40 protein-coding genes (2 of these 40 cut by a window edge) are annotated in these 57,671 nt (G+C 67.4%); 29 read left to right on the plus strand and 11 right to left on the minus strand.

From position 1 onward, the window contains the following. Window positions 1-2,026, minus strand: partial view of an Ig-like domain-containing protein gene (locus tag HUA74_RS00215; protein WP_174452963.1) — the 5' portion only. It extends 1,316 nt beyond the left edge of the window; the window shows 2,026 of its 3,342 coding nt (coding positions 1-2,026); it begins with the start codon at window positions 2,024-2,026; the stop codon falls past the left edge of the window. Between the two features lie 299 nt (window positions 2,027-2,325). Here HUA74_RS00215 and HUA74_RS00220 point away from each other — a divergent pair, with 299 nt between their 5' ends. Next, window positions 2,326-2,853, plus strand: a complete 528-nt coding sequence (locus HUA74_RS00220) for an FHA domain-containing protein (protein ID WP_141640682.1) — start codon at window positions 2,326-2,328, stop codon at window positions 2,851-2,853. A 101-nt stretch (window positions 2,854-2,954) separates the two neighbouring features. Beyond that, the gene (locus tag HUA74_RS00225) at window positions 2,955-4,049 is read left to right on the plus strand and encodes a PEP-CTERM sorting domain-containing protein (protein ID WP_174452964.1); all 1,095 of its coding nucleotides are present in this window, start codon (window positions 2,955-2,957) and stop codon (window positions 4,047-4,049) included. Between the two features lie 12 nt (window positions 4,050-4,061). Here HUA74_RS00225 and HUA74_RS00230 read toward each other — a convergent pair whose 3' ends face one another. Next, entirely contained in the window at window positions 4,062-4,469 is a 408-nt protein-coding gene (locus tag HUA74_RS00230; RefSeq protein ID WP_174452965.1) for a hypothetical protein, read from the minus strand. Window positions 4,470-4,595: 126 nt separating this feature from the next. On the opposite strand from HUA74_RS00230, the gene eis reads away from it, so the two are divergent. The 5 genes from eis to HUA74_RS00255 all read left to right on the plus strand — a co-directional run bounded on the left by eis (window position 4,596) and on the right by HUA74_RS00255 (window position 11,336). Then, window positions 4,596-5,777: an enhanced intracellular survival protein Eis gene (eis, locus tag HUA74_RS00235; protein WP_371817175.1), complete on the plus strand. Its 1,182-nt coding sequence runs from the start codon at window positions 4,596-4,598 to the stop codon at window positions 5,775-5,777. 148 nt (window positions 5,778-5,925) lie between these two features. After that, complete coding sequence (locus tag HUA74_RS00240) at window positions 5,926-6,921, plus strand: NAD-dependent epimerase/dehydratase family protein (protein WP_174452966.1); 996 nt, start codon at window positions 5,926-5,928, stop codon at window positions 6,919-6,921. A gap of 63 nt (window positions 6,922-6,984) precedes the next feature. Then, window positions 6,985-7,845: a WGR domain-containing protein gene (locus tag HUA74_RS00245; protein ID WP_141640678.1), complete on the plus strand. Its 861-nt coding sequence runs from the start codon at window positions 6,985-6,987 to the stop codon at window positions 7,843-7,845. A 34-nt stretch (window positions 7,846-7,879) separates the two neighbouring features. After that, window positions 7,880-9,088 (plus strand): substrate-binding domain-containing protein, encoded by a 1,209-nt coding sequence (locus tag HUA74_RS00250; protein WP_174452967.1) that lies wholly within the window; start codon window positions 7,880-7,882, stop codon window positions 9,086-9,088. A gap of 226 nt (window positions 9,089-9,314) precedes the next feature. Further along, on the plus strand, window positions 9,315-11,336 hold the full coding sequence (locus tag HUA74_RS00255; RefSeq protein ID WP_254624855.1) for a glycoside hydrolase family 88 protein: 2,022 nt from the start codon (window positions 9,315-9,317) through the stop codon (window positions 11,334-11,336). 108 nt (window positions 11,337-11,444) lie between these two features. On the opposite strand, the gene HUA74_RS00260 is transcribed toward HUA74_RS00255, so the two are convergent. Beyond that, window positions 11,445-12,200: a hypothetical protein gene (locus tag HUA74_RS00260; protein ID WP_174452968.1), complete on the minus strand. Its 756-nt coding sequence runs from the start codon at window positions 12,198-12,200 to the stop codon at window positions 11,445-11,447. 318 nt (window positions 12,201-12,518) lie between these two features. On the opposite strand from HUA74_RS00260, the gene HUA74_RS00265 reads away from it, so the two are divergent. Genes HUA74_RS00265 through HUA74_RS00280 form a run of 4 tightly spaced genes read left to right on the plus strand, consistent with a single transcriptional unit; the run spans window position 12,519 to window position 16,172 of the window. Next, window positions 12,519-13,091 (plus strand): RNA polymerase sigma factor, encoded by a 573-nt coding sequence (locus HUA74_RS00265; protein WP_141640675.1) that lies wholly within the window; start codon window positions 12,519-12,521, stop codon window positions 13,089-13,091. Between the two features lie 3 nt (window positions 13,092-13,094). Beyond that, a complete protein-coding gene (locus tag HUA74_RS00270) occupies window positions 13,095-13,874 on the plus strand; it encodes a hypothetical protein (protein ID WP_174452969.1) in 780 nt (259 codons plus the stop codon). Continuing rightward, window positions 13,861-15,549 (plus strand): caspase family protein, encoded by a 1,689-nt coding sequence (locus HUA74_RS00275; protein WP_174452970.1) that lies wholly within the window; start codon window positions 13,861-13,863, stop codon window positions 15,547-15,549. Before HUA74_RS00270 ends, HUA74_RS00275 begins: the two co-directional genes overlap by 14 nt. Next, window positions 15,549-16,172 (plus strand): carboxypeptidase regulatory-like domain-containing protein, encoded by a 624-nt coding sequence (locus tag HUA74_RS00280; protein WP_174452971.1) that lies wholly within the window; start codon window positions 15,549-15,551, stop codon window positions 16,170-16,172. Before HUA74_RS00275 ends, HUA74_RS00280 begins: the two co-directional genes overlap by 1 nt. Window positions 16,173-16,198: 26 nt before the next feature. Here the strand turns inward: HUA74_RS00280 and HUA74_RS00285 are convergent, their stop codons facing one another. Together HUA74_RS00285 and HUA74_RS00290 are read right to left on the minus strand one after the other, a co-directional pair. After that, a complete protein-coding gene (locus HUA74_RS00285; RefSeq protein ID WP_174452972.1) occupies window positions 16,199-16,999 on the minus strand; it encodes a hypothetical protein in 801 nt (266 codons plus the stop codon). Window positions 17,000-17,095: 96 nt separating this feature from the next. Beyond that, a complete protein-coding gene (locus HUA74_RS00290; protein ID WP_141640670.1) occupies window positions 17,096-17,545 on the minus strand; it encodes a Spy/CpxP family protein refolding chaperone in 450 nt (149 codons plus the stop codon). A gap of 340 nt (window positions 17,546-17,885) precedes the next feature. Between HUA74_RS00290 and dnaE the strand changes: the two genes are divergently transcribed. The 8 genes from dnaE to HUA74_RS00325 all read left to right on the plus strand — a co-directional run bounded on the left by dnaE (window position 17,886) and on the right by HUA74_RS00325 (window position 31,862). Then, window positions 17,886-21,437, plus strand: a complete 3,552-nt coding sequence (dnaE, locus tag HUA74_RS00295; RefSeq protein ID WP_141640669.1) for a DNA polymerase III subunit alpha — start codon at window positions 17,886-17,888, stop codon at window positions 21,435-21,437. A gap of 75 nt (window positions 21,438-21,512) precedes the next feature. Beyond that, a complete protein-coding gene (locus tag HUA74_RS00300; protein ID WP_174452973.1) occupies window positions 21,513-22,340 on the plus strand; it encodes a crotonase/enoyl-CoA hydratase family protein in 828 nt (275 codons plus the stop codon). A gap of 340 nt (window positions 22,341-22,680) precedes the next feature. Further along, window positions 22,681-24,270: an IS21 family transposase gene (gene istA, locus HUA74_RS00305; protein ID WP_174452974.1), complete on the plus strand. Its 1,590-nt coding sequence runs from the start codon at window positions 22,681-22,683 to the stop codon at window positions 24,268-24,270. After that, entirely contained in the window at window positions 24,257-25,024 is a 768-nt protein-coding gene (gene istB / locus HUA74_RS00310; protein WP_163871124.1) for an IS21-like element helper ATPase IstB, read from the plus strand. The genes istA and istB overlap by 14 nt, the downstream gene beginning before the upstream one ends. Before the next feature lie 158 nt (window positions 25,025-25,182). Continuing rightward, on the plus strand, window positions 25,183-25,305 hold the full coding sequence (locus HUA74_RS46320) for a hypothetical protein (protein ID WP_256434669.1): 123 nt from the start codon (window positions 25,183-25,185) through the stop codon (window positions 25,303-25,305). Between the two features lie 917 nt (window positions 25,306-26,222). Further along, window positions 26,223-30,491, plus strand: a complete 4,269-nt coding sequence (locus HUA74_RS00320; protein WP_174452975.1) for a hypothetical protein — start codon at window positions 26,223-26,225, stop codon at window positions 30,489-30,491. 107 nt (window positions 30,492-30,598) lie between these two features. Continuing rightward, the gene (locus tag HUA74_RS46325; RefSeq protein WP_256434670.1) at window positions 30,599-30,733 is read left to right on the plus strand and encodes a hypothetical protein; all 135 of its coding nucleotides are present in this window, start codon (window positions 30,599-30,601) and stop codon (window positions 30,731-30,733) included. A gap of 85 nt (window positions 30,734-30,818) precedes the next feature. Further along, complete coding sequence (locus HUA74_RS00325; protein ID WP_174452976.1) at window positions 30,819-31,862, plus strand: prephenate dehydrogenase/arogenate dehydrogenase family protein; 1,044 nt, start codon at window positions 30,819-30,821, stop codon at window positions 31,860-31,862. A gap of 2 nt (window positions 31,863-31,864) precedes the next feature. On the opposite strand, the gene HUA74_RS00330 is transcribed toward HUA74_RS00325, so the two are convergent. Beyond that, window positions 31,865-34,495 carry a DUF3656 domain-containing protein gene (locus HUA74_RS00330; RefSeq protein ID WP_174452977.1) on the minus strand — a complete coding sequence of 877 codons (2,631 nt, stop codon included), beginning with the start codon at window positions 34,493-34,495 and terminating at the stop codon, window positions 31,865-31,867. Between the two features lie 114 nt (window positions 34,496-34,609). Here HUA74_RS00330 and HUA74_RS00335 point away from each other — a divergent pair, with 114 nt between their 5' ends. The 8 genes from HUA74_RS00335 to HUA74_RS00370 all read left to right on the plus strand — a co-directional run bounded on the left by HUA74_RS00335 (window position 34,610) and on the right by HUA74_RS00370 (window position 48,341). Then, window positions 34,610-35,413, plus strand: a complete 804-nt coding sequence (locus tag HUA74_RS00335) for an SDR family oxidoreductase (protein ID WP_174452978.1) — start codon at window positions 34,610-34,612, stop codon at window positions 35,411-35,413. A 168-nt stretch (window positions 35,414-35,581) separates the two neighbouring features. Further along, on the plus strand, window positions 35,582-41,110 hold the full coding sequence (locus HUA74_RS00340) for a lamin tail domain-containing protein (RefSeq protein ID WP_174452979.1): 5,529 nt from the start codon (window positions 35,582-35,584) through the stop codon (window positions 41,108-41,110). A gap of 202 nt (window positions 41,111-41,312) precedes the next feature. Next, a complete protein-coding gene (locus HUA74_RS00345) occupies window positions 41,313-43,265 on the plus strand; it encodes a M3 family metallopeptidase (RefSeq protein ID WP_141645393.1) in 1,953 nt (650 codons plus the stop codon). Between the two features lie 168 nt (window positions 43,266-43,433). Beyond that, window positions 43,434-44,435 carry a siderophore ABC transporter substrate-binding protein gene (locus tag HUA74_RS00350; RefSeq protein WP_141645394.1) on the plus strand — a complete coding sequence of 334 codons (1,002 nt, stop codon included), beginning with the start codon at window positions 43,434-43,436 and terminating at the stop codon, window positions 44,433-44,435. Window positions 44,436-44,447: 12 nt separating this feature from the next. Beyond that, complete coding sequence (locus HUA74_RS00355; RefSeq protein ID WP_141645395.1) at window positions 44,448-45,410, plus strand: ABC transporter permease; 963 nt, start codon at window positions 44,448-44,450, stop codon at window positions 45,408-45,410. Then, window positions 45,400-46,374: an iron chelate uptake ABC transporter family permease subunit gene (locus HUA74_RS00360; protein ID WP_371817176.1), complete on the plus strand. Its 975-nt coding sequence runs from the start codon at window positions 45,400-45,402 to the stop codon at window positions 46,372-46,374. Before HUA74_RS00355 ends, HUA74_RS00360 begins: the two co-directional genes overlap by 11 nt. Further along, on the plus strand, window positions 46,371-47,129 hold the full coding sequence (locus HUA74_RS00365; RefSeq protein ID WP_141645396.1) for an ABC transporter ATP-binding protein: 759 nt from the start codon (window positions 46,371-46,373) through the stop codon (window positions 47,127-47,129). Before HUA74_RS00360 ends, HUA74_RS00365 begins: the two co-directional genes overlap by 4 nt. Window positions 47,130-47,249: 120 nt before the next feature. Then, window positions 47,250-48,341 (plus strand): hypothetical protein, encoded by a 1,092-nt coding sequence (locus HUA74_RS00370; RefSeq protein WP_174452980.1) that lies wholly within the window; start codon window positions 47,250-47,252, stop codon window positions 48,339-48,341. Between the two features lie 7 nt (window positions 48,342-48,348). Here HUA74_RS00370 and HUA74_RS00375 read toward each other — a convergent pair whose 3' ends face one another. The 3 genes from HUA74_RS00375 to HUA74_RS00385 all read right to left on the minus strand — a co-directional run bounded on the left by HUA74_RS00375 (window position 48,349) and on the right by HUA74_RS00385 (window position 53,374). Further along, window positions 48,349-49,422 (minus strand): hypothetical protein, encoded by a 1,074-nt coding sequence (locus tag HUA74_RS00375; protein ID WP_174452981.1) that lies wholly within the window; start codon window positions 49,420-49,422, stop codon window positions 48,349-48,351. A gap of 81 nt (window positions 49,423-49,503) precedes the next feature. Next, a complete protein-coding gene (locus tag HUA74_RS00380; RefSeq protein ID WP_174452982.1) occupies window positions 49,504-50,610 on the minus strand; it encodes a triacylglycerol lipase in 1,107 nt (368 codons plus the stop codon). Window positions 50,611-50,959: 349 nt separating this feature from the next. Then, window positions 50,960-53,374, minus strand: a complete 2,415-nt coding sequence (locus tag HUA74_RS00385) for a glycogen/starch/alpha-glucan phosphorylase (protein ID WP_246137431.1) — start codon at window positions 53,372-53,374, stop codon at window positions 50,960-50,962. Between HUA74_RS00385 and HUA74_RS46330 the strand changes: the two genes are divergently transcribed. Next, entirely contained in the window at window positions 53,373-53,495 is a 123-nt protein-coding gene (locus tag HUA74_RS46330; RefSeq protein ID WP_256433081.1) for a hypothetical protein, read from the plus strand. The genes HUA74_RS00385 and HUA74_RS46330 overlap by 2 nt on opposite strands. Before the next feature lie 218 nt (window positions 53,496-53,713). Beyond that, complete coding sequence (locus HUA74_RS00390) at window positions 53,714-54,304, plus strand: DUF2378 family protein (protein WP_174452983.1); 591 nt, start codon at window positions 53,714-53,716, stop codon at window positions 54,302-54,304. Window positions 54,305-54,328: 24 nt separating this feature from the next. On the opposite strand, the gene HUA74_RS00395 is transcribed toward HUA74_RS00390, so the two are convergent. Both HUA74_RS00395 and HUA74_RS00400 read right to left on the minus strand, forming a co-directional pair. Further along, on the minus strand, window positions 54,329-55,510 hold the full coding sequence (locus HUA74_RS00395) for a M23 family metallopeptidase (RefSeq protein WP_174452984.1): 1,182 nt from the start codon (window positions 55,508-55,510) through the stop codon (window positions 54,329-54,331). Between the two features lie 93 nt (window positions 55,511-55,603). After that, on the minus strand, window positions 55,604-57,671 hold the 3' portion of the coding sequence (locus HUA74_RS00400; RefSeq protein WP_174452985.1) for a M36 family metallopeptidase. It continues 2,027 nt past the right edge of the window; 2,068 of the gene's 4,095 nt are visible here — the last part of the coding sequence; the start codon falls outside the window, past its right edge — the gene reads right to left on this strand; the stop codon is at window positions 55,604-55,606.

The following is a 57,671-nucleotide window of genomic DNA, read 5'->3' on the forward strand; positions in this document are numbered from 1 at the left end:
TCAGCGGGCCCAGGCGGGTGACCGACAGGACGGGCGGCTTCTTGTCCAACACGACGGACACCGTCGTGGTGGTGGCGTTCTGCCAGAAGTCCCAGGCCTTCAGTCGGACCGTATGCGTCCCGTCCTTGAGCGCGGCCCCCGGCATTCGCAGGGTGAACTGCCAGCCCGGCAGCGGGAACGGATTTCCACCATCCAGTATCAGCTGTGGGGGTGTGTGGAACTTGTTGGGAGTCTCCGCATCGGTGACGGTGCCGGTGCATTCGATGTCCGCCCACACCTGGGTGCAGCTCAGAACGGCGGTGGGAGGGTTCGTATCGGGCAGGTCGCCCACGTTGATGGCGGCGAACGCGGAGCCCACGGTCTTCATCTGGGTGCTTCCCGAGGCGCCGTACAGGGATATCACCGCCTCGAGCGTGGCCAGGCGGGCCTGCGCGTAGTCCGCGCCCAGGGGCATGGATTGCACCGCGCGGCTCCAGAGGCGCAAGGCCGCGGTGGGGCCAAGGCCGGAGAAGCCTTCGGGGACCAGGAAGCTGCTCCACGGGTCCGTGCTCTGCTCTCCTTGCCAGGGAGTACAGCCATAGGCCAGGAGCAGGAACATGCGCGCCAGGGGGCCACCTGCGCGGTGGGTCTCCTCACCGCCGATGCCGTCGAACCAGATGTCGATGATCGGATCGATGAGATTGCGCATCACCGGGCCGGCCTCCTCACCCATGGTGAGGTTGGTGGTCTTCAGGGGCACGGCATCGATGTCGAGCGCCGTCCCTCCCACCCGCGCGGCGTCGCGGGCGAGCTCGGTGACGAAGCCGAAGATGTCCCCTGTTCCCTCATTCATGCCATGCATCTCCGTCCTGCCGGAGGGAAAGGTCGCGGGGTTCCTGGCCAGCTCCCGCATGAAGAAGTCATGGCCCAGCTCGTGGCCGATGATGTCGGTGGTCGACATTGGAACGAGCAAGCCCCCGGCGGCCGTGACGCCGGCGGGAAAGGTGCGATAGCCAAGCTCCAACCGCGGACGGGTGTTGCTGGGATTGTACTCCGCGTTGCCCATGGGGGCGTGCAACCAGACCTCGAAAGGCAGACCCGCTCCGGTGGGGCCATCGCGGCCGAGGAGGGTCTCGTAGACGCCCCAGGCCAGGTTCACGGCGAACATCGCGTCCACCGCCGCGCTCTCGCCGTTCTCGCCGTTCTCCGCGTTCGTGGGGTTGAAGAGGCGCCCGTCACCAAACTTCGCGTCAATGCTCACATAGTCTTCGATGACAGAGCCTGGGAGGCTCTCCGTACTCAGCATCGCCTGGTACTTGTTGCCCCGTGGATCCTGGAGCACATAGAGGCGATTCTCGAAGAGGACGGAGTGCGTGAGCCTGCCGGAGAAGTAGCCATAGCCCGACACGGGCTTGTAGGTCCCCCCTGCCAGGTCGATGGCCAGCGGCTCCAACCGCAGCAGCTGGCCGGAGCGGGCATCCACCTGCGCGCTCCAACGCCGCTCCACGCCGGCCGGTTCATTCCCCGTGAGCAGGTGCAGCTGGTGCACGAGCGTCAGGCCCGTCACCACGCGCTCGAAGTGGTCGGCGTTGTGGGCACGTCCGGCGGCGGGGGTGGGCACGCCTGGCTTGAGGCGGCGCTCCTCCTGGGGAAGGAACATGAGCCGGGACTCTTCCACCCGCGCCGAAGCGTCCTTCATCTCCGCGAGGACCGTGGCCTCCGCCTGGGCGGCGGTGACCCGAGCCTGCATCTGGGGACGCGTGGTGGCCGCGAAGCGGACGTTGGTGAGGGAGGTCACTCCTTGAGTCGTCCTTGCTTCCAGTCCCTGGATGGGGATGCCCTGGAAGTGGAGCGAGTGGCGGTCCCCCGTGTCACCGGGCGCCGGGACGAGCGTGACCTCCCGGAGGTCGAAGCCGTGCTCGGCGGCGAGCCGTTCCGCCTGGACCCGTGACGGAGACTTCTCCCGCGCGGCCTCGTCCAGCGGCGCGGAATCACAACTTGCGACCATGAAGACACAACCGCCCAACAACCACTTGCGCAATCCCATCGGACTTCCCCCTCTGGCGTATGGACTCATTTCCCGGTGATTCAGGGACCCCTGCGTCCTGCGCACCATTGTCGGAATGTGGAGGGAAAAGGTGCTTGCCGCGCTCCAATCCGGAGGGCCAGGTGCTCGTCGCCGCCTCCGTGCCCGCGCAGGTGAAGCTCCTGGGCGGCTGCTGGACGAAGTCCGCACGCGCGCCGGCTGAGCGGCCCTCCCGTCGAGGCATTGACACGAGAAGACTCGACGCGTGGCGGCGTCCCCCGCAGAATCGCGCGCGTGAGTGATTCGGGGGAGCAACCATCATGATGACCGTCCAGGAACTGCGTGCGCTGAGCTCGCGCCTGACCGAAGCCTTCTTCTGCAAACAGGTGGGTCCGTTCGTGCTGGTGCAGCGGCCGCCCAGCCCGGTGATGGCGCAACTGGCGATGAAGATGGGCGCGGCGCGCACGACGATGGCGCGGGACCTGCCCAGCCTGGAGCGGCAGCAAGTGGCCCTCTGGCTGCACTTCGACGCGCTCACCGTGGCCACGCTTCCGCCCGTGGAGGGACAGGATGTGCTCACCGTGGGGCGCCAGCCGGACTGCGACCTGGTGGTCAACGAGCCCTCCGTCTCCAAGCGCCACGCGAAGCTCTGCTGGTGGGGCCCGTCGGTCGGCTGCACCTTGGTGGACCTGAAGTCGAGCAACGGCACGTTCGTCAACGCCAGGGAGGTGGAGGCGGGCGGCGAGATGCACGTGCGGGACGGAGACCTGCTGGGCTTCGGCGACGCGACGTTCGCCTATCTGCTCGCGCCTTCTTTCTATTCGAAGATGAAGCGCGTCGCCCCGTGAGCGCCAGCGGCCAGTGAGTGGTGGGTATGTGATGGAACGCGGCGGACCTGTCCTCGAGTCGGTTGGTTTCCGGGGCCCGCGTGCCGCAACGTGGCCCCACCATGCCGACCCACACCCCTGACACCGTCTCGTCTCCTGGCCGTCGACTCGCACGCCAGGCCCTGCTGCTCACAACCCTCTCCACCTGCCTCCTCGGCTTGTTCCCGGCCCACGCCGAGGACGGAGCGCCCGCGCGCCGCGACACCCTGTTGGTGGGAAATACCCGAGGCAACAACGTGGTGCGCTACGACGCACGCACGGGAGAGTTCCTCGGAGACTTCATCCCCTCTGGCAGTGGCGGGCTGGTGAACCCTGACTCGCTCGTCTTCGGGCCGGATGGCCATCTCTATGTCGCCAGCGGTGACACGCTCGCCAACTCCGCCATCCTTCGCTTCAATGGCCGCACGGGCGCGTTCATCGACACCTTCGCGTCGGGCGCGGGCCTGTTCCGCCCCTATGGACAGGCGTTCGGACCGGATGGCCTGCTCTACGTGAGCAGCTTCCTCACGGACAAGATTCTCCGCTTCAACGCCCGGACGGGCGCCTTCGTGGATGTCTTTGCCTCCGGCAACGGCCTGCCCGGTGGCCTCAATGGTCCCAACTTCCTGGCGTTCGGACCGGACCATCGGCTCTATGTCACCACCCAGGGTTCGGTCGCCGTGGACGGCGTCCCCACGTTCCCCGGCCTGCCGAGTCAGGTGCTGCGCTTTGACCTCTGGTCTCGACGGTCCGAGGTGTTCATCGACCAGCCCGCGCCGTCACCGGATGGAGCGGGCTTCATCAGCCTGCTCGGGCTGGCCTTCAGTCCTGGCTGCTCGCGGCTCTTTGGTGACTGCGACCTGCTGGTCAGCGACTTCGCCAACGACATCCACCGCTATGACTTCTGGACGCGGCGGATGGAGTCCACGCTGTCCACCAACTACACCGGCACCGTGCCGACGAAGAACTTCCGTGGCGGCGTCGTCTTCGGCACCCACGAGCGCATCTACACGGTGGGCTTCGACTTCACGGACCCGGCGCTGAGCGGCGCGGTGCTGCGCTTCGATGGCCGCGATGACAGCCCGCTTCCTTCTCCGGGAAACAGCGGCGCCCTCCTCGTGCCGCCCTCCACGGACCTGTTGCGTCCGGTGGGCATCGCCTTCGTTCCTGGCCGCTGAAGGCCCGGCGCGTCACCGTGACCTGGAACGCGAGCTGAGCAGGAACCAGGCGGTCAGCAAGACCACGGAGCCCAGCATGACCGCCAGCGGCAGGGGGAGGTGGGCGTGTTTCACGCCCAGGTAGAGCAGAAAGCCTATCCCGCCCAGCACCAGCACGATGAGGACCATGGACAGAAGAATCATGGGCAGCACCGAGCCCACCGCCATGAACAAGAGGCCGCGGACCATCAGCCCGAGTGCGGCGTCGACGGCGAGGTCCGGCAGCGACTGGGACCCCATGGACCTCCGAGCGCAGGCCTGACAGACGCGCACCCCGTTCCTCACCTCCGGCTCCTCGCGGAGACGGGCGCCGCAGACCTGACAGTCTCCGCCCAGGCCCAGCTTGTACCGCCAGGACCCAGGGCGCTTGGGAGTGGCCATGGGAGAAGCGTAGGGACTCCCCGTTACGCGAATGTCACGCGTGGAGCGCCGTCTTCGTGTGGAGGCCCGGGTCCCCCGGTAGGATGTCCCTCGGGTGTGTGAGCGCACCCCTGGAGGGATGGCGACGTGGACGCGAAGCCGGACGACTTTGGACCGCCGAGAGATGAGCAGGAGCTGTCCGCCGTGGCGGACATCCTGATGCATGCCTATGCGATGACGCCCGCGGACTGCCTCGCGTGGAGGCAGCGGCTGGATGCGCGCGACCTGCGCCTCTTGCGCGACGGAGGGAAGGTTGCGGGCACGCTGGTTTCCATCCGGAAGGGGCAGTGGTTCGGCGGGCGCAGCGTGCCCGTCGTCGGTGTGGGCGGCGTGGGTGTCTCGCCGCTGCACCGGGGGCAGGGGACAGCGACGCGGCTGATGACTCGACTGGTCCAAGAGGCGCGCGAGTCGGGCGCGGCGCTCTCCATCCTCTATCCCGCCACCCAGCCCCTCTATCGGCGCGCGGGCTATGAGCAGGCCGGGGCGCGCTACGAGACGCGCGTGCAGATGTCCGCGCTGGAGATGGGCGAGCGCACGCTGTCCCTGCGAGCCATCGAGTCGCGCGACGAGGCGGCCATCGCCGCGTGCTACACGAGCGTGGCCCGCTTCCGTCAGGGCTGGCTGGACCGGAGCGAGTTCTCCTGGGGGCGCGTGCGCAACCCTCGCTCCGAGCCCGTCCACGGCTACCTCGTGGAGGGCAGCGCCGGAGTGGAGGGCTACGTCTACCTGGCGCGCCGTCCGCTCAAGGACTTGAAGCAGGAGCTGGCCCTCACGGACATCGTCGCCACCACGCCCGCCGCGGCGCGCCGGCTCCTCCGCTTCCTGGGCGACCACCACTCCCTGGGCACGGAGGTGGTCTGGTACGGCGGCCCGGACGACCCGTTCCTCCTCTTGCTGCGCGAGCAGTCCTATTCGGTGAAGGTGTACATGCACTGGATGGTGCGCGTGCTGGACGTGGTCTCCGCGCTGGAGGCCCGTGGCTGGACGCCGGGGCTCTCCGGCGCGCTGCACCTGGAAGTGATGGACGAACTCTTCCCGGAGAACCAGGGCCGCTTCGTGCTGGAGGTGGCGGACGGCGTGGGCCGGGTGAAGCGGGGTGGCGAGGGCCGGCTGCGGCTGGATATCCGCCAACTGGGCCCGCTGTACACCGGCTTCCAGTCCGCGGCCTCCCTGCGCTCGGTGGGGCTGGTGGAGGCGGATGACGCCTCCGTGCAGGCGGCGATGGCGCTGTTCTCCGGGCCTCAGCCATCGCTGCGGGACATGTTCTGAGAGGGAACGCGCGGCCCCACCCCCAGGCCCTGGTGGCCCTCCGTCGGGCGCCAGGGCGCTTGGATGGGGGGCCGGGCCGTCAGGTGGCTACCGCGCCGAGGGCGGGTGGTGGTAGGAGCCCGAGACCTCATTGACAGGGGAGCAGTCCATGCGGGCGTTCGTCACCGGTGGTTCCGGTTTCGTGGGCAGGTACCTTCTCGCGGCGCTCAAGGCTCGCGGCGACGAGGCTCGCGCGTTGGCGCGCTCGCCGGAGTCCGTCGCGACGGTGGTGGCGGCGGGGGCGGAGCCCTTCGAGGGCGACCTGTCGGAAGTGGCGAAGCTGCGGGAGGGCATGGAGGGCTGTGACACCGTCTTCCACTCGGCCGCGCTGGTGAAGTCGTGGGCGCCTCGCGCTGAGTACTACGAGGCCAACGTGCGCGGCACGGAGCGCGTGCTGGAGGCCGCGCGCGCGGCGGGTGTGAAGCGACTGGTGCACGTCAGCACGGAGGCGGTGATGGCGGACGGCACGCCGCTGGTGAAGGTGAACGAGACCTGGCCGCTGCCGGAGCGCCCCATCGGGGACTATCCGTCCACCAAGGGCGAGTCCGAGCGCCGGGTGCTGAGCGTGAACTCCGCGGACTTCACCACCGTGGCGGTGCGTCCGCGCCTCGTCTGGGGACGCGGGGACACGTCGGTGCTGCCGCAGATGGTGGAGGCGGTGCGCACCAAACGCTTCAAGTGGGTGGGGGATGGTCGCTACCTCACGTCCACCTGCCACGTGGCCAACTGCGTGGAGGGCCTGCTGCTGGCGGCGGAGAAGGGCCGGGGTGGCGAGGCGTACTTCCTCACCGACGGCGAGCCGGTGGTGTTCCGCGACTTCGTCACCGCGATGCTCAAGTCGCAGGGCGTGGACCCGGGCAACAGCACGATTCCCTACGGGCTGGCCGCCACGGTGGCCACGCTGGCGGACCTGGCGTGGGGAACCTTCGGCCTGCCGGGCCGCCCGCCGCTCAGCCGCACCGAGGTGCTGCTGATTGGACGCGAGGTGACGGTGAGCGACGAGAAGGCCCGCCAGGAGCTGGGCTACGAGGGGCGGATGCCGCGCGCCATCGGGCTGAAGGAGATGGAAGCGGAGTTCCAGGAGCGGTCATCGCGCGCGGCGTGAGGCGCGACACGTGCGTGTGCGCTAGCCTTGTTCGCGGCGGCTGACACACGAGGAGGATGGGCCATGCGAAGGTTCGAGTTCGTCGAGGGAACCAGCTCCAAGTTCTGGCAGCCGGAGGTTCAGGGCAACCTCTTCATCGTCACGTTCGGGCGAATCGGCACCGCGGGGCAGCGCAAGGAGAAGGCGTTCCCCGACGCGGCTGGCGCCGAGCGTGAGTACGAGAAGAAGGTCGCCGAGAAGGTGCGCGAGGGCTACCAGGAGGTGACGGCCGGTGGCGCCGCGGCCACTCCAACCCCGGCCGCCGCGCCGCGTGCGCCCGAGAAGGTTCCGCTGCCCCGCCGCGTGCCCGTCGCCACGCCCACGCAGGAGACGTTCAAGGCCGCCGCGGATGCGCTCGCGGCGCTGCGGGCGCGCCTGGGCTGGCGAAGCTGGGAGGTGACGTCACGGGCTCGAAGCGCTCGCAGGGCGCTGCGGGCCCTGGGCGGCGTGGACCCGGCCGCGCACGCGGAGCTGGCCGCGACCTTCGATGCGCTGATGGCGCGCGTCGTCGCCACTCCGAAGGAAGGCCGGCTGCCGCTGCGTCACGCGCTGGGGCTGCTGAGCGAACTGGACGTGGCGGCCTTCTCCCGCGCAGTGGAGGCGTGGCGCCGCGCACCGGAGACGGAGGCGCTGGCCATGGTGCGGCGGGCGGAGTCGCTCGGTGAGCCGGAACTCGCGCTGCGGCTGGGGCTGCTGCTCGCGGAGCGTCCCGGCATGAAGGGCAGCGCGTCCGAGGAAGGCTGGGGCAAGCGCTGGGGCCAGTTGCGCCCGCATGTCGAGGCGAAGCTGTCCTCGTCGGGTGGCTCGCTGACGGAGTGGGTGAAGGGTGTGAGCCCGGGCAGCGATACGCAGCTCGCCGGTCGGCTCTCGCGCCTGGAGGCGTGAGGCGCGACGCGGCGCGAGGGGGACGCATCGACACATGACACCCAGGGTTCTCATCGTCGTCGGGCTCTTTCTCGCGCTGGGCGGGGTCCTCTTTCTGTCCGCCGACCGGGAGCCCCAGCCCCGGGGTGTGCAGGAGGCCGGCACGTCGACGCCCACGCCGCCCCGTCCTCCGAGGCCCGGCCAGGTGGTGGACATCTCCTTCCTCTACAGCACGGAGAAGAAGGAGTGGGTGGAGGCCGTGGCGGAGGACTTCCAGCGGCAGCATCCCCACATCCGCCTGAAGCTGATGGGGCGCGGTTCGCTGGATGCGGCGCAGGCCATCCTGGATGGCCGTGAGCAGCCCACGGTGTGGAGCCCGGCGGACAGCGCGGTGTTGCGCATGCTGGCCTCCGACTGGGCCACGGACCCCACGCGGGGGCCGTTGTTCGCGGAGACGGGCGAGCAGGCTCCGCGTCCGCTGGTCATCACGCCGCTGGTCTTCGTGGTGTGGGCGGACCGGGCGGAGGTGCTGCGCAAGGCGAGCGGCGGCGGCGCGGTGTCGTGGAAGGTGCTTCAGAAAGCGGTGACGAGTCCCCAGGGCTGGCCCGCGATTGGCGGCAAGCCGGAGTGGGGGTTCGTGAAGCTGGGCCACACGGACCCGACGCGCTCCAACTCCGGCCTGCAAGCGCTGCTGCTGGCCACGCTGGAGTACTACGGCAAGCGCGGCGGGCTCACGGTGGCGGACCTGTTGGACCCGCGCTACCAGGACTGGATGAAGGCGCTGGAGCGAGGCGTCACGCGCTTCGAGCCCTCCACGGGCACCTTCATGGCGGACATGGTCCGCTTCGGCCCGTCCCGCTACGACATCGCGGTGGTGTACGAGAACCTGGCCATCGCGGAGCTGTCGCACGCGCAGGGCCGGTGGGGCGAGCTGCGGGTGTACTACCCGGCGCTCACCCTGTGGAGCGACCATCCGGCGGCGGTGCTCCAGGCGGACTGGGTGACACCCGAGCAGAAGGCGGCGGCGCTGGAGTGGCTGCGCTATCTGCAGAGCCGTCCGGTGCAGGAGCGCGCGCTGGAGTTCGGCTTCCGCCCCGCGGACCCAGCCGTGCCGCTCAAGACGCCGGACCCGAACAATCCCTTCACACGGCTGGCCCCCCATGGAGTCCGCGTGGACGTGCCTCCCGTGGCGGAAGTTCCCGAAGGCCCCGTGGTCCGCGACCTGCTGACGTTGTGGTCGCGGGTGTTGACCTCCGGTCGTTAGCGCCTCGGGGTTCCCCGACGTCTGCCGTGCCCCGGAGGATGGGGGCGCGGCTCAATCCTTCACATCCAGGTCGTCGCGTACCTGTCACTGCACCCCTGGCGCCGAGCTTGGACCGGTGGGTGCGAGTGCTCCTCGGGCGTGCGGCCAGTCGCCGTCATGTCGGGCCTCGCTGGACTCGAGCCAGGCACGCGGCCACCTTGGCCGCGGGTGAAGGAAGGGGTGCCTCATGATGAGAACCACGCAGGGGATGAGGAAGACCATGGGGGTGTTGGGGGTGGCGTTGCTGCTGGTCACCAGCACGGCCCACGCGTTCAACGACGCGGATGCGCTGAAGGTGGTGGGCTTCGCGCGAACGCAGCTCCGGAAGACCGCCACGGCCATGCCCAGCACGTCTCGCTCACCGAAGGCGTCGCGCGCCGACGGGACGTGGTCGACGGTGGCCAACACGGATGCGGTGGCGTGGACGCAGGGCTTCTTCCCGGGAAGCATGTGGCACTTGTTCCAGGTGGGGCTGGAGCCGTCGTGGCAGCAGAAGGCGGACCAGTGGACGCGGCCCCTGGAGGGTCAGAAGACGAACCGGCAGACGCATGACCTGGGCTTCAAGCTGTTCACGAGCTACGGCCAGGCGTACCGGCTCACGGGAGACCCGTACTATCGCGGCGTGCTGCTGACGTCGGCCGAGACGCTCGCGACGCGGTACAACTCACGCATCGGCATCATCGATTGCTGTGATTGGAACTCGGCGTGGGACGTGCCGCTCGTCACCGACACGATGATGAACCTGGAGTTGTTGCTGTGGGCCGCGGCGAACGGGGGACGCGCGGAGCTGCGGACGATGGCCATCAATCACGCGCTCACCACGCTGCGCGATGCGGTGCGCCCGGATGGCAGCTCCTTCCACTACGTGGACTACAACGCCGCGACGGGGGCCATCCGTTCGAAGGGCACGTTCCAGGGGTACTCCACGAACTCCACCTGGGCGCGGGGCCATGCGTGGCTCATCTACGGCTACACCATGGTGTACCGGTACACGGGTGATGCGCGGATGCTCGCGGCCGCGCGCAAGGTGACGGACTGGTACCTGGACAATGTGCCGGCGGACATGGTGCCGAAGTGGGACTTCAACGCGCCGGGGACGCAGAAGGACTCCTCGGCGGCGGCCATCGTCGCCTCGGCGCTGCAGGAGTTGAGCAACCTGGAGACGGACGCCGCGCGCAAGACGCGCTACCGCGACGCGGCGCTGCGCACGCTGGACACGCTGGTGTCACCGGCCTACTTCGCGCAGGGCACCAACAGCCCGGGCCTGCTGCTGCATGGCGTGGGGCACCTGCCCGCCAACCAGGAGATTGATGTCAGCCTCATCTACGGCGACTACTACTTCCTGGAGGCGGTGCTTCGCTTCAACCCGAACCCTCCGTACCCCTGGTACTCGAAGGTCGCCTTCTTCGAGAGCCAGCACCTGCTCGGCACCACGAACACGGGCGTGCGCACCGTCGAGTTCGACGTGACACCGCTCGCATCCTCGCAGGACGGCACGGTGGGCTACACCGACAGCTCCACATCGGTGACGGGCTACTCCGTGCTGAACATGACGGTGCGGATGAACCTGGACGGGTACTTCGACGTGCGCAATGGCGGGGCCTACGCGTCGCTGGTTCAGGTGCCCTATGTGAATGGGCAGACGTACCACGTGCGCATGGTCGCGGACCTGCCCGCGCAACGCTACAGCGTCTGGGTTCGTCCTCCGGGCGGGAGCGAGGTGCAGATCGCCAACCGGTACGTCTTCCGCACCGGGGCTCCGGCCATCAATGACCTGGGGCGCGTGTCCGTGCGGACGGTCATCGCGGACAGCGACTTCCGAGTGCTGGGGCACACCGTGACTCCCGGTGGAACGACGGCCGCGGGGGTCGCGGAGGTGCTGCCCGGGCCTGTGCGGCCGCCGGTGGACTTCGAGCACACGGCGATGTCGGGGAGCGAGGTCTCGCCGGTGCTCACGTGGCTCTCGCAGGACGCGTCGTTGCTGTCGCTGCTGGCGGACTTCGAGCGCTGGGGGACCGTGCCGACCGACCACCTGCCCGGCGACGTGGACGAAGTCGCGGTCGCGGAGGCGGCGCGGGTCGTGGCCAACGAAGCGATGCCTGAAGGCTTCGGCTGCGGAGCCGCGGGCGCGGTGCCTCTGCCGCTGCTCGTGCTCGCGCTGCGAAGCTGGCGCAACCGCCGGCGGAGGCAACAGGCCGCGCGCGGCTGAGGCCCGATGTGACAGCGGCCCGCTCCTCGCTTTGTCGAGGGGCGGGCCGTTCACTCACCTCACGCCCGCCCGGCCCAGGTGCGCGTGGGAGGGCGTGGGGGACGACCGTCAGTCGTCGTTGTCGTCGTGGTCATCGTCCTCGTCGCCATCCTCGTCATCGTCGTCGAAGGCGTCGATGGAGCGGCGCAGGTTGTTCTCGATGGTGGAGCGTGCGGCGTCGTCCCGCGGGTCCAGTCGCTGGCCCTGGCCGTCGACGAACCAGCCGCTCGGGTCGATATTGATGGTGATGTTCGGCTCTTCTCCGGCCTTCACCTCGAAGCGGGCCTCTCGCTCCTGCTCCAGCCGCACGCTGGAGACGAAGCTGAAGGGCTGCCCGTCGATGTGTCCGTCGATGACCACGGACGCGCCGAGCCGCGCGAGCTCCTGGAGCGCCGCATCCTCACCTGCCTCGGTGGTGGAGACCTTGCCGATGTCGAACTCGATTTCGTCGAAGATTCCGGGCTCCACCTGCAGGTTGCCCACGCGGATGACCTGACCGTTCAGGTCCTCGCTCGTCAGGTCGATGAGCAGGGGGCCCACCTCCTGCTCGGAGTCATCATCGTCCCGCGTGCCGTCATCCGCGCCACCCGTGTGGCCGTCGTCGGCGTCGTCGCCCTCCAGCTCCAACTCCAGCTCCCGCACGGAGAGTCGGACCCGGTCGATGGTGATGCCAGTGGGGGCCTCGAGCCGCTGCTCGATGTGGCCGGGCGCGGACTGGGCGCCACGCGCGGCGCCGACTCGGGTGCTCAGCCCGACCTTGACGGAATCCGGGTTGCCGCAGGCCGAGAGCAACATGATGGACGTGCACAAGCCAATGAGTCGCATACCGTTCATCTCCTGGTATCGAGAGGACCTGGCGCGCGACTTCTCCGGCCTGGGCCGCACGAAATCCCCTGTTCGAAAAGAAGGAGCATCGGCGCGCTTATCGGCCACATCGCGAGGCGGGGACCTTTCGTGAAGGGGTCGCCTGTGGCCGATAGAGGCCTCGTGACTCCTTCCTGATAGGCGCGGTACTGAATGGGGAGACATGGCCTGTGCTCGTACCCCAGCAACAGCGTGTGTCCGGTGGTCCGGAGCGCCCTTCGTGTGGGGTGCGAGTGCGCGGCAGGAGCCTGCTCGGCGTGTGGGTGAGAGGTGCGGGCCGTGACGGAGGAGGAAATCTCCGCCTGCATCCAGCGCGCGAACGGAGGTGCGCAGGACGCGCACCGCGAGCTGTACCAGCGCTTTCACGCGTCGGTGCGTCGTGTCGCGCTGGGCTACTCCGCGCTGGGCCCGGCGGAAGTGGAGGACGTGGTCCAGGAGACGTTCGTCCGGGCCTTCCGGGAGCTGGCGCGGCTGGAGCATCCCCGCGCCTTCGGGCGCTGGCTGGTGACGATTGCGCGCCACCATTCCCAGGCCCTCAGCCGGGGCGCGCGGATTCGAGGGCGCGCGGCGGAGGACCTGGCACTGGAGCTGGAGACGAGCATGCCAGCCATTCCTCCCGCCCTCACGCTGGAGCGGCGCGTGGTGGTGGTGCGCGAGCTCATCGAAGGACTGCCCGAGGGCCCGGAGAAGGAGACGGTCCGCCTGTTCTATCTGGAGGGCGAGCTGAGCGCGCGAGAGATCGCGGAGCGTCTGGGGCTGGGCAAGAGCGCGGTGACGATGCGCCTGGAGCGCTTCCGGGCACGGGTGAAGCGTGAGCTGTTGGCGCGGCTGCTGGCCGCGGGAGTGGAGTGAGCCATGAGCGACGCGAGCAGACACCTGGACGCGCGGAGCTGGAAGGCCCTGCGCGACAAGTCGCCCGAAGAGGTGGCGTACTTCTCCACGCATCTGTCCCAGCCCTGTGAGGTGTGCGAGGCGTTCCTCGAACGGAGCGACGAGGACGACGCGTTCGGCGTGGAGTCGTTGGCGGATGAGGCGCTGGGCTCGATGTCCACCCCGCGCGAGGACGCGGTGGGGTGGGCTCGCCTGCGCCGTCGCCTCGGGACGCCACGACGCGCGTGGCTCGCGGGAGCCCTGGCGGTGGCCGCCGCGGCCGTGGTCGCCATCGCCGTGCTCCCCCCGTTGGCGTCGAAGGAGCACGAGGACCGCTCGTGGCGACTGAAGGGTGTCGCGCCGATGTCCCTGGAGCTGACCGCCGTGGCGCGCCTGCCGGACGGGACGTTGCACGCCGTGACGGAGGACGCCTTGCTTCCTCCCGAGGCCGTGGTCCTGGTGCGCTATCGCGCCAGCGAGGTCTCCGACGCGATGCTCGTGCTGGAGTCCCCGGAGGGCCCCGCGCAGATGCTGGGCGGCTACACGTTGGAGGCGGGGACGCACGACCTGAAGGAGGCAGGCGAACTGGCGGGTGTGTCCCTGGCCGGGGAGCACGGTCCACGGGTGCTGGTGCTGGCCGCGTGGCCACGGGGACCGCGCTCGGCGGCCGCGAGGGACGCGGCCCTCACTCAACGCCTGGTGCCCGAGGAAGCCGCCCAGGCGAGGCTCCGGCTGCGGGTGGAGCCGGGGTATGTTGCCCCCTGAGCGTGCCTTCGTGAGTCGTCCCTGCTTCCGCGTCGTCCTGTGGCTTGCCTTCGCGTCGCTCTGCGCGTGCGGTGCGGCGAGCGTGGGCGAGAAGGGGCGGGCGGTGCGCGTGCGCCTGGATTCGGCGGAGCTGGCGTCGGCGCACGAGGGCGAGCGGCATGCGCTGCTCATCGGCATCAATCAGTATGAGGACGCCTCCTGGCACGGGCTGCGCTACCCGGGCAAGGACGCGGAGGACCTGGGGCGTGTGCTGGCGGACCCGCGACGCGGCGGCTTCCACTCGGTGACGGTCCTGACGCGGCCGGAGCAGACGACGCGCGCGGCGGTGCTGCAGGCGCTGCGGACGCTGGCCGCACGGCCCTGGAACCCGAAGGACGTGGTGGTCATCTACGTCTCCGGCCATGGCACGCTCGCGCGGGATGCACGGGGTGACCTCCAGCGCTACCTGGTGATGCGCGACACGCGCTTCCGGGACGTGCAGGGCACGGGGCTGGAGATGGCGGCGCTGGAGCGGGAGTTGGAGCAGCTGGGCTCCAGGCGACGGGTGCTGGTGCTGGCCACGTGTCACAGCGGCACGGGCAAGTCGCTCCTTCCCCCGGCGGTGCTCGAGGAATTGGAGCGCACCAAGTCCGCGTTCCCACCGCGCCCGCTGGAGGAGGACAGCCGCGCCTCGCTCGTCCTGTCCGCGAGCGACTGGGGCGAAACGGCGCGTGAGGACGATGCGCTCGCCAATGACATCTACACGCACTTCTTCGTCCAGTCGCTCGACGGCCGAGGGGACCGCAACCGGGATGGTGCGGTGAGTGCCACCGAGGCGCATGATTGGGCGCGCCGCCACACGTGGACCTATACGGAGGGCCGGCAGCGCCCGAGCGCGCGGATGACGGAAGTGGGCGCGGACCCGGTGCTGCTCGCGGGCGCGTTGACCCAGCCCGGGCAGCCGGAGGTCTTCTCCTACAGTCCTCGCCTGGAAGGCTTCACGCTCAAGGTGGATGGCGTGGACGCGGGCGAGCTTCCAGGCGGCGTGGCCTTGCCGGAGGGAAGCCGGAAGCTGGGCCTCCACAAGGGTGGCCAGTTGCTGTGGGAAGACACCGTGGCGCTGCGAGCGGGGGAGCGCCGGGCGCTGGACTCGCTGCTGCGCGAGGTGTCGCCCGGCCCCCAGCGCACGGTGGCCCTGGAGGTCGGCGCCCTGGGCTTCCTCGACGCGCGCAGCCGCCGCGAGGTGCTTCCGCCCACGGCGCTGGCGGGCGTGGGGCTGCGGCTGGGGGGCGTGCTGCTGGAGCAACGGCTCGACGTGGGCGTGGACCTGGCCGCGGGGCAGGGGCGTCGGGCGCTGCTGCTCGACGTAGGCGGAACGGTGCCCGTACGCCATCGGGTGTTGATGCTGGGCGTGACGGTGGGACCCTCGTGGCAATGGGGTCGGCTGGGGTTGTCCACGGGGCCTCGAGTGGCCGCCTTGTGGTTGGAGCGCTCCTTCCAGTTGGACCTGTTGAGCCAGGACGAGCGCTACCTCACGGTGTGGCCTGGCTGGATGGCGGGAGTGTCATGGCGTCTGGGGACGAGGTTTGTATTGGAGGCGAAGGGCCAGCTTCTCTGGGCCTACGTCCCCGTGGACGGGCGCACTCGCGCGGTGGGTTTTGGTGGCCTGTTTCTGGGCGGAGGATATCGCTTCTGATGCGTGCTCCGAGACGCGTGATGCCCCTGGCGTGGGCGGGCCTGGCCCTGATGGGGGCGTGTGGTGGCTTCAACAACGGGCCGCTGGAGGCGGGCACCGTGCGCGGGCGAATCCTCGGCGCCGAGGCCGACGTGGCGGTGGTGAGCGTGCTGGGCCAGCCCGAGTTGAGGGCGCGTGTGTCGTCGGACGGACGCTTCGAGCTCGGCGGCGTGCCGGCCACCTCCGTGGAGTTGTTCCTGGTGGCCTCGCGCACCCGCGCGGCCCGCACGAAGGTGGTGGCGCAAGGCGCGCGCATCACCGAACTGGGTGACATCGACGCGCCCCTGGGCGCCTTCATCACCGTTCGCCTGCGGGACAGCGCTGGCAACGTGCCACCGCGTGGCGAGGTGGAGGTGGAGGGGACCGCGCTGGACGAACTGGAGATGGACGCGTCGAGCGGAGAGGTGCGCGTCGGTCCTCTTCCCGAGGGGTGCTACACGCTGGAGGTCAAGGCGGACGGTCTCGAGGAAGTGGAGGAAGAGGTCTGCGTCCGCCAGGGCGAGGAACTGGAGCGCGAGTTCGTCCTGCGTGAGGACGACCTCGGCGGAGACGACGATGGGGGCGGTGACGACGACGGCGGCTGAGTGTCCGCGGCGCGTCCCGTCCCCGGTCAGCGTCCCGTGCGCGCGGCCAGGTCGATGAAGCCTCGAATCCAGATGAGGTTCACCGCGTGGCACGCCTCCATGCTCATGGGCGTGGTGGTCTCCAGCGTCGCCGTGTAGGGCACGCCCTGGCGCGCGTACCAGTCCGTGACGCTGCCGTCGTGATAGACGATGAGCCCGTCGTCGTCGGTGATGTTCTGCTCATCGACCTTCTGGTTGCGCACCACCGTCGCGTGTTTGGACGAGGCCTCGACGAAGGGGCGGTAGAAGTCCTTGTCCCCGAAGGTGTACGCGTACGTCGCGGCGCCGCCCAGGTAGTTGTCCTGGTGGATATCCAGCGCGGCGTTCGGCGCCCGGAAGCGCGCCAGGTCCGAGCGCACCAGTCGCGTCTCCTTGGGCCCGCCGTCGTAGAGGGCCCAGCGCAGGTGGTCCTGCCCCTCGTTCAGCTCACCCCGCCACTCACCGGGCGCCACTTCATAGCGAAGGAAGTCGTTGTTGGGCTTCTCTCCGGAGCGGTTGTAGCGGGTGCCGTCCTCGAAGCCGGAGGGGTTGATACATGGATACACGCGCAGGCCCACGCCGCGTTGCCGGGCATAGGCCACCACTTCGGGGAAGCGCTCGGCCAGGGTGAGCGGACCCGCGGGCTCTTCCCCGTGGAACCCCGAGGTGATGACCAGCCAACGCTCTCCCGGCACGGTGATGCGGAAGAGCGGGTAGGGCTGTCCGCCCTCCAGGACCTGGCCGTACTCGGCCACTTCTCCAAGGTTCTCGAACGAACGGATGCGTTGCGCGTAGTCGGTGTATCTCACACCTTCAACCTATGCGTGACGCTCCCCGTCGCCTACCCATTCCCACCCATGGTCATGGGTGGGCGTTGAGTGGGGGACGGGCACCGAGGGGGCTTCTCACTCCATGCCGGTGCGCTCACGGAACTCCGTGGCCAGCTCCTTGCGCTGCTCCGGCGTCAGCGTGCCGTGGACCTCCAGCGCGGCATCCGTCGCCTGGTGGGCAAACGCGCGCATGGCATCGATGCGCTCGTCCACCAGCGCGTGGAGCTTCTGCGCGTCGGGCGTGGTGGACTCGAGCTGGGTGACGACCTCCGAGCGCACCGCGTGCTGCTCCTTCGCGAGCTTAGCGCCCTCGTCGAGGAGGCGGTCCTTCACGGCGTTGATGGACTTGCGCTGGGCGTCCGTCGCGTCGATGTCGTCCAGCTTGTCGTTCAGCTTCCACGACACCATCTGCTTGATGCGCTCGGGGTTGTGGCCCCAGCCGTGGTGGCCTCCGCGGAAGGCGAAACCGCTGAGCAGGACGACGGCGACGACGGCGGAACCGGCGATGGCGAGCTTCTTCATCATGGGACTCTCTCCGAATGCGGGGCCCGACGCGGGCCCGGGTGGCTTCGCCGTGTTGGCGATGTTGCCCAATGTGCCGGGCCGCTTTTTCGGGCGCTTGTACCGGGCGTGAAGAAGTGTGAAGCCCCCCGGCCCTGGAGTTTCGCCCCGGGTGCGCCCGCCTGGACGGCTGGAGGGAGAGCCCGGCCCCACCGGCCCTGGAGGCCCCGATTTCGGGCCGCGCCCCGCCTTTCCGCTCCCGACAGAACGACTTTCGAGGCCGATTTCTCGGCCTGTGGGACGGGCCACCCTGACGCGTTCGAGAGAGTAGCGGGAGGCCGGGGCCGAACGTAGTGTTCGGGCCATGTCCTTTACCCACCTCCACCTGCACACGCTCTACTCACTGCTCGATGGGGCCATCCGGATGAAGGACCTCATCAAGACGGTGAAGGAGAAGGGGATGTCGAGTGTCGCCGTGACGGACCACGGCAACATGTTCGGAGCCATCGACTTCTACAAGAAGGCGAAGGACGCGGGCATCAAGCCCATCCTCGGCATGGAGGCGTACGTCGCGGGCGCCAAGGGTCGCGAGGACCGCTCGGAGAAGGTCAACCACCACCTCATCCTGGTGGCGAAGAACGCGGAGGGCTACGCGAACCTGCGCTACCTGTCCTCGACCGCGTACATGCAGGGTTTCTACTACCACCCACGCATCGACAAGAAGGTGCTCGCGGACCACAGCAAGGGGCTCTTCGCGCTGACGGCGTGCCTGGGTGGTGAGGTGACGAGCGCGTGCTTCCGTGGGGACATGGACCACGCCCGCCGCGCGGCCCAGGAGTACAAGGACATCTTCGAGCCCGGGCACTTCTTCCTCGAAGTGCAGTCCAACGGGATGCCTGAGCAGGACAAGGCGAACGTGAACCTGATGCAGTTGTCGCGGGACATGGACATCCCGCTGTGCGCCACCGCGGACGCGCACTACATCAAGCGCGAGGACGCGCGCGCGCACGAGCTGCTGATGTGCATCGCCAGCGGCAAGACGCTGGCGGACAGCAAGCGGATGAAGCACGCCACGGACAAGCTCTACGTCACCAGCCCCACGGAGATGCTGGAGTTCTTCAAGGAGATTCCGGAGGCCGTCCACAACACGCAGCGCATCGCCGAGCAGTGCAACCTGGAGCTGAAGCTGGGCAAGCCCATGCTGCCCACGTTCAAGGTGCCGGACAGCCACACGCCGGACAGCTTCATGTCGGAGCTGGCCTACGAGGGCCTGCGCGAGCGCTTCATCGAACTGGCGGCCACCGTCAGCTATCCCATCGACCGGGAGGAGTACCAGGCGCGCCTGACGCTGGAGTTGGGCGTCATCCAGAAGATGGGGTTCAGCGGCTACTTCCTCATCGTCCAGGACTTCATCAACTGGGCGAAGAAGATGGGCATCCCCGTGGGCCCGGGCCGTGGCTCCGGCGCCGGCAGCCTCGTCGCGTACGCGCTGCGCATCACCGACGTGGACCCGATTCCGTACAACCTCCTGTTCGAGCGCTTCCTGAATCCGGAGCGCGTGTCGATGCCCGACTTCGATATCGACTTCTGCCAGGACCGGCGGGACGAGGTCATCCAGTACGTCGGCCGCAAGTACGGCGAGATGAACGTGGGGCAGATCATCACCTTCGGCTCACTGAAGGCGAAGAGCGTGCTGCGCGACGTGTGCCGCGTGTTCGCGCTGCCCTTCAGCGAAGGTGACCGCATCGCGAAGCTGGTGCCGGAAGTCCTCAACATCACCTTGAAGGAGGCCATCGAGATGGAGCCTCGCCTCAAGGAGATGATGGAGAAGCCCTCCAACATCGGTGAAGTGGAGGGGCGGCCCGTCACCACGAAGGACGTGCTGGAGATTGCGCTCGCGCTGGAGGGCCTGCACCGCCAGCCGGGCATGCACGCGGCCGGCGTGGTCATCGCCGACAAGCCGCTGTGGGAGTTCGTGCCCGTCTACCAGCCGCCGGGTGAGAAGACGCTCATCACCCAGTTCGCCAAGGACGAGGTGGAGGCGGCGGGCCTGGTGAAGTTCGACTTCCTCGGCCTGAAGACCCTCACCGTCATCCAGCACGCGCTGGATTTGGTGAAGCGCAACCACGAGAAGGACATTCCGCGGCATGAGATTCCGCTGAATGACGACAAGGTCTGGGAGTTGATGGCCAAGGGCGACACGGCCGGCGTCTTCCAGATGGAGTCGAGTGGCTTCACGGAAATGGTGGTGAAGCTCAAGCCGTCCTGCTTCGAAGACGTCATCGCCGCGGGCGCGCTCTATCGCCCGGGTCCGTTGGACTCCGGCATGGTGGACGTCTTCATCAACCGCAAGCACGGCCGGGAGAAGGTGTCGTATCCGCATCCCGCGCTGGAGCCGGTGCTCAAGGACACGTACGGCGTCATCGTGTACCAGGAGCAGGTGATGCAGATTTCGCAGGTCCTGGGTGGGTACACCCTGGGCCGCGCGGACCTGCTTCGCCGCGCCATGGGCAAGAAGAAGGCCGAGGTCATGCAGGCCGAGCGGGCCGGCTTCCTCGAGGGCTGCGCGAAGAACAGCGTCGACCTGAAGGTCGCTGGCGAAATCTTCGACCTGATGGAGAAGTTCGCTGAGTACGGCTTCAACAAGAGCCACTCGGCGGCGTACGGCCTCGTCACGATTCACACCGCGTGGCTGAAGGCGCATTACCCCTGTGAGTTCATGGCGGCCCTTCTCTCCAGCGAGAAGGACAACACGGACAAGGTGGTGAAGCACATTGGTGAGGCGCGCGAGTCGGGCCTCCAGGTGTTGCCTCCGGACGTGAATCAGTCCGACCTCCAGTTCGGCGCGGTGGAGGGGAAGATTCGTTTCGGGTTGGGCGCCATCAAGGGCGTGGGCGAGGGCGCCATCGAGTCCATCCTGGATGCGCGCAAGGACGGCTCCTTCAAGAGCCTCTTCGACTTCTGCGAGCGCGTGGACAGCCGGCGCGTCAACAAGAAGGTGTTGGAAGCGCTGGTGAAGGCGGGCTCGTTCGACTTCGAGAAGCGTCCGCGTCGGCAGGTGTTCGACACGATTGAGCGGGCGATGAACCGCGGCTCATCCAGCCAGAAGGACAAGGCGGCGGGGCAGAGCTCGTTGTTCGGCATGCTGGCGGGGCCCGCTTCGGGCGGCGCCGCGATGAAGGACGACTACGTCGTGGTGGAGGAGTGGTCGGAGAAGGAGCGGCTGGCGCTGGAGAAGGAGGCCATCGGCTTCTACGTGTCTGGGCATCCGCTGCATCAGTACGACAAGGAGCTCAAGCGCTACGCGAAGCCGATTACGTCGGTGCAGCGCGCGCGCAAGGACGACAAGCTCACGGTGGCGGGCGTCGTCACGGTGCTGCGCGAGCGGCCCACGAAGACGGGCAAGCGCATGGCGTGGGTGACGATTGAAGACCTGTCCGGGTCGATTGAGCTGGTGTGCTTCCCGGGCAAGGACGGCACGCGCAACGTCATGGGCAGGGATGGCAAGTGGGCGAAGCAGGGGCCCAAGCCGGGGTTCGAGAACTGGGAGCACCTGCTCAAGTCGGACGACCCGATTCTGGTGACGGGGACGGTGCAGATCAGCCAGCGGGACGAGGACTCGCCCACGCCGGAGTTGATTGTCGACGACATCCAGAGCTTGAAGGAGGTGCGTGAGAAGCGCACCAAGCGGCTGGAGCTGCGAGTGCCGGCGGACCTGCTGACGGAGGACCGCGTGGCGAAGCTGCACGAGCTGGCGAAGAAGTTCGCCGGTGCCACGCCGGTGGCCGTGAGTGTGTTGTTCCACGGTGAGGCGGAGGCGCTCATCGGGAACACGTCGCTCAAGGTGCAGGTGCATGACGACCTGCTGCTGGCCGTGGACCGGTTGTTCGGGATGCGGGTGGTGGAGTTCGGGTGACGGCAGTGGTGCTCTGGCACCACGCCGCTTCCGCGTGGGTGAGGTACGGTTCGCCCACTCACGCGGGAGGCCGTCATGGACACCACCTACAAGTCGCTGCGCATTGAGAAGGCGGATGGAGTCGCCGAAGTGATTCTCCTGGGCCCCGGTCGCGGCAACGCCATGGGCCCGGACTTCTGGCGGGAGATGCCGGAGGCCATTCGCGCGCTCGACGAGGATGAATCCGTGCGCGTGGTGCTCGTCCGGGGCAACGGCGACCACTTCACCTACGGCCTGGACCTGATGGGGATGATGGAGTCCCTGGGGCCCCTGCTCACCGGTGACAACAACCTCGCCCTGGAACGCACGAAGCTCCTGAAGCTGATTGGCGACATGCAGCAGTCCACTGAGGGCGTTGCCCGCTGTCGCAAGCCGTTCATCGCCGCCGTGCATGGCTGGTGCATCGGCGGTGGCATGGACCTCATCGCCGCGTGTGACTTCCGCTACTGCGCCCGCGACGCGAAGTTCTCCCTGCGCGAAGTGAAGGTCGGTATCGTCGCGGACCTGGGCGCTCTCAATCGCCTGCCTCGCATCATCGGCGAGGGACACACTCGCGAGCTGGCCTACACCGGTGGCGACGTGGATGCCGAGCGCGCCCTCCGCATGGGACTCGTCAACGAGGTCTACCCGTCGGCCGAGGAACTGCTCACCCAGGCCCGCGCCACCGCGCGACGTATCGCCGAGAACCCGCCTCTCGTCGTCCAGGGCGCCAAGCAGGTGATGGAATACTGCGCGGACAAGTCCACGTCGGACGGCCTGCGCTACGTCGCCGTGTGGAACTCCGCGTTCCTCCAATCACACGACCTCGCAGAAGCCTTCTCCGCGTTCGCCGAGCGTCGCCCCGCGAAATTCGTGGGCCGGTGAGCCCGTCCCTCTCACGAGGGGCTTTCAACCGCTGCGCTCACAGTGCGAGGATTCCCGTGAAGTCGTGTGACGGACCGGGGTAATGGATCGCAGGCGGGTCACTCAAGCTGTTCGTAGCGGGGTCGGCCAAGCGGATCGCCCCGGGGTCGGCCAAGCGGACCGCAAGTCGGAGCAGTCGGGACGGCGGTTTGCCCACCCCAGAGACAGTTGGAAGAAACGCGGCCGGCGGGTGGGGTGAGCGCCTACCCGGCCAGTCATCCCGTGCATCCTCGCGAGTCCACGAGCACCGCCCCCGCGGTGCGCCCAGGGACGCGCGCGGATGAGCTACCGGAGAGTCGACATGGACAGGTTGAGAGAGTTGGTGCGGTTGCACCGCATGGGGACGGGTGCGCGCGAAGTGGCCCGGCTGTTGGGCATGGGGCCGAATACGGAGAGGGCATATCGCGCGGCGCTCATGGCGGCTGGCGCACTGGAAGGCCCCGTGGACGAGGTGCCTGAGCTGGAAGCGCTCAAGGCGCTGGTGCAGGAGCACCTGCCCTCCAAGGTGTCACCGCAGCAGACGTCCTCGCTGGTGCCTTGGCGGGAGCGAGTGGAGGCACTGCTGGGCCAGGGGCTGGGGCCTCGTGCCATCCACGACAGGCTCCGGCTGGAGGTGGAGGGCTTCGCGGCGAGCGCCTCGGCGGTGAAGCGCATGGTGCGACAGCTGCGCAAGGTGCGAGGCGTCCGGGCCGAGGACGTGGCCATCCCCGTCGTGACGTCGCCAGGGGAGGTGGCGCAGGTGGACTTCGGCTACGTCGGCAAGCTGCTGTGCCCCAGGCAGAAGGTGGCGCGCAAGGCGTGGGTATTCGTCCTGGTGCTGGCGCACAGCCGCTACCTGGTGGCCGACGTCGTCTTCGAGCAGTCGCTGCCGACATGGCTGCGGCTGCACGTGGACGCCTTCGAGCAGTTGGGCGGCGTGGTGGAGACGGTGGTACCGGACAATCTGAAGGCCGCCGTGTTGCGCGCGGCCTTCACTCCGGACGAGCCGTCCGCCCTCAATCGCAGCTACCGGGAGGTAGCCCGGCACTACGGCTTCAAGGTGGACCCGACACCGCCGTACGCGCCGCAGAAGAAGGGCAAGGTGGAAGCGGGCGTCAAGTACGTCCAGTCCAACTTCTTCAAGGGCCGAGACGGCCAGGACGTCGACGTCGTCCGTGCTGACTTGAAGAAGTGGCTGGCGGAAGTCGCCAACGTCCGGTGGCATGGGAAGACGGGCCGGCGTCCGGTGGACGTCTTCCGCGAGGAGGAGCTGCCCGCACTCCGGCCCCTGCCCACCCGACGCTTCACGCCTGTCGTCTGGAAGGCCACGCGCGTGCATCAGGACAGCCACGTCCTCTTCGACAGGCGCTTCTACTCGGTGCCCTGGCGCCTTGTCGGCAGCGACGTCTGGCTGCGCGTCACCGACGCCAGTCTCGAGGTGTATGCGGACGACGTGCGCGTCGCCACCCATACCCGGCGCGGCACCGGCCTCTACACCACCCACGAGGAGCACCTGCCCCAGCACCGTGCAGACTTGCGTCACCGCAGCCGCGGCTACTGGGAAGGCCGCGCCGCCCGGCTGGGAGACGAGGTGCTCACCTACGTGCGCGCCGTCTTCGACTCCGACGAGGTGCTGTCGCAGCTGCGCGCCGTGCAGGCCATGGTGACTCACCTGGAGACCTTCCCTCCCGAGCGCGCACGCGCCGCCGCACGGCGCGCGCACTACTACGGCACGTACAGCTACGGGGGCCTCAAGAATCTGCTGCGCCAGGGGCTGGACTTGCAACCCCTGCCGCTGGCGCTCGCCACCCCGGCGACGGCCTCTCTCACTCAGCCGCGCTTCGCACGCAGCGTGGCCGAGCTGCTGCACCACCCCGCCGTGCCCCAGGAGCCCGAAATTGAGCCCCACTGACGAGCTGATTCCCATGCTCAAGAAGCTGCGCCTGTCCGGTGTCCTCCAGTCTCTTCAACTGCGCACCCAGCAGGCCGTGGACGACAACCTCTCCCACTCCGAATTCCTCTACCGGCTGCTGAGCGACGAGGTGGAGCGTCGCGATTCCAAGCAGCTTTCCCAGCGCGTGCGTCGCGCCTCCTTCGAGCACGCCAGGACGCTCGAGGACTTCGACTTCCACTTCAACCCCAGCGTGCCCAAAGCCAAGGTGCTGGAGCTGGGCACGTGCGGCTTCCTGGAGCGCCACGACAACGTGCTCGTCGTCGGTCCCACCGGCGTCGGCAAGTCTCACCTGGCCCAAGCTCTCGGTCACCGTGCTTGCCGTGCTGGCTACAGCACCCTCTACGTCGGCACCCACGAGTTGCTCATGCAACTGAGGGCCGCACGGGGCGACGGTAGCTACGAGAAGCGCCTGTTGCGCTTCACCTCTCCAGACTTGCTCATCATCGATGACCTCGGCCTTCGCGGGCTGACGCAGGATGAGCCGGTGGACCTCTACGAGGTCGTCCGCCAGAGGTACGAGCGCAAGAGCACCGTCATCACCTCCAACCGGGCGATTGAAGAGTGGCCTCCGCTCTTCGGCGACCCGCTGATGGCCAGTGCCGCCATGGACCGACTGCTCCACCACGCGCACGTCCTGGTCATCGAAGGCGACAGCTATCGCAATCCACCCCCTGCCCGACGCCGCAAGCCCACCGCCGCGGAGGCCCGTTAGACAACAGCGTGGATCCGCTTGGCCGACCCCAAACTCGTCACCGCCGTGAACTCGAACAACGGCTCTCTGACGAACTCACCAGGGCGATCCGCTTGGCCGACCCTCACGCGGTCCATGCCCCCGGTCCTTGACAAGTCGAGTCTCGGGAGTCCCACGGCATGACGGAGACGGTTGGGTTGCTGGGTTATGGGCGCTTCGGTCGCGCCCTCTCGGGGCTGCTGTCCGACGCGGGCGTGCCGCACAGCGTGTTCGACCCGAGGCAGGATGAAGTTCCTCTGTAGTTGCAGGCTCCCCGCAGAGAGACCATGCGCTCCATCTTCCTCAAGATGGAGATCTCCGTCTCTGGCATTCCCGTGATGGAATGCCTCGTAGGGTCATCCAACTGATTTGCCATTGATGCCGCCAGCCTAGGGCTCAATGAGTTAGTCAAATTGCCGCAGAGGTGCATCCCGGGTTGACACGAATTGCGATGCATTGGCTTATGATTATGTCCTCGTGAGATGGGAAATTAGTCATTCATGAAATTCAAGTGTGCACCCTGTACTGCGCGCTTCGTCTGGACATTTGTCCAGGTTGCGGCAGAAGTCTCAACTTTTTGATCGGGATTCGAACGGTCGTCAATGGTACGAGTCGGGTGGGAAATGGCAGGGGCATTGGTGACCCACGGGGATTTCCTTGAGAGGCAGCCTCCCTAGCTACTAGCGTGCGAAGCCTGTTTGTGCCCGGAGGGGGCGTGCCAAGTAAACTGGCTGAGCTATTGCGGCATCCACAGGTACTCCAGCTGGCATGGCAACGGGTTTTAGACTGGTATGGCCAAACATGGCCCCCTGAGCCTGAGTTCTCTGCATGGCGACTGAACCCAGAAGGGCACTTGGCGCGCCTCGGACGTGAGTTAGGGAGTGGCGAGTATTTGCCAAGCCCTTTCCCCTTGGTCCCCCATCCGAAAAAGGGGATGCAACTGCGGCATTTCTGCATGCCGTCCGTACGAGATCAGGTTGCATTTACAATCTTGGGAAGTTTGCTCGCCCCTCTTGTTGAAGGAGGAATGCCAAATTTCTCTTTCGGAAACCGTACCTTTCGACGGGCGGTTCGCACTTGGCGCCCAGCGAGAGATACTGCGCGCTTTGATACGGGGCCAAACGGAGAAAGTGTTCCGAGTAACAGGAAAAGAAAAGTCTGGGATATTCTTCCATTCTCCTTGTCTGACTCAAGAATTTACCAGCCATATAAGCGGGCACATGGGCTTTTTCGACGTAGCATACACTGGAGCGCAGCTGCTCTTACGAAATCCAGCATAAATAAGGGACGGGCCATTGATGCGGCTTTGCGCCCAGAGGACTACCCGTGGAATCACGTTCCGCCCTTTGCAAATAAGGAGTGGTGGAGCGGTAGTGACGAACCTCAAGCCAAGGTCGGATACTGGGCTCGGCTGGATCTCCAGTTGGCATTCCCTTCTGCAAAGATTGACTATCTCGATGGGCAATTGCGAGCATTATTGTCTCCTGACTTGCAGGCAGAAATTGAAAATACCAGTCGGAGTGATTGGAGGTCGAAATTCGGCTGGATGTCATGGGGAGACGCTCTGGCTGAGTTTCCTTCTGACGTGGGTGATGCTTTGGTCACTCCCGAAGTGCGCGAAGACCTGCAGTCCCTTTTGATTCGTTGTTTGTCGGAGGTTACGTATGTTCCATTGGCAGCCGGTAACATTTCAGATCGACGTCTAGCCGACTTATGGCGTCCGCCACACGCCGACCAGGAGTTACCTACAGTCGACGGGCGCGGACATCCGGGAATTCCTACGGGACTTGCTGTGTCAGGCTTGCTGCTGAACATTTATCTTCATGGGTTTGATCGGCATATGGCGCAGTCGGCACTGAATAGCCGAGAGCAGGGGCGCCCGTTTGCGGTATTTAGATTTGTTGATGATATTGTTGTGATGGCGCCGAGGTTGGGGGTGTTGGCCTCTGCGGTTGATGAGGCTTGGGCTGGACTTGCTGGTGCTCCATCTATCCTCGCGACAAGAAAAACCGCTGATGTTCCAAGCAATCTTCGAGTCAATTGGGAGAAAACAGAGCCGAAATCGATGGCCTCGCTCGTTAAAGAGTATCTGAAAGAGGCATGGTCGACGAAGGAGGAATGCCAAGGCTGTAAGTCCGTGATTGCTCCGGTTCTCGATGGGGCAGCGAGTTTGCCCGAGATAACGTTCAGCGCCTGGGTCCGGAGCAAACGAAAGCAGAAGAGAGGCGGTGTCTGCTTGGCGCCAGTTGGCGAGGCGCTCGAAGGACTTAGTCGTGATGCAGTTCGTCGAAATAGGCTTGGTCCATTTGTCACGTACTTGGTTGAGCGACTCAGCGCGATGGCCGATGATGGGCTGCTGAATCGTTTTGGTGATGGAGCTGAGCGTCGCCTTGTAGATCTTCATGGATTATGTCGTTTTGAGTTCGATGATCGACAGGTCAAGGCTGATACGCGACTTGCATTTGCTGCAGGGAGTCTTGCACGCTCTTGGTTAAGTGAGAATGACATCACGGGAGATAGGGAGGAGTTGCGCGAGATTCGTACCTCGATACGCCATGCGGTGCTCAATGCCCCGGCGAAGTACAAGTTGTGGCGGAGTGTCGTCCGGGCGGCGGTGCGACGCCCAATCGGTAGAAGTGATGATGAGGCGGCCGAGAGCGATCGGCTTGTCGCCCGAGCTTGGCTTAAGGAGATGTTTAAGACTATTGCGCCCCGCGGTGATGCGAGGCGTGCGCCGCTATTCCTTGCCCAGCCCTCCGACTCGTACACTGTAGAGGTGTGTTGGCGTAAGGTTTTGGGTAAAACTGTTTCGGAGCAAGACCTTGTGGTTCGGAGCGAAGAGGTCGCGCGTCAATACTGCTCGTACCTGCGGGCATGCTTCTGGCGTTATGTTGGTGAGGCTCTAACAGCCCTAGGGAATGCCTGCTCTTGGCATGACCAGGCTGTCGATGGAGCGGGGCCGAACTGGACGTCTCGGTCCTGGCTGTTCAGGGCGATGCCGGAAGGTGAACTGCCAAAGGCATTGGCTTGGTTGGGCTTGCTCGATGAATGGTTCTCAATTGAAGGAGGGTCGCCGCTAGATTGGTGGGAGGCGGACGCCCTTGTTCTAGCTGTATTGGCTGGAACGCCGAGAAGCACGCTTCTGAATGCTGTGCGCAGAGTTCGCAGCAGGCCAAGAGCCCAGTCGGAACTGTTTCCTGCGCATTTGAGCCTACCTGGAGATTCGATATTTTTTGAGGGAAGAGAGCGCGTCCGAGATGGATTGGCTGCTGCAGGTCGCCTATTGCCCGCAGGCTCGTTTGATTGGCGCATTCTGCTGCCGCTGATTTCGCTGGCTGGTGTTAACGGAGGGGGAGGGCAGGCGCTGGTGAAGTGGATTGAAAAGACAGCTTCGCAGTTTGCTGGAGAGTACGCAGAACATGAACTCGTTGAGCGTCTCGGTGGTATTGGTCAGGTGTCTGTAGCTCGTCTGCAGCAATGGTCTGAAATGGCTCGCGCTCAGTTGCGGCAGTGGTCAGCTGAGGGGCATGGCTTGGGTGGCTATTCTGCTGCATACGATCAATATGCTCGATATCTCAGGTTGTTCCGTGTCGCGGTGGGGCCTGCTCGGGTTCTTAGCGGAGGGCGGTCGCCTTCCATTTACCGAGTCTTGTGGGGCAACTTCTGGGAGTCCCGGGACTTGAGTCAGGCTCAAGTGGATCCTGAGAATTCTCCAGAACTTGGGTTGCCTATTAGAATTGCACTGAAATTCCTGTTGGAGGCGCTAAAGTCGCTCTTGGCCGATTGGAACCAAGCGCAGCCTGTTGGGGCAGTTCCTCCTGTCTGGACGATCTCAAGACATATTTATAGATTTGTCTCATGGGGTCGCCGCCGGCAATTGCTGGGTGCTGAAGTTGAGGAGAGAATAAAGACACCCGATAAGCACAGTGGTTGGGTGGGGATAGCTCGCGACATCGATTCGTGGGAAGTTCTACCGCATCCAGCATTCTTTATGCCCCAGAGTCTGGGACTTCAGATGGGGCGATCTGGGTATGAGCTTTGGTGTAGTGCCCTGTTTTTTATGGTTATGTGTGATGGCCACGAACGTATTCTTGATTCAATAAGCCGATATGGAGCTCAGCCGAGTGCGTTGCGCGATGCATGGAGAATTCGAGACCGCATACACTTGCCTGAGCGGTTCTGGGATTCGCTTGATAAAATCGTCCGTCAAGGAATGCTTGCTCCTGCAGTTTTTGCAGTCAATGCGCGGCGGTTTGCGCGCAATGTCAAGGGACAGATTGAGAGGTTGTTGAAAGTTGAGGTTACTGCTGACGACTTTCGATGGGAACGCGCTGACGTTGTCTTGAATGACCGAGATTCCCAAGAAGTGCCTCGAAGAATCTCAAGATTCTTGCTCAATAAGTCGGACCCAGTTCCGAAAGATCTACGCCTTCGCCCAAAGCGACTCCGGCCTGATCTTGGTGTTCGAATTGGGCAAATTGCGGCAGTGCCGCATTGGGGAGATTTTTTTCGTCGCTTCCCACGAAAAATCTGTAGGCGCGATGTGCAGTCTATTATGCGTGAGGTTGCAGCCGCATTTCGAGTTTCTGAGTCGCGGAAGGCGCTGGAGGGTAGTGAGCCTGAGAGCCAGACCCAGGGGGTAAGTGGACCGTCATTAATCGTTCTCCCCGAGGCAGTCCTGCCTGTGGGAGAAATGTATTCGCTTGAGGCGCTTGTAGCTCGTGAACGCCGTGCCGTCCTGTGCGGTGAAATGTTTAGAGCAGTTTCGGTTGTATCTCCGCGTTCTGCGCGTGGAGGTTCAGTTCGTTGGTTTGTTAACGAGGCGAGTCTTGTTTTTCCTGTTGCTGCAGTGGGCGAGCGGGGGCCTCCGCTGGTACGCCGGTTTGCGATTAGGAAGCCGATGCCGACGCATGCGGAGTATGGTTTGGCGGATGCACTGACGGGACGGGCACCGCCAAGAGGACCTAAGGTGAAGTGGCGTATGTTGGCAGGACAGCGATGGTATCGATTTGTTAATGAGCGGTGGGGGGACTTTACGGTTGCGATCTGCTCGGACTTAATGGACCCAAGCCCTTGGTGGTCGTTGAGGTCTCAGGTTTTGCATATTTTCATGTGTGCGTATAATAAGGATGTTGAGCTGTTTGAGTCCTTGAGTTGGGTGAGGGCTTATGAGAATTTCTGTAATTTGGTGTCAGTGAATCACGGAGAGATTGGCGGCTCGTTCGTGTGGACACCTCGCAGTGGTCATGAGCGAGAGGTGGCCCGGCTCAGAGGAGGCGGGTTGTTGCTCGTTGCCGACGTCGCTGTGCCGGTGTTGTCGTTGTATGATGCTCAGGTTGATGGCGTTCGGGTTGCGATTGGTAAGGAGGCTGGGGCTTGGAGTGGGAGGTCAGTTGCGGTCAAGGGTGGTTATAAGTCGCCGCCTCCGACTTTCCCCTCTCGAAAGTAGTGGTGTGTTGTTGGGGTTTTGAGCTGGTGTGCTGAACGGGATTTGTGGTTTTGGTGTTATTGCTGGGTGTGTGTTGTTGGGTTGGTGGATGGTTCTGAAGTAGTTGTATGGAATACTGCGCGGGTAACTTCACGTCGGACGGCCTGCTCTATGTTGCCGTGTGGATCTCCGCGTTTCTTCAGTCGGACGGCCCCGCCGAAACGTTCGCCGAGCGCCGCCCCACGAAGTTCGTGGGCCGGTGAGCCCGCTCCTCTCACGAGGGGCTTTCACCCGCTGCGCTCTTAGTGCCAGGATTCCCATGAAGTCGAGTCTCAGGAGTCCCACGGCATGACGGAGACGGTTGGGTTGCTGGGCTATGGGCGCTTCGGTCGCGCCCTCTCGGGGCTGCTGTCCGACGCGGGTGTGCCGCACAGCGTGTTCGACCCGAGGCAGGACGAGGTCCCTCCGAAGTCGCAGGCCACTTCGCTCGCGGAGCTGGCCTCGCGCTCCACCGTCCTCGTGCTGGCGATGCCTGTCTCCGGCATGCGTGAGGCGTTGACGGCGCTGCGCCCCATGCTGTCGCCTTCCCACCTCGTCATCGACGTGGGCAGCGTGAAGGTGCGGCCGGTGCAGGTGCTCGCCTCCGTGCTGGGGCGTGACATTCCCTGGGTGGGCACGCATCCGCTCTTCGGTCCCGCGAGCCTGGCGCGTGGCGATGCTCGGCGCACCGTGGTGTGTCCGAACACGCTCCATCCGGAGGCCGTGCGCCGCACCCGTGCGCTGTTCGAACTCCTGGGCTGCGAGGTGACGGAGATGTCGCCCGAGGCTCATGACGAGCTGATGTCCCGCACCCATGTGCTTACGTTCTTCCTGGCCCACGGACTCGTGAAGGCGGGGGCGGGCAGAGACCTGCCCTTCGCGCCTCCCAGCTTCCAGCCCATGGCCCGGCTGGAGGAGTACGCACGGCTGGAGGTGCCACACCTCTTCGCCGTCGTGCAGACGGAGAATCCGTATGCACGTGAGGCGCGTGTCCGGTTGATGGATGCACTCACGCAGCTCCATCAGGGACTCGAACCACAGGCAGGGGCCGCGAGTCCGACGCCTGAGTCCGCGCCCCCCGCGCTCCTGGGTGTTCGAGAGCGCATCGACAGTGTCGACCGCGAACTCGTGTCATTGCTCGCTCGGCGTGCACGCCTTGTTCAAGAGGCGGCCCGTGTGAAGTCGGCGCATGGCTTGCCGTTTCCCGATGCGGAGCGTGAGTCCTCAATGATGGAGACCCGACGCCAGTGGGCCGAGCAGGACGGCCTCGACACCGCCGCCCTGGACGATGTCTTCCGCGCGGTGCTGCGTCTCTCCCGAGACTCAGTTACCGGGCCCGACGAAGTGGCGTGAGGTCAGCGCTGGACGGTGAACGTGGGGTTGAGGACCTTCATCGTCCCCTTCGTCACACCGAACTGCTCATGCACCGCCGCGCGGCGCACTGTCTCCGCCGGAGAGATGCGGCCCGCGAGCAGCTCCTGATACGCCCCCAGGACACGCGTGGCCTCCTCGCGTGACTCACGGACGAACTCCACCCGGAATCGCTTCACTCCGCGCGCCATCAGCGACGGCACCAGTGACGCCGCGCTCTGTGCCTGCGCGTTGAACACCGTGTTGCGGCAGCCCACGTCCACCACCACCGGATGCTCCAGGCCCTTGTGGTCCCTCAGCGACAACCGGTGCTTCTCACACGGGCGACCACAGCTCTTGAAGTCACGCCCATGCGACAGCGTGTGCGAATACACGCAGTGCTCCGTGTGGAACGTCGAGATGTGGTGGTGCACAGTCACCGCGAAACGCTCGGCCGGCAGGTGCTCCAACATGGCCCCCAACTGCACCGCGTCCAAATCATGCGCGAACGTGAGCGTGTCCAACCCCAGCCCCAACAGATGCAGCGCCGTCACGGAGTTGGTCACGTTGAGCGAGAAATCCCCATGCAGCGCCGGCCGTGACTCCCCCGGCGCAAAGGGCCGCTCCAGGAAGTGCATCATCGCGCCCCAGTGCCGCGCCAGCACCGCATCCGGCTTCAGCTTCGCGATGCGCGCGTCGTAGCCCTCCTCGCCGGGCTTCTGCACCCGCACCGTCGCAATCGTCACGCGCAGCCCCGCCGCCCGCGCCCGCTCCACTGCCCGCTGGAGCCCCACCAACTCCATCCAATCCAGCTCCACCTCCGGCAGCCCCGCCGCAATCACCGCCTCGAGCTGCTCGTCCGTCCGACACAGCGGCAACAGCAACGCACTGTCAGCCACCGGTGACGCGACCACGCGCTCGCGCTGCGAGGCCCGCACCTCCTCCAGCACCGCCGTCTCCCGCACCGTGCGCGCCGGTCCCCGAGACACCGCCTCCGTCAGCTCCGCCACCAGCGAGCGACGCAGCGCCTTCAGCTCCGACACCGGCAGATGCAGCCCCGACCCCAGCGCCGTCGTGTCCAGCTCCGTCAGGTGGAACGAAGTGCCACCCAGCGCCGCCAGCTTGTCCTTCAGCAGCGCCGCGTCCATCCCACCCCCGCGAGACTGCGCGAGCGGCACCGTGCTCGACGCCGTGGCCACGTGGCCTCCCCGCGCCGTACCCGTCACCACCAGCGGTCCTCCCGCCGTCCCCGACACCGTCAGCGCCAGCGGGACACGGCCCTCGGGCTCACCCTGCGCCAGCAGCTCCTCCGTGTGCTTCGCCAGGGAAGGATCACTCGTCACCCAGACACGCTGCCCGCGCGCCACCCGCCCCATGTCCGGCCCGGGATTGCCGAAGCCCAGCACCCAGCCGTGACTCGTGCGCTCGACGCGGAACAGCGGCCCGCCCGCCTCGTGCTTGTCCTCGGGGTGCCCGTCGTCGAACACCACGCCCATGCCCGGACGAGGGGACAGCTCCGCGGCCACCGGCGCATCGCCCTCCAGCGGCGAAGACACCTTGCCCTGCGGCGCCTCCGACTTCGTCCGCGCGTCGTCCTGCCCCAGCCCGCCCGTCCACGGACGCCCCTCCGGGTCCTCCGCCACGAGCACGTCGCGACCCTGCACCGCCTCCACCACACCCAGGTACGCGCCTCGGTGTTTGGGGAAGCGCCCCTCCACCAGCGTCTGGTGGTCCGAGCCCGCGAAGAAGCCGTGCGAGAAGCCCCGGCTGTAAGACAGCGTCATGTCGGCCAGGTCCTTGCGCAGCGCACCCGTGTCCGCCTTGCCCGCCGACACACCGTCCACCCAGCGTCGATAACCCTGCACCGCCGTGGCCACGTACTGAGGCCCCTTCTGCCGGCCTTCAATCTTCAGCGAGTGCACGCCAATCTCAATCAGCTTCGGCACCGCCATGACACCGGCCAGGTCCTTGGGGCTGAGCAGGTAGCGCACGTCGCCCAGGTCCTTTGTCTGTCCATCCACCACCAGGTCATACGGCAGCCGACAGGACTGCGCGCACTGTCCCCGGTTCGCCGAGCGCCCACCCCACGCCTCACTCGTAAGGCACTGGCCGCTCCAGGACATGCAGAGCGCGCCGTGGATGAACACCTCCAGCTCGATGTCCGTCTCCGCCGCCAGCCGTCCAATCTCCGCCACCGACAGCTCACGCGGCACGACGATTCGCGTGGCACCCAATCCGCGAGCGAAGCGCGCACCCTCCGCGCTCGAAATCGTCATCTGCGTGGAGGCATGAACCTCCATCTGGGGACACACCGCGCGAGCCACCAGCGCGATGGCGGGGTCCTGGACGATGAGCGCGTCCACGCCCGCCGCGGCCACACGCCGCAGGATGTCCTCCACCACCGGCAGCTCCGGCTCGAACACCAGCGTGTTCATCGTCAGGAACGCGCGCGCGCCCGCGCGGTGCACCAGCGCCAGCGTCTCCGACAGGGTGGCGAGCGAGAAGTTCTCCGCCCGGGCCCTCGCGTTGAAGCCCTCGTCCAGCCCGAAATAGATGGCGTCCGCGCCACTGGCCAGCGCGGCCTTCATCGAGTCGAGGTCTCCAGCGGGGGCGAGGATTTCAGGACGACGGCGCATGTCCGCCCTCTACCACAGCGAGCCTGCCATCGCGCCCGTCCTCACGCGCCCGTGGACGCAGTGCGGCAGGTTCTGGTCAAGTCGCCGCCCGGTTGCTTCCACAGGAGACGAGTCATGGCTGAAGGCGTGTTCAAGGACGGGCTGCTGGCGGGCAAGGTGGCGTTCATCTCGGGCGGCAGCAGCGGCATCAACCTCGGCATCGCCGAGGCGTTCGTGAAGGCGGGGGCCAAGGTGGCCATCAACGGTCGCAATGTGGAGAAATTGGAGGGCGCGGTGAAGGGCCTCCAGGCCCACGGCACCGCCATGGGGGTGGCCGCGGACGTGCGCGACTACGCCTCCGTGGAGAAGGCGCTCCAGACGGTGCGCGACGCGTACGGTGAGATGGACATCCTCATCTGTGGCGCCGCCGGCAACTTCCCCGCACCGGCCCTGGGCATGTCCTCCAACGGCTTCAAGGCCGTCATGGACATCGACGTGCTGGGCACCTTCAACCTCTGTCGCGCCGGCTTCGAACACCTGCGCAAGCCCGGCGCCAGCATCATCAACATCTCCGCGCCCCAGGCCTACCTGCCCATGGCCATGCAGGCCCACGTGTGCGCCGCAAAGGCCGGCGTGGACATGCTCACCCGCGTGCTGGCGCTCGAGTGGGGCGGCGCCGGCGTGCGCGTCAACGCGATTACCCCCGGCCCCATCGAGGACACCGAGGGCATGCGCCGCCTGGCCCCCAGCGAGGAGGGCCACCAGAAGCTCGCCCAGGCCCTGCCGCTCCAGCGCTTCGGCACCAAGGCGGACATCTCGCGGCTGGCCCTCTTCCTGTCCTCGGAGGCCGCGTCCTACATCACCGGCTCCATCATGGTCTGCGATGGCGGCCAGTCCCTGCTGGGCGGCGCCGCGCTCATGGCGGCCATTGGGATGTAGCCCGACACAGAGGGGGATGGGGTGCTCACGACCTCCTCTGTGAAATTTGTTGTAATTGCAAACTTGTGACCTGGGTCTACGTGGCGGGTGGCAATGTCTGGTACAAGGCATTGCAACCCGCGAGTGGAGTCTTCCCTGGGGGGGACAGCTCGCATCCCGGAGATCCGCATGTCCGTACGCCTTGCCCCGTCAGCCCGACTCCTCGGGCTGGCCGCGCTGTGTCTTGGCCTGTTCGTTGGCTGTGGTGATGACCCGGATCCGCAGCCCCTGCCCACGCCCTCGACGTTGCCGGACGCCACCGCATCCACGGTGGTCCTGACGCCGGCGAGGGACGTGCTGGCGGACGGCGCGGACCAGGGCACGGTCACTGTCACAGTGAAGAGCAAGAACGGCACCGCGCTCGCGGGGCGCACGGTGACGGTGGCGGTGGAGGGCGACGGCAACCTGGTGTTGCAGCCGGGACAGACGGACAGCCAGGGCGTCGCCGTGGCGACCGTGGTGACCGCGCACGCGGGGACCAAGCGGGTGACGGTCTCCGTCGCGGCCGAAGGGGGCGCGGTGGTGTTGGCCTCCCGGCCCTCGTTCAACTTCGTCGCGCTGGTGGCCACGCGGCTGGAGTTCATCCCCGCGCCGGTGGAGGCCACGGCGGGCGCGCCCATCACCGGCCTGAACGTGCGCTTCCGCGACGCTCAAGGTCGCCCCGTCCTGGGCGCGACGGCGGCGGTGACGTTGTCCCTGGCGGCGAACCCAGGGGATGTCGCGCTGGAGGGCACGCTCACGGTGACGCCGGTGGGTGGCACGGCGAGCTTCACGGACGTGGTGCTGAAGAAGGCCGGCGCGAACTTCCAGCTCAAGGCGTCGGCGGCGGGGATGGAAGATGCGACGAGCGCCGAGTTCTCCGTGGCTCCGGCCGCGGCGGCTTCGCTGGACATCGACGGGTTGGAGTCCACCGCCGTCGCGGGCGCGGCGCGCTCGGCGCAGGTGACGGTGCGTGACGCCTTCGACAACGTGGCCACGAACTACACCGGCACGCTGTCCGTGAGTTCCACGGATGCCACGGCCTCGCTGCCCGGGCCCCATGCCTTCACCCAGACGGATGCGGGGCGCTTCACCTTCACGGGGGTTGTCCTCAAGCGCGCGGGCAGCCATCAGGTCACTCTTCAGGACGCGAGTGTCGCCGCGCTGCGCGCCCAGCAGGACGTGGGCGTGGTGGCGGGGGAGGCGTCGGCGCTGGTGTTCACCCAGGTGCCCGCGTCGGCCTCGACGAGCGCCGTGTTGTCTCCGGTGGAGGTGTCCCTGCGGGATGCCTTTGGAAACCTCTCGGCGGTGGGGGCTCCTCCCGTGGCGGTGTCGCTGGTGGAAACAGGCGACCTCTCCGGGGTTCAGGAGGTCGCGCCAGTGGAGGGCGTGGCTCGCTTCACCGGGCTGCGGGTGAGCACGGAGGGCAGCTATCACCTCCGGGCGAGCGCGACGGGGCTGACGGAGGCGAGCAGCACCGCCATCTCGGTCGTCGATGATGTGGCGCCCGCTCGGCCCGTGCTCTCGCTGGGGACGCTCGGCACGGAGTCGGCGACGGTGACGTGGGTGGCCGTGGGTGATGACGGCAGCGTGGGCCGGGCGACGTCGCAGACGTTGCGCTACTCGCTGTCCCCCATCCTCACCGACGCGGAGTTCGACGCGGCGACGCCGGTGGGGGGCGTGAATGCTCCCGCCGAGCCAGGCACCGCCGAGTCCGCGCAGGTCACCGACCTGGTCGCGAACCAGACGTACCATGTCGCGCTGCGGGTGACGGACAACCGCGGCAACTCCGCGCTCTCCAACAGCCTGTCCTTCCAGACGCTGAACGCCGAGGTGACGCAGCTGGCCTTCACCACGCAGCCGGTGAATGGGACCGCGGGCGTGTCGCTTGCGGGCGTGCGAGTCTCCCTCCAGAACGCGCAGGGCGAGGTCGTCACCACGGCCAGCCTGCCGGTGACGCTGTCGTTGGTGGGGGGCTCGGGCTTCGAGCCGAAGCAGGTCTCCGCCGCCTCTGGCGTGGCCCTCTTCTCCGACCTGCGCATCGACCGCGCGGGCACCTATCGCTTCTCCGCCAGCGCCAACGGGCTGACGGTGCAGAGCGATGAGTTCGTCATCGAGGCGGGAGCGGCGTCCCGACTGGCGCTCACGGGGCTCGTGGCGCCCGTCATCGCCGGCCAGTCACAGAGCGTGGAGGTGACGGCGTTCGACGGCTTCGACAACGTGGCCAAGGGCTACTCGGGCACCGTGCGCTTCACGTCCACGGACCCGGAGGCGGAGCTGCCCGGCGACTACACCTTCACCGCGCAGGACCAGGGACGCCACGTCTTCTCCGACGTCGTGCTGGCCAACATGGGCCTCCGCCGGGTGACGGCGACCGACACCGCCAACGCGCAGCTCACGGCCTTCATGGAGGTGGAGGTGACGAACGACGCCGCCCACCACCTGGACCTGGAGGGGCTGCCGACGCAGGCGGCGGCGGGTGGCAGTCACACGCTGACCCTCAGCGTGAGGGACCGCTTTGGCAACCTCGTCACGGGCTACACCGGCGAGGTGGACTTCGCCTCGGACGACCCTCGCGCCACGCTGCCTCCCGAGCACGTGTTCACCGCCGGGGATGCGGGCCGCTTCACGTTCAGCGTGACGCTGGAGAGCGCCGGCGAGCGCTCCATCACCGTGGCGGAAGTGGGCGGGGCACTGTCCATCACCCGGAGCACGCAGGTGTCCCCGGGGAACGCGGAGTCGCTGTCGCTTGTGCTGTCGACGGCGTCTCCGGCCGCCGGTCAGTCGGTGAGCGCGACGGTGACGCTGGTGGATGCGTATGGCAATCAGGCCGCCGGCTATCGAGGCACGGTGGCGCTGAGCGTGGCGCAGGACCCCGGGGCCACGGTGCCGGGGCCGTACACCTTCACCGAGACGGATGCGGGCCGGCACGTCTTCAGCGTGACGTTCGCCCAGGCGCAGGCGACCACGCTGTCCGCCGTGGACACCCAGCAGGCGACGTTGTCCGCCTCCGAGGCCGTGACGGTGAGCGCCGGCGTGGCCACCGCGCTGCGCGTGTCGGCGGTGACAGAGTCCCTGACGGCCGGTGTCGCCCATGTGTTCTCCGTCAGCGCGAGGGACCGCTTCGACAACCTGTCCCGCGACTACGTGGGCACGGTGCAGCCGTCGGCGACGGATGCCAACGCGGGGCCGCTCACCGCCCACACGTTCACCGCGGCGGACCAGGGGGAGCACGGCTTCACCCTTGCCCTGCGCACCGCGGGCACGCAGACCGTCACCTTCACGGACGCGGCGCTCGCGGTGTCGGCGGCGCGCGAGGTGACGGTGGACGCCGCTGCCCCGGCGCGGCTGGGCTTCGTGTCCGCACCGGGCTCGGCTTCGGTGCGCCAGGTGCTCGCCGCCGTGAGCGTGGCCGTGCAGGACGAGTTCGGCAACACCTCGTCCAGTGGTGCCCCGGTGGTGACGCTCTCGCTCTCGGGCGGCGGTGTGCTCGACGGTGACGTCACCGCCACGGCCGTCGCGGGCGTGGCGCGCTTCACCACGCTCTCGGTGGCCCAGGAGGGGGACTACACGCTGACCGCCTCCGTGTCCGACGCGAGCCTGCCGGCCGCCTCCAGGGCGCTGTCCATCATCGACGACCAGGTGCCCTCGCCGGTGGCCACGCTCGAGGCGAGCGTGGTGGGCGCTGACTCTGTGAGGCTGCGCTGGGTCGCCACGGGCGACGACGGCCAGCTGGGCCAGGCCTCGTCCTACCAGCTGCGCTACGGCCTGGCGCCGCTGAACGAGACGAACTTCGAGGTGGCCGTGGTGGTGCCCACGGGCACGCCGGGCCTGCCTGGAGCGCAGGAGGAGGCGACCGTCGCGGGCCTCGCGGTGGGCCGCACGTACTACTTCGCGGTGCGCGTGGTGGACGGCGCGGGGAACTCCAGCCCGCTGACGACCACCTCCCTGGACCTGCCCAGCGCGTGTGGCAGCCAGGTGTGCGCGCCCCGTGCGCCCGAGTGCTCCGAGTCGGGCGTGGAGGTGGTGACGTATGAGGCCACCTGCGAGATTCTGGCCGGTGAGCCGACGTGCGTTTACGTGCCCACCGCGTCAGCGTGCACCGGTGTGGATGCCGTCTGCTACCAGGCGGCGTGCACCACGGCGGCGGCGCCCGGAGAGCGCACGCTCATCATCACCGAGGTCATGGCCTCCCCGAGCACTGGCACGACGGAGTACATCGAAGTGACGAGCACGTCCGACGCGCTGCTCAACATCAACGGCCTCTCGCTCATCTCCTCGGCCACGACCACCGTCTCGGTGGACAAGGGCCCGGGCGCGGCCGTGGTGCTGCCGGCGCGCGGCATCCTGGTGCTGGCGAGCAACCCGGACCTCGCCACCAACGGTGGCGTGGACGCGGACTACGGCTATGGGAACGCCCTGGAGCTGGAGAGCACGGGCCAGCTGTCCCTGCGCGTCAATGGCGTGGTGATGGACGACCTCACCTACGACGAGGAGTTCCCGCTGGTGGCGGGCCGCTCCCTGAGCCTGTCCTCGGAGCTGGTGGGCAGCACCGCGAGCCGCTACTCCTGGTTCTGGTGCGCGTCCAACGACGAGCTGTCGGGCGGAGACCGGGGCACGCCGGGCCTGCCCAACGAGACGTGCGGCGTGGACATCCAGCCGCCCGTGGAGTTCTGCGCCATCGAGTCCCCCAAGTCGTTCCCGGCGGTCATCGCGCGCGGCTCCTCCCATGAGGTCACCAGCCGCGTCTACGAGCCGCAGGTGACGACGCGCAGCACGGCGGGCAATGACCACTTCCCGTACCTCGTCTCGGAGCTGGGCTACGGCACGGACGCCAACGCCCCGGAGTCCTGGACGTGGGTGCCCGCGACGCCGAACCCCAGCTACGGCGCGCTCGGCGGCAACGACGACGAGATGTTGGCCACCCTCCAGATTCCCACGAACGGGAGCTTCCTCTACGGCTTCCGCTACCGCTTCACGCGCGGCCCGGCGGGCGCTGACGCGTGGGTCTACTGCGACCAGAACGGCGTCGTCGCGCCTGGGGTGCCGGCGATCTACGGCACCGTAACGGTGGACGAGGTCATCCCGGTGGCGGACCACGTGGTCATCAGCGAGGTCAGCGGACGTGGCGCGACGTCCCAGACGGACGAGTTCGTTGAGCTGCACAACCCGACGAACCAGGACGTGGACCTGAGCGGCTGGATGCTGCAGTACAAGTCGGCGGCCGGCTCCACGTACACGGGCACTTTCGTGATTCCCGCGGGCAAGGTCATCCCGGCGCATGGCTACTTCCTGCTCGCGCACACGGGCTACACCGGAACCGGAGCGCTGGCTGCGGATGCGACGTGGTCCGGCTTCGACCTGTCGGCCTCCACGACGGCGGGCGGCCATGTCCGAATCGGCCGGAATTTGACGACGCCCTCGCCCATCGAGGTGGACAAGCTGGGGTGGGGGACGGCGAACTCGCCGGAGGGCTCCGCGGCCGGTCCGTTCCACCCGGCGGCGGGCGGCAGCATCGAGCGCAAGGCGCTGCCCACGTCGACGCAGGCCACCATGGCGGAGGGCGGCTCCGACGCGAGCCGGGGCAACGGTTCCGATTTGAACAACAACAGCGCGGACTTCGTGGTTCGCACCGGCCGCCAGCCGCAGAACTCCCTGAGCGGGACCGAGCGGCCGTAGTCCGCGGGACATCCTGAGCGGTACGGGAGGCCGTCCTGGCTGTACGCCGGGGCGGCCTCCCTGTCTTCCGAGGCTCAGGCGCGGCGGGCCCACTGTCGGCCAGAGTGCCGTCCGGCCATCAAAGGCTGCTGCCCGGAGGCGGCGGGCGGATTACCTTTGCGGCGCACACTTCCCGTCAGCAGCACGCCCAGGAGAGCAGCCCGTGCCTGAAACGCCTGTCCCCGACGCCGTCCGCCTCATCACCTGTCCGCCCGCCGAGTTCCGACGCTCCGGTGAAGCCGCCATGGAGGCCACCCGCGCCGGAATCGCCCGCCTCAAGGCGCTTCGCGCCCCCTTCGACGTGGTCCAGGTGCTGGAGCTGTACGACGAGGCCATGGCCTCGCTGGACGATGCGGGGGCCCGCGCGAGCGTCGCGCGGCACTCCCACCCGGAGGCCGCCATGCGCGAGGCCGCCGAGGCCGCCGAGCAGGAGCTGGAGACGCTCGCCACCGACATCCGCATGGACCGGGGCGTCTACGACGTGCTCGCCTCGTTGGACCTCTCCGGCCAGGACGCGCAGACGCGCAAATGGATGGAGAAGGTGCTGCGCGACTTCCGCCGCTCCGGCGTGGACCGCGATGACGCCACCCGCGCGCGGGTGAAGGCGCTCAACGATGAGCTGGTCCGCATTGGCCAGGAGTTCAGCCGCAACATGCTCCAGGACACGCGCGCGGTGTCCCTGCCGCCCTCCGCGCTGGACGGGCTGCCTGACGACTACGTCCGGGCCCATCCCCCGGGCGCGGACGGTCAGGTGAGCATCACCACCGACTATCCGGACATCATCCCCTTCATGACGTACTCGCGCGACGCGAAGGCGCGCGAGCAGATGTGGCGGGCCTTCCGCATGCGGGGCCACCCCAGCAACACGGACGTGCTGGAGCGCATGGTGGCGCGCCGTCACGAGCTGGCCACGCTGCTGGGCTACCGCAACTGGGCGGCCTTCGCGACGGAGGACAAGATGATTCGCGACGAGCAGGCCGCCGCGGACTTCATCGCGAAGATTTCCGACGCGTCCGGCGCGCGCATGCAGCGCGACTACGCCCTGCTCCTGGAGCGCAAGCGCCGGGACGTGCCGGGTGCCGCGCGCGTGGACCCGTGGGACCAGGCGTACCTGGAGGACCGCATCAAGGCGGAGCAGTACGCCTTCGACTCGCAGGCGGTGCGCCCGTACTTCGAATACACGCGCGTGAAGCAGGGCATGCTGGATTTGACGGCGCGGATGTTCGGCGTGACGTACCGGCGCATCCAGGACGCCACGGTGTGGCACCCGGACGTGGAGGCCTACGACGTGCTGGAGGGCGGCACGGTGAAGGGCCGCTTCTACCTGGACATGCACCCGCGCGCGGACAAGTACAAGCACGCCGCGCAGTTCACCCTCACCAGTGGCAAGTCCGACCGCCGGCTGCCCGAGGGCGTGCTGATGTGCAACTTCCCCAAGCCCGGCACGGAGCCCGCGCTGCTCCAGCATGACGACGTGGAGACGTTCCTCCACGAGTTCGGCCACCTGCTGCACCACATCTTCGGCGGCCACACGCGCTGGGCGGGCGTGTCCGGCGTGCGCACGGAGTGGGACTTCGTGGAGGCGCCGTCGCAGATGCTGGAGGAGTGGGCGCGCGACACGGCGAGCCTTCAGACGTTCGCGAAGCACTACCAGACGGGCGAGCCGCTGCCGGCGGAGATGGTGACGCGGATGCGCAGCGCGGAGGAGTTCGGCAAGGGCCTGTGGGTGCGCCAGCAGATGTTCTACGCGGCGCTCAGCCTGGAAATCTACCGGAGGGACCCGGCGGGCCTGGACGCCACCGCGCTGGTGAGGGAACTCCAGGGCACGTACACGCCGTTCCCCTACGTGGAGGGCACGTACTTCCACCTGTCCTTTGGGCACCTGGAGGGGTACTCGTCCAACTACTACACGTATATGTGGTCGCTGGTCATCGCCAAGGACCTCTTCACCGTGTTCCAGAAGCAGGGGATGTTGTCCCCCGAGCCCGCGCAGGCGTACCGGCGCGCGGTGCTGGAGCCGGGCGGTTCGGACGACGCGGCCAGGCTGGTGCATGCCTTCCTGGGTCGCGACTACGACTTCCACGCGTACGAGGCCTGGCTGAACAAGGCGGCGTGAGCATCAAGGCGTGAAGGGGGGCGCCATTCCGGGCGCCCCTCTGGGCCTACACTTCGATATTGATTTGCAGAATCAAGTCGTGCGTGTCCGTGCACGGACTGGTATGTGAGGCGGCGTCGGCCCGCGACCTGGGTCTTTCCGTTCCGCGGGCACTGGCTGGATGAAACCGTGAGCACACCTGACAGGCGTCCCTTTCCCCTCTTCGCGATTCTCGGTGTCGTCGCCGTGGTGGCCGCCGTAGCGATCGCCGTGAAGCTCCAGAGCGGCTCCTCCTCGGAGTCCGCGCCCGCGCCGGCGGCCCAGGCCCCCGCGGTGCCGGAAGCACAAGGCCGGACCTTCAAGCACGGCCAGGGGACCACCGTCGTCCCGCTGAATCCCCAGCGCGTCGTGGTCTTCGACCTGGTCGCCCTGGACATCCTGCAGGCGCTGGAAGTGAACGTCCTCGGCGTCGCGGGTGACCAGTTCCCGCACCACCTGGCGCCGTTCGCCGACGCGAAGTACCTGCGCATGGGGACGCTGTTCGAGCCCGACTACGAGGCCATCCACGCCGCGAAGCCGGACCTCATCATCACCGGGGGCCGCTCCAGCGCGAAGTACGCGAGCCTGTCGAAAATCGCCCCCACCGTCGACCTGCCGATGGGCGGCGTGAACTACATCGACACGGTGGTGGCCAACACGGAGCTGCTGGCGAGCATCTTCGGCAAGGAAGAGAAGGCCCGTGCGCTGGTGGCCCAGCTGCGAGAGTCCATCGCGAAGCTGAAGGAGACGACGGCGGGCCGAGGCAAGGGGCTGGTGGTGCTCGTCACCGGAGGCCGCATCAGCGCCTATGGTCCGGGTTCGCGCTTCGGCGTCATCCACGGTGACTTCGGCGTGCCGGTGGCCGCCGAGGGGCTCAGCGCGTCGCTGCACGGTGAGGTCATCGGCTCGGAGTTCATCCGGGAGAAGAACCCCGACTGGCTCTTCGTGATTGACCGTGACGCGGGCATGGGCCAGCAGGGTGGGGCCCAGAAGGTGCTCGACAACGAGCTGGTCCAGCAGACCACGGCCTGGAAGTCGGGGCAGGTCGTCTACCTGGACCCCCTGACGACCTATCTCATTGGCGGTGGCATCCAGGCGGTGAATGCCCTGCGGAGCCAGATTGCGGACGCCTACGCCGCGCGGGCCCAGTAGGCTGCCCGGGCCGTGAAACGCTTCATCGCCGCCGCCGCCGTCATCGCCCTGCTGGCCCTGGTCAGCCTGTTCATTGGCGTCAGCAACGTGTCGTGGGACTCGCTCTTCTCGCCGAGCCCCGACGAGCGCGCCCTCCAGGTGTTGGTCATCAGCCGCATCCCCCGGCTCCTGGCCGTCATGCTGGTGGGAACGTCGCTGGGTGTGGCGGGGCTGTTGATGCAGATGCTCGCGCGCAATCGCTTCGTGGAGCCCGCGACGGCGGGGTCGGCGGAGTCCGCGAGCCTGGGGGTGCTGGCCGCCACGGCCCTGGCCCCTCAGCTTCCCGTGCTCGGGAAGATGCTCGTCGCGGCTTGCTTCGCCCTGGCGGGGACGGCGCTCTTCCTGCTCATCCTGCGCCGCATCCCCATGCGCTCGGTGCTCATCGTGCCGCTGGTGGGCCTGGTGCTGGGCAGCGTCTTCGATTCGGTGACGACCTTCTTCGCCTACCGGTTCGACCTGCTCCAGTCGGTCAACGCGTGGAAGACGGGCGACTTCTCCACCGTCTTGCGCGGTCGCTACGAGCTGCTCTGGGTGACGCTGGTCCTCACGCTGTGCGCCTATGTGGCGGCGGACCGCTTCACTGTCGTGGGCATGGGGGAGTCCTTCACCACCAACCTGGGACTGCGCTACTCGCGCATCGTCGCGCTGGGGCTCGTCATCGTCTCCCTCGTCACCGCGATGGTGGTGGTCACCGTGGGAATGATTCCCTTCCTGGGGCTGCTGGTGCCGAACGTCGTCAGCCTGTTCATGGGAGACAACGCTCGAAAGTCCATTCCCTGGGTGGCGGTGGGGGGCGCGGGCTTCGTCCTGCTCTGCGACATCATCGGCCGCGTGGTGCGCTTCCCGTACGAGATTCCGGGGGCGACCATCGCCGGAGTCATTGGCAGCGGGCTCTTCCTCTTCCTCCTACTGAGGAGGGACGCCCGTGTCGGCTGACGGCCTCGTGGTGGTGAGGCGGCCCGAGCGCACCCTGTTCATCCTCGGGTGCGTGGCGCTGGCCTGCGCGGCCCTGTTCATGCTCATCGACGTGGGCGGACAGTGGGACTTCGTCCTGCCGTTCCGGGGGCGGAAGCTGGCGACGGCGCTCCTGGTGGGCTACGCCATCGCGGTCTCCACGGTGCTCTTCCAGACGGTGACGGGCAACCGCGTGCTGACGCCCGCGATTCTCGGGTTCGACAACCTCTACGTGCTCATCCAGACGTGCCTGCTCTTCTTCCTGGGCTCCGGCGCGGTGGCGAGCCTGGACCCCCGGCTCCTGTTCGGCGTGGAGGTCCTCATCATGGTGGCCTTCTCGGGGCTGCTGTACTGGGGGATGTTCGGCGGGGCCCGGCGCAGCCTGCACCTGGTGCTCCTGACGGGCGTGGTGCTGGGGGTGTTGTTTCGGAGCCTGTCGTCCTTCCTCCAGCGCCTCATCGACCCCAACGAGTTCATCTTCCTCCAGGACCGCTTCTTCGCGAGCTTCAACAACCCGGACCAGGAGTTGCTCGTCGTCTCGTTCCTCCTGACGTTGGGCGTGTCCATCCTGGGCTTCCGGATGCTGCGCACCTTCGATGTCCTGGTGCTGGGGAAGGAGACGGCCATCAACCTGGGGGTGGACTACCAGCGGACGGTGGCGCTCACCCTGGTGCTGGTGGCCATCCTCGTCTCGGTGTCGAGCGCGCTGGTGGGGCCGGTGACGTTCTTCGGCCTGCTGGTCTCCAATCTGGCGCACGCGCTGGTGCGCACGTACAAGCACGCGCTCATCCTGCCCGCCGCCGCGCTGGTCGCCGCGGTGGCGCTGGTCGCCGGACAGGTCGTCCTGGAGCAGGTCTTCGCCTTCGACACCAACCCGCGCGTCATCATCGAGTTCGTGGGCGGGCTGGTGTTCATCACGATGCTCATGAGGAAGTCCCCGAGATGATCGAGGCGAAGAACGTCACGAAGCGCTACGGCCCTACGCTCGTCGTGGACGACGTCTCCCTGCGTTTTCCCGTCGGCGGCATCACCTCCATCATCGGCCCCAATGGCGCGGGCAAGTCGACGCTGCTGTCGATGATTTCCCGCGTGTTGCCCATGTCCTCCGGCAACGTGCTGGTGGATGGGCTGGACGTCGTCACCACGCCGGGAGACGAGCTCGCCCGGCGGCTGGCCATCTTGCGTCAGGACAACCACCTCACCTCACGGCTGACGGTGCGCGAGCTGGTGACGTTCGGCCGCTATCCCCACTCGAAGGGGCGGCCCACGGTGAAGGACCAGGAGCACGTCGAGCGGGCGATTCAGCACATGGGCCTGGAGGCGCTCTCGGCGCGGTTCCTGGACGAGCTGTCGGGCGGCCAGCGTCAGCGGGCCTTCGTGGCCATGGTGCTCTGCCAGGACACGGACTACGTCCTCCTGGACGAGCCGCTCAACGGCCTGGACTTGAAGCACGCGGTGTCGATGATGAAGCAGCTGCGGACGGCCGCCAACACGCTGGGCAAGAGCTTTGTCCTGGTGCTGCACGACCTCAACTTCGCGTCCTGCTACTCCGACCACCTCATCGCGATGCGGGACGGCAAGGTCGCGTTCCAGGGGCGCTCGGAAGACATCATGCGGCCGGACGTGCTGCGGGCTGTCTATGATTTGGAGATCGCCATCCAGCAAATCAATGGCGACTGGATTGCCACGCATTACCGCTGACGCCTCGGCCTCCTTTCTTCGCGGGAGGATGACGAAAAGATGATGAAGGCATGCCCTCGGCATGACTCCGCGCGCGCGTGGATGGGAGAGCCTCCTGGTGACTCGAGAGGAGAGCGACCCATGCGTGAGTCCGGATTCGCGAAGGGCATCAGGATGACCCCTCGGTGGTTGGCGCTGGTACTGGTGGTGCTGTTCATTCCGGGGCCTCGCGCCCAGGCATATCCCATCCCTCCGGAGACGCTCTGGGCACTGACCCAGGAAGCAGAGTGGGTGGTGTGGGCGGACGTCGAGGAGGTGCTGGCGTTGCCGGAGGATGAGCGCGAGCGCGCTCAGAAGGTGGACTGGGAGTCGGGCGCAGTCGCGCGCTTGCGTGTCCGTGAGGCGTGGAAGGGGGATGCCCGTCAGGGCGATCAGGTCGAGGTGCACTGGATAGAGACGATTTGTCCGGCGCCCCCTCGATATGAGGAAGGGCTCGCGGTGGTGGCCTTCCTGGTTCGCAGGGCAGGGAAGTGGCGCACCGTGGCGATGTCGTATGGGACGCGCTACCCGGCGAGCAATGACGACGCGGAGGCCTATCGGGGCGCGGTGACGCTCGCGAGGGATGCTCAGGAGAAGTGGACGCAGGAGCGAATCGTGGGAAGGACCGGGAACCTGGATGCGGCGCGCCTTGATTGGCAGGTGCTCGTGTCCGCTCATCCCGCGACGCGCTGGGATGGATTGTACGGGCTGGTGCCTGACGGAGACTCGGCCCACGCGTTCTACGACGGGCGCGTCAGGACTCCCGTGGCGTTGACCGGCGCGCAGCGCGAGTTGCTGGCGCGCGGGTTCGTCGAGCGCCCTCCGCTGGACCGAGCGCTTCCCATGATGCTCATGGCCCTGCGAGGCCATGAGGACGCCAAGGTGGACTTGATGGCCGCACGCGCCATCGAGACGATGCTCTCACTGGACGGGCCACCGGACTGGGTGCCCCAAGCCTTCGAGCTGCTGCGTGAGCGCCGGGGTGAGAAGCTCTCGCGGCGAAGAGCGCTGACCCGGAAAGAACTCCTGGAGCGGACGTTTCGTGATGGGCGCTCGGGCTCCAGCTCCGGGGAGTGGGAGGGCTTCGACCGGGAGTGGACGCGCTTCAAGCAGCGCCATCAGTTGACCCCGGCACTGCTGCCTCTGCCGGTGGAGCCTCCCGTCCCTGGCACAGGGGGAGACTCACCGCTCTGAGGCGTCGTCAGTTGCGTCCCCACTGCCGGGGGCGGGTGAAGCGCAGGAAGCCACCGGCCTCTTCCTGTCCAATCGTCTCCGCCTCACCGCCGAAGTAGCGCGCGCGAAGCTCCACCAGCTTCGCCTCCAGCGCCTCTCCGGACAGCTCCTTCGCGAGCGCCTCCCGCTCCGCCATGTACTTCGCGCCCGCGTCCCAGCGGGCGTCCCGGCTCTGGTCCAGCGTGTCCCAGCGCTGGAGGGCCTCGTCGTCCAGGCCCATCTCCTTGCGGACCGAGCGCAGGCTCCTGGCGCGCTCGTCAGCAGGCATGGCGCCCAGGTCCGTCTGCACGGAGGGCAGGTCCAGGAAGCGGTTCATCAGCTCCTGCTGGTGGCGCTCCACGTAGGCCGCGGCCTGCTCACCGTGCACCTCCTGGAGGCGCTCCTTGTAGGTGGACAGCTTCTTCTCCAGGCTCACGCCTTCCTGCGCGCCGAGCGTCCGCAGCGTGTCCGCGATGGCCTGGTTCTTCCGCTCCGACGCCCAGATGCGCTCGGCGTTCTCCTTGCCGAAGAGGCGGTGGCGCGCGTCCCACGTCGCCGCGCGGCGCTCCGTGTCGCCCAGCCCTCTCAAGTACGACTCGCTGTCCCGGACCCACTTCTCGTAGTCCACGCGGTTGCGCAGCATCGCCGCCAGCGTGTCGTAGTGCTCCGGGAAGTTCGCCTTGAGGAAGGCCAAGAGCTTCTGCTCCCAGCGGTCCGGGAAGCGCTCCTGGAAGAAGCGCATCAGCTCCTCCACCATCCGTATCTGGAGATATGGCTCGTGGAGCTTCGCCCCGTACTTCTCTCGCAGCGACGTCGCGAGCGCCTCCAGCTCCGCGTCCACGGCACCGGGCACTGGGGCAGGGGAGGGCATCACGGGTGGCGCGGTGACGGCCGAGGGACGGGCCGTGACAGGGGCCTGCCGCGTGGCCGCGCCGGAAGTGGACGGCGAGGCGGGCGTCGTGGTGGGGACAACCGCCCCGGTGGGCCGGACCAGGCCCCAGCCCAGCACGCCACACGCCACGGCCACCGCGCTCACCATCAAGACCTTCGTGCGCTGTCGCATGAATCCACTCCCTGGGGCACGGTGAAGAACGCCGGGAAGCCAGGTGACGGGCCTCCCGGCGATGGACGACTCAGCGTGGGGTCAGTCGACCTTCGCGATGTAGTCGATGATGGCCGCGTAGAACTCCATCTCGCTGAACGTGTCGGGCCCCAGGCCGATGACGTCCAGGTGGTCCTGGTTGATGACGCTGGACATGGAGGTCGACTGCAGCGCGCTGGGCGCGTTGATGTTGGACACGTAGCCCAGCGCGGAGTCCTGGGCGATGAGGTCCGAGCCCAGGCGCTCCGTGTAGCGCAGCCGGTAGCCCATCTGCTGCGAGTTGACGCCCACCAGGCCGTCGTCATCCTGCTCGGACCGGTTGCCGTCGCCCTTGCCGCCGGCGCCGTCGTTGTCGCAGTCGTCGGCGCAAGCGCCGTCGCCGTCGATGTCGAACAGGAACTCACGCACCACGAATAGCGCGGGGTTCACGCTCAGCCCCTGCTGCGCGGTGATGAGCGACGCGTAGTGGGACGCGTAGGACGCGTTGATGGGGTTGGCGATGTTGAAGGCCTTCGCGCCCGTCGTCTTCCCGTCGTTCGCGTCCGCGTCGTTGTAGATGAGCGCCTTCACTGCCGCGTAGCCGTCATTGCCCGGGGCATAGACGACGTCGCCGTAGAAGCGGAACAGCGCGTCCAGCACGCTGGTGATGCCGGGACCCAGGTCCAGGATGTACTTGGCGACCGGCGAGCCACGGTGCGGCGAGGACACGCTCACCAGCGCCTTCACCACCGTGTAGCCCTTGCGCTCGCGCAGCACGCGCGCGGCCTTGCGCACGTCAATGCCACCCTGCGAGTGGCCCACCAGATTCACGTAGGACGAGCCCGCGGTGGCCATGAAGCCCTCCACGTCATTGGCCAGGTCCAGGCCGCGCACGTCGGAGCTCTGCACCGGCTGCACCGCCGCCGCGAAGGCGCGCTGCCCGCTGTTCAGGCCGCTGTTGCACGACACCTCGAACAGCTCGTTGCACGGGTCACCCACGAAGGTGCCGTAGTCGTCACCCCAGTAGTCGTACCCGAGGATGTCGTCGAAGCCTCCCAAGCCATGCGCGAACACGACGGGGTAGGTGGTCTTCTCCGCGGCGGTGGCCGGACTGACGACGCCCAGGACACCGAGCGTCAGGACTGCAAGGAACAGCGGCTGTTGTTTCATGGGGGACTCCTGGCTTTGGGAGGAACGCCTGCTGCAACCGATGCACGTCGGAACAGAACCCCGGGAGCCGGCCTCACTCAGAGGCACCCTGCGACTCAGCCCAACCCCACGACCGAGCGAATCCCGAAGAACCGGGAGATCAGTGCCTCAGGATTGATTCCAGAGTCAACACGTCGCGCTGCGTTGGCTTCACGCGGCGAGCCGTCTGTTTGCTGGCGCACTGCGTTGTCTGTGATTGCGCGGTGCGCTGTCTTAATGCGTCAATTGTTGCGCGTCGCGTCGCGACTCACTTCACACGGGCGGGTCGCCCCCCGTCGCCGGAGCGGTCAACGGGGGGCGCGGCGCGGCCTTACGGCTCCACGGGCGTCTGCTGGATGCGCCAGATTTCTTCCGCGTACTGCTTGATGGTGCGGTCCGAGGAGAAGATGCCGGCGCGCGCCACGTTGATGATGCACTTGCGCGTCCAGCCCTCGGCGTCCTGGTAGGCGCGGACGACTTCATCCTGCTTCGCCGCGTAGGCCGCGAAGTCCGCCAGCACCAGGTAGCGGTCCTCTTCCAGCAGGCTGTCCACCAGCGGCTTGTAGAGGGCGCGGTCCTCCGGGGAGAAGAAGCCGGTGGAGATGAGGTCCAACGCCTCGCGCAGCTCCAGGTTCTTCTCGTACTCGTCGCGCGGCCGGTAGCCGGCGCGCTTGCGGGCAATCACTTCATCGGCGGTGAGGCCGAAGAGGAAGAAGTTCTCGTCGCCCACCGCCTCGCGAATCTCCACGTTGGCGCCGTCCAGCGTGCCCAGCGTCAAGGCGCCGTTGAGCATCAGCTTCATGTTGCCCGTGCCGGAGGCCTCCATGCCCGCCGTCGAAATCTGCTCGGACACGTCCGCCGCGGGGATGATGCGCTCGGCCAGGCTCACCCGGTAGTTGGGGGCGAAGACCACTTGCAGCCCCGTCGTGCCCGCGTCGCTGTTGACCACCTCGGCGATGCCGTTGATGAGCCGGATGGTCAGCTTCGCCAGGTGGTAGCCCGGCGCCGCCTTGGCGCCGAAGAGGAACGCGCGCGGGTGGATGATGGTGCTCGGGTCTCTGCGCGCCCGCATCCACAGCGCGACGATGTGCACCGCGTCCAGGAGCTGCCGCTTGTACTCGTGCAGGCGCTTTATCTGCACGTCGAAGATGGCGTCGGGGTTGAGCCGCACCGAGCGGAGGTCCCGGATGTGCTGGGACAGGTCTTCCTTGTTGGCGCGCTTCACCTCGCGGAACGCCTTGCGGAAGGCCGGGTCCTCCGCGTGCGGCTCCAATTCGCGCAGCTTGTCCAGGTTCGTCGCCCAGCCCTCGCCGATGCGGGAGGTAATCAGCTTGGACAGGCGCGGGTTGCACCACGCCAGCCACCGGCGCGGCGTCACGCCGTTCGTCTTGTTGTTGAAGCGCTCCGGGTACATGGCCGCGAAGTCCGGCAGCACGTCCCGGCGCAGCAGGTCCGTGTGCAGCGCGGCCACGCCGTTGATGCTGTGGCTGCCCACCACCGCGAGGTGGGCCATGCGAATCTTCTTCTCCGGGCCCTCCTCCACCAGGCTCATCCGCCGCTGCTTCTCCTGGTCATAGGGGTAGCGAATCTGCACCTGGCGCAGGAAGCGCTGGTTGATTTCGTAGATGAGCTCCAGGTGACGGGGCAAGAGCCGCTCGAACAGCGTCGCCGGCCACTTCTCCATCGCCTCCGCCAGGAGCGTGTGGTTCGTGTAGCCGAACACCGCCTGCGTAATCGACCAGGCCTCGTCCCAGGGCAGCCGCTTCTCGTCCACCAGCACGCGCATCAGCTCCGCCACGCCGATGGCCGGGTGCGTGTCGTTGAGCTGGATGGCCGCCTTCTTGGGGAAGTCCCTGAAGTCCGTGTGGTTCTTCAGGAAGCGCCGGACGATGTCGGCGATGGAGCACGCGACGAAGAAGTACTGCTGCTTGAGGCGCAGCTCCTTGCCCGCCTGGAACGCGTCGTTCGGATAGAGGACCTTGGAGATGACCTCCGAGTCGTTCTTCTCGACGACGGAGCGCTCGTAGTCGCCCGCGTTGAAGAGCAGCAGGTCGAACTCCTCGGACGCGCGCGCCTGCCACAGCCGCAGGGTGTTGACGGTGTCGTTGTGGTAGCCGGCGATGGGCGTGTCGTAGGGGACGCCCACCACCGTCTTGCCGCCCACCCAGCGCGCCACGGGCCTGCCGTCCGGACCCTGGTGGTGCTCCACCCGCCCGAAGAAGCGCACCGGCACGGCCTTCTCCGGCCGGACGATTTCCCACGGGTTGCCGAACTTGAGCCACTCGTCGGCGCGCTCCACCTGGTAGCCGTCGACGATGTCCTGCGTGAAGATGCCGAACTCGTAGCGGATGCCGTACCCCATGCCGGGGTAGCCGAGCGTCGCCAGCGAGTCCAGGAAGCACGCCGCCAGGCGCCCCAGGCCGCCGTTGCCCAGGCCCGCGTCCGGCTCCATCTCCAGGAGGTTGGTGAGGTCCACCCCCACCTCGCGCATGGCCTCGGACGCGGCGTCGTGCATGCCCAGGCTCAACAGGTTGTTTCCCAGCGCCCGACCCAGCAGGTACTCCGCGGACAGGTAGTAGGCGCGTTTGACGTCCTTCTCGTAGTAGGTGCGCGCGGTGCGGACCCAGCGGTCCGCCAGCCTGTCTCGCACCGCGAGGGACAGCGCCATGAAGCGGTCGTGCGCGGTGGACGTCTCGTAGTTCTTCCCACGCGAGTAGCGCACGTGGTCCAGGAACGAGCGGCGCATGGACGTCGCGTCGCTCCCGGTGCGGCCGCTGTCGTCATTCGAGTTCGACGCCGCGGGACGGGACTGCGGGGAAGCGGAGGCGGGAGAGGCCATGTCGCGAGAGGTCTCCATCCGGGTGTGACTTCGGGTGGGAAGGCTGATGCGGGGTGTCAGGGTAGCGCAGCCCTGGCGGAGGTCGCATGGGAAAGCGCGGAGCCAGGAAGGGGAGGGATGCTCCCTGGGAAGGACCTGGGACGTCCAGGAGCGAAGCGCGATGCGCGCCCATCCGCCTGCTTTCCCACAGCGCTTACGTGGAACGGGCGCCCCTGGCAGGCCGGTTTGATGTAGAAATCAACGGTCATGGCCTTCCCGAAGAATGACTTGGACCAGCGGCTCGCGCTGGTGCGGCCCGAAGACACGGTCCGCGGCCTCATCTTCAACGCGGTGCTGACGCTCGCGGAGAAGCAGCTGGGGCCGGACACGGCCGCCCGGCTGCGCGAGCCGCTCTTCAAGCGCTCACCGGTGGACTTCTTCTCCTACTCCGCGGTGGACGCCATCCGGTTGCTGTACGCCACGTCGGACGCGCTCGCGAAGGCGGGGCGCTTCACCTCCCAGGAGGACGCGGTGCGCGCGTGTGGCGCGGCCGCCGTGACGGGCTTCTTCTCCTCCACGGTGGGCCAGACGCTGACGCGGCTGATTGGCAAGGGCGACCCCAAGCGCCTCCTGTCCAACGCTCCCACCGCCTACTCCACGCTGGTGAGCTACGGGCGCCGGGAGTACTCCGTGCTGAGCGAGCGCCACGTGCGCCTGTCCTTCCACGGCGACATGCAGCCGGTGCAGTTCCACGAAGGGGTGCTCCAGGAGGCCCTGAAGGCCATCCAGTGCAAGGGCACCGTCGTGGGCACGCCGCACGGCTACTTCGCGGCGGACTACGACATCGTCTGGGAGTAGTCCGCTGACGGCCCCGGTGCCGCCTCAGGGCGCCACGGGGGCCTGTCCGGCGACGGCGGCCACGGAGACGGCCTCCATCTGTCCCGCGAGCTCCTGCGCCTTGGCGAGGAAGTCCGGCAGGAGCGTCTTGGGCAGCGGGTCCGCGCGGGGGAACTGCTGGTTGAGCGGGTTGGTGTAGCCGCCGCCGCGCTTCATGCCGAAGTGCAGGTGCGGTCCGGTGGAGCGGCCGGTGTTGCCCGAATAGGCGATGACCTGCTTCTGGCTGACGCGCGCGCCCACGCGCACGCCCTCACCCACCTTCGACAGGTGCATGTACTGCGTCTCGAAGCCGTTGGCGTGGCGCAGGACGACCATGTTGCCGGCCGCGCCGGCCCAGCCCGCCTGAGTCACCGTGCCGTCCGCCACGGCCCACACGGGCGTGCCGATGGGCGTGCCGTAGTCCACGCCGTTGTGGTTCTTCAGGTACTGGAGCACCGGGTGGAAGCGCGAGCCGAACTTGCTGGTGACGTGCGCGTACTTCAGCGGGCTCTTGAGGAAGGTCTTCTTCGCGCTGGCGCCGTCCTCCTGGAAGTAGTTGGGCTGCCCGTCCGGCAGGACGTAGCGGTAGACCTTCTTGGGGCCGACGAGGCCGCCGACGTACTGGGCGGCGAGCACCTCGCCGTAGCGCAGCACGCGGCCCTTGGAGACGAACTTCTCCACCAGCGCCCGCGCGGTGTCGCCCTTGCGCACGTCCCGGTAGAAGTCGATGTCCCAGGCGAACACGTCCGCCAGCACCATGCCGATGGCCGGGTCCTCGCCCGCGTCCACCGCCGCCTCGTAGAGCGACGTCTGGATTTCGAGCGAGACGACGGACACCTGCTTCTCGACTTCGATGGAGCGCTTGCTGCCCACGTACTTCTCGCCGTCGCGGCGCACCTGCCACTCGTCGACGAGGCTCTGGCGGTAGTCGAAGAAGTCCAGCTCGCCATCGCGCAGGACGATGCGGAACTGGTCTCCCACGCGGGACTTGCGGAAGTCGAACACGCCTTCCAGCGCGGAGATGACCGCGGTCACCTGGGCGTCGGGTAACTGGGCCTCATGCAGCGCGCCCGCCAACGTCTGGCGCGGTTCAATCCGGCGATTCTTGATGTCGTACCGGACGGCGGCCTCGGAAGCGGAGGACACGGTCAGCAGGGCGGCCAGGGCGAAGAGGGGGGCAAGTCGCATGGGGCGGGGAGCGAGTGTAGTGGACACTCGCGCCCCTGCCCAACTGGCGGCTCGGGTTTTTCCCGAGCCTGCCTGCCTGGCTGCTTCGCCGAGTCAGCTCCGGCGCCGGCGCCGGGCCATGAGCAGCAGCACGCCGAGCATTCCGAGAGGCCCCGCGAGCCCCGCGCCGCCCCCGAAGCTGGTGCAGCCCGTGTGTTCACCGGGGCGCTTGGGAGGCTCGGGCACGGGGCCGGCGTCGGTCCCCGCGTCGGAGCCGGCGTCAGTCCCCGCGTCGGAGCCGGCGTCGGTCCCCGCGTCGGAGCCCGCATCAGCGCCGGCGTCCGGTTCAGGGTCGGGGCCGGCGTCCTGGCCCGCGTCCACGACGACGGGGCGTGGCCGGACGGTGACTTTCACCGGGGCGGAGGCGGAGAGCTCCGCGTCACTCACGGTCAGCTCGAACGTCAGGTCCGTGTCCACCTGGACGGTGGGCGCGGTGAAGCCCGGCCGCTCCGGGTCACTCACATCCAGCGTCACGGTGGGGCCCGTGAGCTGCTTCCAGGTGAATGCCAGCGTGTCTCCATTCGGGTCGGTGCTCCCCTCGCCATCGAGCGTCACCGGGTCGCCACTGAAGACGGTCTGGTCCACTCCGACGACGACGCGGGGATGGCAGGTGCCGACGTCCGCGGCGAGCTTCAGGAAGGGCGGCGCGGTGGCGCCCTGGACGGTGATGTTGTCGATTTCCCAGCCGTGGGCCTCGAGCGCCAGGGCCGAGCCCAGGCGGAAGCGCAGCTTCACCGTGCTGCCCTGGAGCCGGGTCCCGAAGTCCAGGGTGACGGTGTTGGTGTTGGGCCAGGCCGCGTTCTCCTTCACGTAGGCGAGTCTGCCCCCCAGGTTGTTGCCGGTCTCCGTGTCGAGGGGGCCGCCATAGTCCAGGCCCGCGGTGACGAGGGTGCTGACGTCCTGCCAGGTCTGACCATTGTTCCGGGTGAACTCGATGACGCCCCCGTTCCAGTAGTCCGTCACGCCGGTGTGCTCGCTGGTGAAGTAGGCGAAGGAGTGGCGATGCTCGAACGACAGGCTGAACCGCCTGCCAGCGGGGATGACCATCTCCGGGGTCTGCAGCGCCGTGTCCGCGAAGTCGAAGGCATCCTGCGCGAACCAGATGCGGTCCCCCGGAGCGCGCGGCGACTCCTGGATGCGCCAGGTCTGGCTTGCTTCACCTTCGAGCACGTCGGGCACCCAGGTGCTCCGGTGGCCCTCGACCCTGTCCGTCACGGACGGGACCAGGTCATAGTCGAGCTGCGCGGTGTGCTGCTGGGTGGAGGACGTCTGGCAGGAGGTGGCGCTGTCGAGGGTGACGTCGTAGCGCGCGATGCTCGCCGAACCCACCGAGAGGGCCAGCTCGACTGGAATCGAAACCGTCCGGGCCGAGAACGGCGCCACGACGTCCACGGTGACGAAGTTCCCCTGGGGGAACAGCAGGGTCGTCGGGCCGTTGGAGACCGTCACTCTCGCGGAGGAGGCGTCGGCGGGGCCGTGGTTCCTGACGGTGACTTCGATTCTGCCCGTCTCCGCGCCATCCAGCACCCCGTCGTGGTTGTCACAGGAGCGCGCGCCTTCTTTCAGCGTGACGCCCTCCAGCCTCAGGTCGGATTGAAGGTGCTGGGCCTCGACGAGCCCGCTGAAGCCCACGGAGTCGCGTGGCGGCGACACCGCGCAGGAGCCGGCGCCGCGGTCCGCGAAGGCCTGGGCCAGCAGCTCCATGTCCTGGAGGTCTTTCGCCGCGGCGGCCATGAGCAGCGCGTCCCGCTGCTCCGTGAAGGTGGCGTCCACCGGCGCCAGCATCATCCCGGTGACCACATAGTCGGCCATGCGTCGCCTGGCCTCGGCGAAGGAGGGGATGCGCGGCGAGTTCCCCCGGCTCTGCGCGACCAGGGCCAGGTAGCCATCGAAGAGCATGCTGGCCCAGACCTCGCCGGCGTTGTGCATCTGGGCGTTCCCAAACGCGTTGGCGCGCACCGGGTGGGTCGCGGGCAGGGCGGTGCCCTGGGTGACGTGCCGGAACCTGAGCGCGTTCTTCGTCGCCAGCCGCGAGTAGGGAATCCGACGGACACCGAAGTAGGAACTCTCCCCCCGGAGCTGGGCCGCGAAGCCGCCCACCGCGAACGTCCCATCCAGGTTG

It is taken from the genome of Myxococcus sp. CA051A, from assembly GCF_013336705.1.
GTDB classification, from domain to species: Bacteria; Myxococcota; Myxococcia; order Myxococcales; family Myxococcaceae; genus Myxococcus; species Myxococcus llanfairpwllgwyngyllgogerychwyrndrobwllllantysiliogogogochensis.

Coding starts and splice junctions, on each gene's coding strand:
- HUA74_RS00375 (WP_174452981.1), bottom strand. CDS start 49,422: ATGCGACAGCGCACGAAGGTCTTGATGGTGAGCGCGGTGGCCGTGGCG.
- istA (WP_174452974.1), top strand. CDS start 22,681: ATGGACAGGTTGAGAGAGTTGGTGCGGTTGCACCGCATGGGGACGGGT.
- HUA74_RS00300 (WP_174452973.1), top strand. CDS start 21,513: ATGGACACCACCTACAAGTCGCTGCGCATTGAGAAGGCGGATGGAGTC.
- HUA74_RS00280 (WP_174452971.1), top strand. CDS start 15,549: ATGCGTGCTCCGAGACGCGTGATGCCCCTGGCGTGGGCGGGCCTGGCC.
- HUA74_RS00395 (WP_174452984.1), bottom strand. CDS start 55,510: ATGCGACTTGCCCCCCTCTTCGCCCTGGCCGCCCTGCTGACCGTGTCC.
- HUA74_RS00380 (WP_174452982.1), bottom strand. CDS start 50,610: ATGAAACAACAGCCGCTGTTCCTTGCAGTCCTGACGCTCGGTGTCCTG.
- HUA74_RS00325 (WP_174452976.1), top strand. CDS start 30,819: ATGACGGAGACGGTTGGGTTGCTGGGCTATGGGCGCTTCGGTCGCGCC.
- dnaE (WP_141640669.1), top strand. CDS start 17,886: ATGTCCTTTACCCACCTCCACCTGCACACGCTCTACTCACTGCTCGAT.
- HUA74_RS00340 (WP_174452979.1), top strand. CDS start 35,582: ATGTCCGTACGCCTTGCCCCGTCAGCCCGACTCCTCGGGCTGGCCGCG.
- HUA74_RS00370 (WP_174452980.1), top strand. CDS start 47,250: ATGCGTGAGTCCGGATTCGCGAAGGGCATCAGGATGACCCCTCGGTGG.
- HUA74_RS00255 (WP_254624855.1), top strand. CDS start 9,315: ATGATGAGAACCACGCAGGGGATGAGGAAGACCATGGGGGTGTTGGGG.
- HUA74_RS00230 (WP_174452965.1), bottom strand. CDS start 4,469: ATGGCCACTCCCAAGCGCCCTGGGTCCTGGCGGTACAAGCTGGGCCTG.
- HUA74_RS00335 (WP_174452978.1), top strand. CDS start 34,610: ATGGCTGAAGGCGTGTTCAAGGACGGGCTGCTGGCGGGCAAGGTGGCG.
- HUA74_RS00365 (WP_141645396.1), top strand. CDS start 46,371: ATGATCGAGGCGAAGAACGTCACGAAGCGCTACGGCCCTACGCTCGTC.
- HUA74_RS00390 (WP_174452983.1), top strand. CDS start 53,714: ATGGCCTTCCCGAAGAATGACTTGGACCAGCGGCTCGCGCTGGTGCGG.
- HUA74_RS00330 (WP_174452977.1), bottom strand. CDS start 34,495: ATGCGCCGTCGTCCTGAAATCCTCGCCCCCGCTGGAGACCTCGACTCG.
- HUA74_RS46330 (WP_256433081.1), top strand. CDS start 53,373: ATGGACGTCGCGTCGCTCCCGGTGCGGCCGCTGTCGTCATTCGAGTTC.
- HUA74_RS00385 (WP_246137431.1), bottom strand. CDS start 53,374: ATGCGCCGCTCGTTCCTGGACCACGTGCGCTACTCGCGTGGGAAGAAC.
- HUA74_RS00275 (WP_174452970.1), top strand. CDS start 13,861: ATGTTGCCCCCTGAGCGTGCCTTCGTGAGTCGTCCCTGCTTCCGCGTC.
- HUA74_RS00220 (WP_141640682.1), top strand. CDS start 2,326: ATGATGACCGTCCAGGAACTGCGTGCGCTGAGCTCGCGCCTGACCGAA.
- HUA74_RS00225 (WP_174452964.1), top strand. CDS start 2,955: ATGCCGACCCACACCCCTGACACCGTCTCGTCTCCTGGCCGTCGACTC.
- HUA74_RS00290 (WP_141640670.1), bottom strand. CDS start 17,545: ATGATGAAGAAGCTCGCCATCGCCGGTTCCGCCGTCGTCGCCGTCGTC.
- HUA74_RS00270 (WP_174452969.1), top strand. CDS start 13,095: ATGAGCGACGCGAGCAGACACCTGGACGCGCGGAGCTGGAAGGCCCTG.
- HUA74_RS00260 (WP_174452968.1), bottom strand. CDS start 12,200: ATGCGACTCATTGGCTTGTGCACGTCCATCATGTTGCTCTCGGCCTGC.
- HUA74_RS00240 (WP_174452966.1), top strand. CDS start 5,926: ATGCGGGCGTTCGTCACCGGTGGTTCCGGTTTCGTGGGCAGGTACCTT.
- HUA74_RS46320 (WP_256434669.1), top strand. CDS start 25,183: ATGACGGAGACGGTTGGGTTGCTGGGTTATGGGCGCTTCGGTCGCGCC.
- HUA74_RS00245 (WP_141640678.1), top strand. CDS start 6,985: ATGCGAAGGTTCGAGTTCGTCGAGGGAACCAGCTCCAAGTTCTGGCAG.
- HUA74_RS00250 (WP_174452967.1), top strand. CDS start 7,880: ATGACACCCAGGGTTCTCATCGTCGTCGGGCTCTTTCTCGCGCTGGGC.
- HUA74_RS46325 (WP_256434670.1), top strand. CDS start 30,599: ATGGAATACTGCGCGGGTAACTTCACGTCGGACGGCCTGCTCTATGTT.